At 69.3% G+C, this 54,332-nt stretch carries 59 protein-coding genes and 2 pseudogenes (1 of these 61 running past the window's edge); 32 read left to right on the top strand and 29 right to left on the bottom strand.

Translation table 11 applies throughout. From position 1 onward, the window contains the following. The 3 genes and pseudogenes from ACO1X9_RS06810 to ACO1X9_RS06800 all read left to right on the top strand — a co-directional run. On the top strand, positions 1-688 hold the final stretch of the coding sequence (locus ACO1X9_RS06810) for a helicase-related protein (RefSeq protein ID WP_486350063.1). It extends 2,579 nt beyond the left edge of the window; only the last 688 of its 3,267 coding nucleotides appear in the window; its start codon lies beyond the left edge, outside the window; its stop codon occupies positions 686-688. Continuing rightward, a complete protein-coding gene (locus ACO1X9_RS06805; RefSeq protein ID WP_486350062.1) occupies positions 688-3,483 on the top strand; it encodes a class I SAM-dependent DNA methyltransferase in 2,796 nt (931 codons plus the stop codon). Before ACO1X9_RS06810 ends, ACO1X9_RS06805 begins: the two co-directional genes overlap by 1 nt. Before the next feature lie 377 nt (positions 3,484-3,860). Continuing rightward, a pseudogene (locus ACO1X9_RS06800) lies at positions 3,861-4,352 on the top strand (sce7726 family protein); the annotation flags it as partial. Positions 4,353-4,398: 46 nt separating this feature from the next. Here the strand turns inward: ACO1X9_RS06800 and ACO1X9_RS06795 are convergent. The 3 genes from ACO1X9_RS06795 to ACO1X9_RS06785 form a co-directional block, all read right to left on the bottom strand. Beyond that, positions 4,399-5,430 carry a beta family protein gene (locus ACO1X9_RS06795; RefSeq protein WP_486350061.1) on the bottom strand — a complete coding sequence of 344 codons (1,032 nt, stop codon included), beginning with the start codon at positions 5,428-5,430 and terminating at the stop codon, positions 4,399-4,401. A 216-nt stretch (positions 5,431-5,646) separates the two neighbouring features. Beyond that, positions 5,647-6,522: a hypothetical protein gene (locus tag ACO1X9_RS06790; RefSeq protein ID WP_486350060.1), complete on the bottom strand. Its 876-nt coding sequence runs from the start codon at positions 6,520-6,522 to the stop codon at positions 5,647-5,649. Positions 6,523-6,545: 23 nt separating this feature from the next. Then, positions 6,546-6,719 (bottom strand): hypothetical protein, encoded by a 174-nt coding sequence (locus tag ACO1X9_RS06785; protein WP_486350059.1) that lies wholly within the window; start codon positions 6,717-6,719, stop codon positions 6,546-6,548. Positions 6,720-6,827: 108 nt separating this feature from the next. Here ACO1X9_RS06785 and ACO1X9_RS06780 point away from each other — a divergent pair, with 108 nt between their 5' ends. Continuing rightward, positions 6,828-7,256, top strand: a complete 429-nt coding sequence (locus tag ACO1X9_RS06780) for a MerR family transcriptional regulator (protein ID WP_486350058.1) — start codon at positions 6,828-6,830, stop codon at positions 7,254-7,256. 29 nt (positions 7,257-7,285) lie between these two features. Here ACO1X9_RS06780 and ACO1X9_RS06775 read toward each other — a convergent pair whose 3' ends face one another. The 4 genes from ACO1X9_RS06775 to ACO1X9_RS06760 all read right to left on the bottom strand — a co-directional run bounded on the left by ACO1X9_RS06775 (position 7,286) and on the right by ACO1X9_RS06760 (position 9,261). Beyond that, positions 7,286-8,011: a hypothetical protein gene (locus ACO1X9_RS06775; RefSeq protein ID WP_486350057.1), complete on the bottom strand. Its 726-nt coding sequence runs from the start codon at positions 8,009-8,011 to the stop codon at positions 7,286-7,288. After that, positions 8,008-8,601 carry a hypothetical protein gene (locus ACO1X9_RS06770; RefSeq protein WP_486350056.1) on the bottom strand — a complete coding sequence of 198 codons (594 nt, stop codon included), beginning with the start codon at positions 8,599-8,601 and terminating at the stop codon, positions 8,008-8,010. The genes ACO1X9_RS06775 and ACO1X9_RS06770 overlap by 4 nt, the downstream gene beginning before the upstream one ends. Before the next feature lie 64 nt (positions 8,602-8,665). Beyond that, positions 8,666-8,968, bottom strand: coding sequence for a HigA family addiction module antitoxin (locus ACO1X9_RS06765; RefSeq protein ID WP_486350055.1), 303 nt, complete (start codon positions 8,966-8,968; stop codon positions 8,666-8,668). Positions 8,969-8,979: 11 nt separating this feature from the next. Beyond that, a complete protein-coding gene (locus ACO1X9_RS06760) occupies positions 8,980-9,261 on the bottom strand; it encodes a type II toxin-antitoxin system RelE/ParE family toxin (RefSeq protein WP_486350054.1) in 282 nt (93 codons plus the stop codon). 146 nt (positions 9,262-9,407) lie between these two features. Here ACO1X9_RS06760 and ACO1X9_RS06755 point away from each other — a divergent pair, with 146 nt between their 5' ends. After that, on the top strand, positions 9,408-11,012 hold the full coding sequence (locus ACO1X9_RS06755) for an ABC-F family ATP-binding cassette domain-containing protein (protein WP_486350053.1): 1,605 nt from the start codon (positions 9,408-9,410) through the stop codon (positions 11,010-11,012). On the opposite strand, the gene ACO1X9_RS06750 is transcribed toward ACO1X9_RS06755, so the two are convergent. The 3 genes from ACO1X9_RS06750 to ACO1X9_RS06740 are packed head-to-tail and all read right to left on the bottom strand — an operon-like array spanning position 10,984 to position 15,419. Further along, the gene (locus ACO1X9_RS06750) at positions 10,984-13,518 is read right to left on the bottom strand and encodes a GmrSD restriction endonuclease domain-containing protein (RefSeq protein ID WP_486350052.1); all 2,535 of its coding nucleotides are present in this window, start codon (positions 13,516-13,518) and stop codon (positions 10,984-10,986) included. The two genes, ACO1X9_RS06755 and ACO1X9_RS06750, sit on opposite strands and share 29 nt — an antisense overlap. Before the next feature lie 12 nt (positions 13,519-13,530). Continuing rightward, a complete protein-coding gene (locus ACO1X9_RS06745; RefSeq protein ID WP_486350051.1) occupies positions 13,531-14,418 on the bottom strand; it encodes an HNH endonuclease in 888 nt (295 codons plus the stop codon). A 23-nt stretch (positions 14,419-14,441) separates the two neighbouring features. Continuing rightward, positions 14,442-15,419 carry a nuclease-related domain-containing protein gene (locus tag ACO1X9_RS06740; RefSeq protein ID WP_486350050.1) on the bottom strand — a complete coding sequence of 326 codons (978 nt, stop codon included), beginning with the start codon at positions 15,417-15,419 and terminating at the stop codon, positions 14,442-14,444. 35 nt (positions 15,420-15,454) lie between these two features. On the opposite strand from ACO1X9_RS06740, the gene ACO1X9_RS06735 reads away from it, so the two are divergent. From ACO1X9_RS06735 to ACO1X9_RS06715, 5 genes are all read left to right on the top strand, one after another. Further along, positions 15,455-15,658, top strand: coding sequence for a hypothetical protein (locus tag ACO1X9_RS06735; RefSeq protein ID WP_486350049.1), 204 nt, complete (start codon positions 15,455-15,457; stop codon positions 15,656-15,658). A gap of 24 nt (positions 15,659-15,682) precedes the next feature. Beyond that, entirely contained in the window at positions 15,683-15,937 is a 255-nt protein-coding gene (locus ACO1X9_RS06730) for a hypothetical protein (RefSeq protein ID WP_486350048.1), read from the top strand. Continuing rightward, a complete protein-coding gene (locus tag ACO1X9_RS06725; RefSeq protein WP_486350047.1) occupies positions 15,934-16,269 on the top strand; it encodes a type II toxin-antitoxin system PemK/MazF family toxin in 336 nt (111 codons plus the stop codon). The genes ACO1X9_RS06730 and ACO1X9_RS06725 overlap by 4 nt, the downstream gene beginning before the upstream one ends. A 90-nt stretch (positions 16,270-16,359) precedes the next feature. Beyond that, complete coding sequence (locus ACO1X9_RS06720; protein WP_486350046.1) at positions 16,360-17,466, top strand: DUF4192 family protein; 1,107 nt, start codon at positions 16,360-16,362, stop codon at positions 17,464-17,466. Between the two features lie 59 nt (positions 17,467-17,525). Further along, the gene (locus ACO1X9_RS06715) at positions 17,526-17,978 is read left to right on the top strand and encodes a VanZ family protein (protein WP_486350045.1); all 453 of its coding nucleotides are present in this window, start codon (positions 17,526-17,528) and stop codon (positions 17,976-17,978) included. Positions 17,979-18,028: 50 nt separating this feature from the next. Here the strand turns inward: ACO1X9_RS06715 and ACO1X9_RS06710 are convergent, their stop codons facing one another. After that, the gene (locus tag ACO1X9_RS06710) at positions 18,029-18,469 is read right to left on the bottom strand and encodes a cupin domain-containing protein (RefSeq protein WP_486350044.1); all 441 of its coding nucleotides are present in this window, start codon (positions 18,467-18,469) and stop codon (positions 18,029-18,031) included. A gap of 105 nt (positions 18,470-18,574) precedes the next feature. Here ACO1X9_RS06710 and ACO1X9_RS06705 point away from each other — a divergent pair, with 105 nt between their 5' ends. Then, a complete protein-coding gene (locus ACO1X9_RS06705; protein ID WP_486350043.1) occupies positions 18,575-19,987 on the top strand; it encodes an HNH endonuclease signature motif containing protein in 1,413 nt (470 codons plus the stop codon). 173 nt (positions 19,988-20,160) lie between these two features. Here the strand turns inward: ACO1X9_RS06705 and ACO1X9_RS06700 are convergent, their stop codons facing one another. Further along, positions 20,161-20,538, bottom strand: coding sequence for a hypothetical protein (locus ACO1X9_RS06700; RefSeq protein WP_486350042.1), 378 nt, complete (start codon positions 20,536-20,538; stop codon positions 20,161-20,163). A 164-nt stretch (positions 20,539-20,702) separates the two neighbouring features. Beyond that, positions 20,703-20,921 (bottom strand): hypothetical protein, encoded by a 219-nt coding sequence (locus ACO1X9_RS06695; RefSeq protein WP_486350041.1) that lies wholly within the window; start codon positions 20,919-20,921, stop codon positions 20,703-20,705. Positions 20,922-20,996: 75 nt separating this feature from the next. On the opposite strand from ACO1X9_RS06695, the gene ACO1X9_RS06690 reads away from it, so the two are divergent. Further along, entirely contained in the window at positions 20,997-21,344 is a 348-nt protein-coding gene (locus ACO1X9_RS06690; protein ID WP_486350040.1) for a hypothetical protein, read from the top strand. Between the two features lie 329 nt (positions 21,345-21,673). After that, positions 21,674-22,135 (top strand): hypothetical protein, encoded by a 462-nt coding sequence (locus tag ACO1X9_RS06685; RefSeq protein WP_486350039.1) that lies wholly within the window; start codon positions 21,674-21,676, stop codon positions 22,133-22,135. Between the two features lie 92 nt (positions 22,136-22,227). On the opposite strand, the gene ACO1X9_RS06680 is transcribed toward ACO1X9_RS06685, so the two are convergent. Then, complete coding sequence (locus ACO1X9_RS06680; RefSeq protein ID WP_486350038.1) at positions 22,228-23,886, bottom strand: N-6 DNA methylase; 1,659 nt, start codon at positions 23,884-23,886, stop codon at positions 22,228-22,230. Positions 23,887-23,949: 63 nt separating this feature from the next. Between ACO1X9_RS06680 and ACO1X9_RS06675 the strand changes: the two genes are divergently transcribed. Next, complete coding sequence (locus ACO1X9_RS06675; RefSeq protein WP_486350037.1) at positions 23,950-24,375, top strand: hypothetical protein; 426 nt, start codon at positions 23,950-23,952, stop codon at positions 24,373-24,375. On the opposite strand, the gene ACO1X9_RS06670 is transcribed toward ACO1X9_RS06675, so the two are convergent. The 4 genes from ACO1X9_RS06670 to ACO1X9_RS06655 form a co-directional block, all read right to left on the bottom strand. After that, entirely contained in the window at positions 24,372-25,055 is a 684-nt protein-coding gene (locus tag ACO1X9_RS06670) for a histidine phosphatase family protein (RefSeq protein ID WP_486350036.1), read from the bottom strand. The two genes, ACO1X9_RS06675 and ACO1X9_RS06670, sit on opposite strands and share 4 nt — an antisense overlap. Positions 25,056-25,138: 83 nt before the next feature. Beyond that, positions 25,139-25,327, bottom strand: coding sequence for a hypothetical protein (locus ACO1X9_RS06665; protein WP_486350035.1), 189 nt, complete (start codon positions 25,325-25,327; stop codon positions 25,139-25,141). A 44-nt stretch (positions 25,328-25,371) separates the two neighbouring features. Further along, a complete protein-coding gene (locus ACO1X9_RS06660; RefSeq protein WP_486350034.1) occupies positions 25,372-26,430 on the bottom strand; it encodes a DUF2510 domain-containing protein in 1,059 nt (352 codons plus the stop codon). A 163-nt stretch (positions 26,431-26,593) separates the two neighbouring features. After that, positions 26,594-27,892: a DUF2510 domain-containing protein gene (locus tag ACO1X9_RS06655; protein ID WP_486350033.1), complete on the bottom strand. Its 1,299-nt coding sequence runs from the start codon at positions 27,890-27,892 to the stop codon at positions 26,594-26,596. A 149-nt stretch (positions 27,893-28,041) separates the two neighbouring features. Here ACO1X9_RS06655 and ACO1X9_RS06650 point away from each other — a divergent pair, with 149 nt between their 5' ends. Next, positions 28,042-30,546 (top strand): DEAD/DEAH box helicase, encoded by a 2,505-nt coding sequence (locus ACO1X9_RS06650; RefSeq protein WP_486350032.1) that lies wholly within the window; start codon positions 28,042-28,044, stop codon positions 30,544-30,546. Between the two features lie 224 nt (positions 30,547-30,770). Here ACO1X9_RS06650 and ACO1X9_RS06645 read toward each other — a convergent pair whose 3' ends face one another. Beyond that, positions 30,771-31,079 carry a hypothetical protein gene (locus tag ACO1X9_RS06645; protein WP_486350031.1) on the bottom strand — a complete coding sequence of 103 codons (309 nt, stop codon included), beginning with the start codon at positions 31,077-31,079 and terminating at the stop codon, positions 30,771-30,773. 181 nt (positions 31,080-31,260) lie between these two features. Here ACO1X9_RS06645 and ACO1X9_RS06640 point away from each other — a divergent pair, with 181 nt between their 5' ends. Genes ACO1X9_RS06640 through ACO1X9_RS06620 form a run of 5 tightly spaced genes read left to right on the top strand, consistent with a single transcriptional unit; the run spans position 31,261 to position 35,773 of the window. Then, positions 31,261-31,980 (top strand): ZIP family metal transporter, encoded by a 720-nt coding sequence (locus ACO1X9_RS06640; protein WP_486350030.1) that lies wholly within the window; start codon positions 31,261-31,263, stop codon positions 31,978-31,980. A gap of 56 nt (positions 31,981-32,036) precedes the next feature. After that, entirely contained in the window at positions 32,037-33,206 is a 1,170-nt protein-coding gene (locus tag ACO1X9_RS06635) for an anion permease (protein WP_486350029.1), read from the top strand. Beyond that, a complete protein-coding gene (locus ACO1X9_RS06630) occupies positions 33,203-33,406 on the top strand; it encodes a hypothetical protein (protein WP_486350028.1) in 204 nt (67 codons plus the stop codon). Before ACO1X9_RS06635 ends, ACO1X9_RS06630 begins: the two co-directional genes overlap by 4 nt. Positions 33,407-33,438: 32 nt before the next feature. Next, the gene (locus ACO1X9_RS06625) at positions 33,439-34,926 is read left to right on the top strand and encodes an aspartate ammonia-lyase (protein ID WP_486350027.1); all 1,488 of its coding nucleotides are present in this window, start codon (positions 33,439-33,441) and stop codon (positions 34,924-34,926) included. A gap of 10 nt (positions 34,927-34,936) precedes the next feature. Further along, positions 34,937-35,773 carry a CPBP family intramembrane glutamic endopeptidase gene (locus ACO1X9_RS06620; RefSeq protein WP_486350026.1) on the top strand — a complete coding sequence of 279 codons (837 nt, stop codon included), beginning with the start codon at positions 34,937-34,939 and terminating at the stop codon, positions 35,771-35,773. A 36-nt stretch (positions 35,774-35,809) separates the two neighbouring features. Here ACO1X9_RS06620 and ACO1X9_RS06615 read toward each other — a convergent pair whose 3' ends face one another. Beyond that, positions 35,810-38,305, bottom strand: coding sequence for an ATP-dependent DNA ligase (locus ACO1X9_RS06615; protein WP_486350025.1), 2,496 nt, complete (start codon positions 38,303-38,305; stop codon positions 35,810-35,812). Positions 38,306-38,369: 64 nt separating this feature from the next. On the opposite strand from ACO1X9_RS06615, the gene ku reads away from it, so the two are divergent. Beyond that, positions 38,370-39,254, top strand: coding sequence for a non-homologous end joining protein Ku (ku, locus tag ACO1X9_RS06610; protein ID WP_486350024.1), 885 nt, complete (start codon positions 38,370-38,372; stop codon positions 39,252-39,254). Continuing rightward, entirely contained in the window at positions 39,251-39,547 is a 297-nt protein-coding gene (locus ACO1X9_RS06605) for a hypothetical protein (RefSeq protein WP_486350023.1), read from the top strand. Before ku ends, ACO1X9_RS06605 begins: the two co-directional genes overlap by 4 nt. Before the next feature lie 95 nt (positions 39,548-39,642). On the opposite strand, the gene ACO1X9_RS06600 is transcribed toward ACO1X9_RS06605, so the two are convergent. From ACO1X9_RS06600 to ACO1X9_RS06585, 4 genes are all read right to left on the bottom strand, one after another. Continuing rightward, positions 39,643-40,377 carry an FAD-binding oxidoreductase gene (locus tag ACO1X9_RS06600; RefSeq protein ID WP_486350022.1) on the bottom strand — a complete coding sequence of 245 codons (735 nt, stop codon included), beginning with the start codon at positions 40,375-40,377 and terminating at the stop codon, positions 39,643-39,645. A gap of 13 nt (positions 40,378-40,390) precedes the next feature. Then, positions 40,391-40,984, bottom strand: a complete 594-nt coding sequence (locus tag ACO1X9_RS06595) for a molybdopterin-dependent oxidoreductase (protein ID WP_486350021.1) — start codon at positions 40,982-40,984, stop codon at positions 40,391-40,393. 112 nt (positions 40,985-41,096) lie between these two features. Then, entirely contained in the window at positions 41,097-41,363 is a 267-nt protein-coding gene (locus ACO1X9_RS06590; RefSeq protein WP_486350020.1) for a DUF7218 family protein, read from the bottom strand. Continuing rightward, positions 41,364-42,248, bottom strand: a complete 885-nt coding sequence (locus ACO1X9_RS06585; protein WP_486350019.1) for an SDR family oxidoreductase — start codon at positions 42,246-42,248, stop codon at positions 41,364-41,366. It abuts the gene before it with no gap. Between the two features lie 105 nt (positions 42,249-42,353). Between ACO1X9_RS06585 and ACO1X9_RS06580 the strand changes: the two genes are divergently transcribed. After that, on the top strand, positions 42,354-42,680 hold the full coding sequence (locus ACO1X9_RS06580; protein WP_486350018.1) for a DUF7882 family protein: 327 nt from the start codon (positions 42,354-42,356) through the stop codon (positions 42,678-42,680). Positions 42,681-42,720: 40 nt separating this feature from the next. On the opposite strand, the gene ACO1X9_RS06575 is transcribed toward ACO1X9_RS06580, so the two are convergent. Then, on the bottom strand, positions 42,721-43,662 hold the full coding sequence (locus ACO1X9_RS06575) for a YihY/virulence factor BrkB family protein (protein WP_486350017.1): 942 nt from the start codon (positions 43,660-43,662) through the stop codon (positions 42,721-42,723). After that, positions 43,659-44,159: a DUF6328 family protein gene (locus tag ACO1X9_RS06570; protein WP_486350016.1), complete on the bottom strand. Its 501-nt coding sequence runs from the start codon at positions 44,157-44,159 to the stop codon at positions 43,659-43,661. Before ACO1X9_RS06570 ends, ACO1X9_RS06575 begins: the two co-directional genes overlap by 4 nt. An 87-nt stretch (positions 44,160-44,246) precedes the next feature. Here ACO1X9_RS06570 and ACO1X9_RS06565 point away from each other — a divergent pair, with 87 nt between their 5' ends. From ACO1X9_RS06565 to ACO1X9_RS06555, 3 genes are read left to right on the top strand one after another with little or no spacing between them, the layout of a single operon-like run. Continuing rightward, the gene (locus ACO1X9_RS06565) at positions 44,247-44,381 is read left to right on the top strand and encodes a hypothetical protein (RefSeq protein WP_486350015.1); all 135 of its coding nucleotides are present in this window, start codon (positions 44,247-44,249) and stop codon (positions 44,379-44,381) included. Then, positions 44,381-44,854, top strand: coding sequence for an SRPBCC family protein (locus ACO1X9_RS06560; RefSeq protein WP_486350014.1), 474 nt, complete (start codon positions 44,381-44,383; stop codon positions 44,852-44,854). Before ACO1X9_RS06565 ends, ACO1X9_RS06560 begins: the two co-directional genes overlap by 1 nt. A gap of 47 nt (positions 44,855-44,901) precedes the next feature. Further along, complete coding sequence (locus ACO1X9_RS06555; protein ID WP_486350013.1) at positions 44,902-45,804, top strand: alpha/beta fold hydrolase; 903 nt, start codon at positions 44,902-44,904, stop codon at positions 45,802-45,804. Between the two features lie 6 nt (positions 45,805-45,810). Here the strand turns inward: ACO1X9_RS06555 and ACO1X9_RS06550 are convergent, their stop codons facing one another. Together ACO1X9_RS06550 and ACO1X9_RS06545 are read right to left on the bottom strand one after the other, a co-directional pair. Next, a complete protein-coding gene (locus tag ACO1X9_RS06550) occupies positions 45,811-46,569 on the bottom strand; it encodes a glycosyltransferase family 2 protein (RefSeq protein WP_486350012.1) in 759 nt (252 codons plus the stop codon). An 11-nt stretch (positions 46,570-46,580) separates the two neighbouring features. After that, positions 46,581-47,987 carry an AlkA N-terminal domain-containing protein gene (locus ACO1X9_RS06545; RefSeq protein ID WP_486350011.1) on the bottom strand — a complete coding sequence of 469 codons (1,407 nt, stop codon included), beginning with the start codon at positions 47,985-47,987 and terminating at the stop codon, positions 46,581-46,583. A 77-nt stretch (positions 47,988-48,064) separates the two neighbouring features. Between ACO1X9_RS06545 and ACO1X9_RS06540 the strand changes: the two genes are divergently transcribed. From ACO1X9_RS06540 to ACO1X9_RS06515, 6 genes are all read left to right on the top strand, one after another. Next, a complete protein-coding gene (locus tag ACO1X9_RS06540; protein ID WP_486350010.1) occupies positions 48,065-49,453 on the top strand; it encodes an FAD-binding oxidoreductase in 1,389 nt (462 codons plus the stop codon). A 159-nt stretch (positions 49,454-49,612) separates the two neighbouring features. Further along, positions 49,613-50,176, top strand: coding sequence for a hypothetical protein (locus ACO1X9_RS06535; RefSeq protein ID WP_486350009.1), 564 nt, complete (start codon positions 49,613-49,615; stop codon positions 50,174-50,176). A gap of 40 nt (positions 50,177-50,216) precedes the next feature. Beyond that, positions 50,217-50,747: a hypothetical protein gene (locus tag ACO1X9_RS06530; protein WP_486350008.1), complete on the top strand. Its 531-nt coding sequence runs from the start codon at positions 50,217-50,219 to the stop codon at positions 50,745-50,747. Next, the gene (locus tag ACO1X9_RS06525; RefSeq protein WP_486350007.1) at positions 50,744-52,000 is read left to right on the top strand and encodes an MFS transporter; all 1,257 of its coding nucleotides are present in this window, start codon (positions 50,744-50,746) and stop codon (positions 51,998-52,000) included. The genes ACO1X9_RS06530 and ACO1X9_RS06525 overlap by 4 nt, the downstream gene beginning before the upstream one ends. Then, entirely contained in the window at positions 51,997-52,764 is a 768-nt protein-coding gene (locus ACO1X9_RS06520) for a hypothetical protein (RefSeq protein WP_486350006.1), read from the top strand. Before ACO1X9_RS06525 ends, ACO1X9_RS06520 begins: the two co-directional genes overlap by 4 nt. A gap of 20 nt (positions 52,765-52,784) precedes the next feature. Continuing rightward, positions 52,785-54,176, top strand: a complete 1,392-nt coding sequence (locus tag ACO1X9_RS06515; protein ID WP_486350005.1) for a PrsW family intramembrane metalloprotease — start codon at positions 52,785-52,787, stop codon at positions 54,174-54,176. 32 nt (positions 54,177-54,208) lie between these two features. Here ACO1X9_RS06515 and ACO1X9_RS06510 read toward each other — a convergent pair. After that, positions 54,209-54,332, bottom strand: a pseudogene (locus ACO1X9_RS06510) (IS481 family transposase); the annotation flags it as partial.

Below are 54,332 nucleotides of genomic sequence, written 5' to 3'. Positions count from 1 at the left end.
GGATGATGAGGTTAAAGTCATCGAGGAGCTCTACAACGGCCGCTTGGACGAGCCTGTCGATGAAGACGACATCGATGTCGCGAGTCTCGCGTACCTGTGGTGGCAGAACGCGCAGAAGCAGACCCCGGAGATTGCTGCGAAGGTTGAGCAGCTGCCCGACCTGCTCGACGCTTCCCGAGCGAAGCGGGTTAGCGATATGGAAGAGGGCATCGCCGCCTACGTTCGCACCGAGTCGGGAATCGACGGCTTCGGCTGGATCTCGCTCGACGGCGAGACGAAGCTTCTCACCGGCATCGAGGCTTTGCGGCTCTTTCAGACCACGCCCGAGGAGCCAGCCCTGGAGCGTACCCCGAGTCACGATGAGCTCGTCGCTGCACTCGTCCGCAGCGACCTCGCAACGCCCGTGGCAATTGCCGGACGGTTGCGCGGGGTCCGGAGAACGGTCTGGAATCGACTCGGTGCAGGGCTTTTCCCGCAGAGTGCCGAGACTAACGCGGCCCTCGACCTCTTATTCCAGCATCCATTGACCAATGAGGCAGATCGCCGTTTGCGGAACGCGATTCGGAACGGCGCGACAGACGAGGAACTCGCCGGGCGTTTGGCGGCACTGCACCGGGACGAAAGGCTCGTAATCGAGCAGCGCGGTAGCGACTCAATCCGTATTGTCAGCACCATGGGAGTGAAGTAGTGGCCGCATCACCACTGCTGGCGCTGATCGACCAGCGGAAGTTCCGCGATCTCTTTCGAGACCAGCTCTATTGGTCGAACCCCGATCAGCCGCCGCTTCAGCTACAAGTCGACGGTGTCCAGTACAAGCTCGAGCAGGTCGCCGGATTCAAAGGACTGCGCGTCTGGTACTGCGCGCAGTTACCGTCGAAGCAGATTCAACGACTCATTGACCAGCAGGTCGGTGCGCACAGCCACGAGCGCCTAGTGATCTTCGCCGACGAGCATGAACAGGCATGGCGCTGGCCGCGTCGCGCCCAGCTCGGCGGCGCCAACGCGAAACTCGTCATGCACGAGTACAAGGTCGGCAGCGACGACCGGCGCCTTGTCCGCCAGCTCGACGCCATCAAGATCGGCTTCGGCGAGGACCTCAAGCTCCCCGAGCTCCTCGCCCGAATGCGCGCCGCATTTGATCAGGAGGCTGAGACCGCGTCGGCGCAGGCTGCACGCCTGATGGGCGCCCTATATACCGAGCTCGACGCCGCCAAATGGGACGAGCGCAACGCCACCCTCTTACTCGCACGCCTCCTATTCCTGTGGTTCGCCGATGACACTGGCATGTGGCGAACCTCCGCCCACGGTCCCGCACCGGTGCTGTTCCAACCGTTTGTGGCTGAGCACACGTCGCCGACCACACTCACGGCCGACATGGCGGCCCTTTTCGAGGTGCTAGACACCCCGGAAGGCAAGCGTCGCACCGGCACTCCTCAGCACCTGGAAGCCTTCCGTTACGTCAATGGCGGCCTATTCAGCGACCCTCTCCAGATGGGAAATCTGACGAAGGCGTTCCGCGACCAGATGATCGCGGCAGCCGAGTTCGACTGGTCCGTGATCTCGCCGGCCGTTTTTGGTTCCATGTTCCAAACTGTCAACGACAAGGTGGCTCGCCGAGCAGCTGGCGAGCACTATACGACCGAGACGAGCATCCTCAAGACCATCGAGCCGCTCTTCCTTGACGAGCTCCGCGGGCGTCTGGAGGCCGCGCGAGGCGACCAGGGACAGCTCACCCGGCTTCACAACGATCTCGGCAAACTTCGGATCATGGACCCCGCCTGCGGCTGCGGCAACTTCCTCATCGTCGCCTACCGGCAGCTCCGGGCTCTGGAACTCGATCTGCTATTGGCACGCCGTGACCTCGATCTCGTCGGCAAGGGCATCGCGGCGGTCCAGCAGTCCTTCGACGTGACCGTCGACTTGCAGGTCTCGCTCGACCAGTTCTACGGGATTGAGATCAACGAATGGCCCGCGCGCATCGCGGAGACCGCCATGCTGCTCGTCGACCATCAGGCCAATCTTCTAATGCAGGACGAATTCGGCATCGTCCCCGATCGTCTTCCGATCAAGGTTGCGCCGAAGATCGTGCACGCCAACGCCCTGCGACACGACTGGGCATCCGTGGTCGAGCCGAGTGAGAGTCTCATCATTGTCGGCAACCCGCCGTTCCTTGGCGACACCTCGCGATCCGAGGAGCAGAAGCAGGACCTCCACAATGTGTGGGGTCGTGGCGACACCGGGCGTCTCGACTACGTGACCGGTTGGTACGCCAAGACGCTCGCGCTCTTCCGCAGAAAAGGATATGCGGGTTCCTTCGCTTTCGTGTCGACCAACTCGATCACACAAGGCGAGCCTGTGCCGTCGCTATTCCATCCGATCTTCGACGAGGGGTGGCGCATTCGTTTTGCACACCGCACGTTCGACTGGACAAGCGAGGCACCTGACGCGGCCGCCGTTCACTGCGTGGTGCTCGGGTTCGACAAGCGCGAGCGCCCGGCGCCGCGACTCTTCGACTATTCGGACGGTGCCGCACACCCGACGGAGCTCACGGTGTCCGCGAAGATCAACGCTTACCTCATCGACGGGCCGAATGTCATTGTCGAGGCCAGCCGCATGCCTATCGCCCCGGACCTTCCTCCGACGGCGTTCGGCAACAAGCCAACGGATGGAGGGCACCTCGTCGTCGAGCCCGAGGACTACGAGCCGTTCGCGCAGGACCCGATTGCTTCAAAGTACCTGCGGCCGTACGTCGGCGCCCGCGAGCTCATCCATGCTGAGCCGCGCTGGGTGCTCTGGCTCGTTAAGGCCACTCCGGATGATATTGCCGCATCCCCCCTCTTGCTGGAACGAGTTGAGGCCGTGCGCGACTTCCGGACAAAGTCGAAGGCATCATCCACGCGTGAGTGGGCAAACCGGCCGCACCTCTTCAAGCAGTTCGCACATCGCGACGTCCCTCACCTGGTCATTCCGAGGGTGTCGAGCGAGAACCGGAGGTTCATCCCGACGGCGCTTGTGGGCCCGGAGGTCATTCCCAGCGACGCCAACTTTACGGCCGAGGACCCTGACGGCGTCGCGTTCGGAGTAATCTCCTCGTCGGCCTTCCTCGCCTGGCAGAAGGCCGTCGGCGGGCGACTCAAGTCGGATATGCGCTTCTCGAACACGCTCACCTGGAACACGTTCCCACTGCCCAAGCTCAGCGAGAAGCGCCGCATCGCGTTGATCGCTGCTGCGGAGCATCTCACAGCCGTCCGGGCGCAGTTCCCCAACAAGTCCCTCGCTGACCTGTACGAGCCTGGCAGAACCCCAGAGCCGGTGCTCGCCGCGCATGCCGCGATCGACGCTGTGATCGACGCCGGGCTGGGCATCAAGGACGCCGCGACTATCGATGATCGCCAGGGGGTCTTGCTTCGCCGTTACGCGGCGATCACCGCGCAAGACACCGGCGAGCCAACACTCTTCGGTCTCTCGGAGGCGCGGTCCTGAGCATGGCTCCTCGAACAGGAGTCGTCGTTCGGAGTCCTGCCGCCGGCCGGCCCAGTCCGGTCGAGAAGCGCAACAGCTCGTGGAGCGAACGCTTCTGCTACGCCGGTTCGCTTCCGCGACGTCTTCTACGACGGCCCGTCGACCGCTCCTCATGTCATCTACGGCCGTAGGCGCCCGGGGTGGGTTGATCGGTGAGAAACCGCGGCGGCAATCGGTGCCACCGACGAAGAGCCACACGGTGACGGCGACGACGGGGAGCGTTTAGGGGCAGGCGCCGAGTCTGAGTCGGACGTGCGGCCCTGCCGCAGGGGCGGAGCCGGTGCGCACGTCGTCAGCATCAGCTCGTTGACCACCAGGGTCGGCCTTAGTATCAGGGCGTGACACTGGTGACGGATCCCGATCTCCGCCAGGCGGTCAGGTCTGTCTTGGCTGATTCGTACGACGGCGACTCGCTTGTCCTCGATGAGTTCACCGTCGGCGAGGCTGGTCGCATCGACTTGCTGCACGTTGCTGGGGGCCTTGCAGGTTACGAACTGAAGGGCGACCTCGACTCGCTGTATCGACTGCCGCGGCAGATGGACGTATTCAGCGGGGTCTTCAGCCATTGCACACTCGTGGTCACTCCAAAACATCTCAGACGGGCACGCGACATGCTGCTACCAGGGTGGGGACTGGCCGTTGTGAGTCGGGACGCAGATGATCGGCTCGCCTACCAGCAAGTGCGGCGTGCTCGCGAGCTTCGATCGGTGAAGGCGCAGGCACTGGCCACCCTGCTGTTGCGGGATGAGATCCTCCGCGCCCTCGATGCGCGCGGGGCCGCAGCCGGGATCAGATCTAAGCCGCGGGAGTGGCTCGAAGAACGCCTGATCGCGCGAACCGACATGGTGGAGCTGAATCAGATCGTCGTTGAGGCGATTACGGCGCGCCAAGGGTGGCGAGTCGCTCAAGCACCACGTGCACATGACGCGAGATTCCAGCGCGCAAGTGTGTCGTCGGGTTTCCTGGCCCGGAGGCTCCGCCCGCAACGTCCGCGATCTGCCGGTCCCCGGGGCTAAAAGCAGCACCTGAAAAGTACGGCGCCGCGACCAGGGCGGTGGCCAGGGCGCGGAACTGGGCGGCGGGCCCCTTGCGCTGTGAGGCGCGGTGGATAACCCAATCGCCATCTGACGCGTACCGGATGTTCGGGATTGGCGTGAACGGAACGGAGTCATAGCCTGGCGTGCCGAGGGTGTAGTCACCGAACACGAGCGCACGATCCGTCACGCGGCGGCGCGTAATCGCGAACGCTGCGGCGTCCGCTCGCGGGATTGTACGGACGGTGCTGACCGGAACGACTTCCGAAAGCGGGGATGGGAATCCTGAGAACGCGACCACGACGGTCCGCCAGTCGCGCAAGCCGGGAAGCGCACCTACGCACTGTTCCGCAACCGCGGCCTGCACGTTGTGCGGCCCTTCAAGGAGGCCGGCGTCGACGACGATGTCGACATGGGTGGGCTCCAGGTCGAGGGCATCTAGAGTTGCGCGGATGCTCGCGCTGGTGTCGATGGTATCGTCCAGAATTTCCTCGACATCGAGGCGCAGAACCACGCCGCGACCGTCGGCATCGATGACCCGCTTGACGCAAGCGAGGGAGTCGGGGCCTTCGCTGACCGTGATCACGGGAACTGCGAGAACCTTGCCTCGCAGTTCCCCAAAGAGGGTCTCGATGCCGGACGCGAACGCAAGCTCCTCCTCGTCATCGAAGTTCAGCGAGTGGAGCCAGATAACGTCGGCGGCACGGGGCCATGCGCGTTCGATTGAGCGACTGGCTGCCTTCGGCGCGATGATCTCGACGAGCGGAACGAGTCGGTCGGAGACACAACTCTCCAGTGCGCCGAGTTCGGCCATCTTGGATTTTAGGATCGGCGCGTACGCGTCTACGGGTACTGGAGTGCTGGGGAAAACCATCTGATGCTCCTTCGGTGGCGGCCGTCCCTGATCGGCCCGGGGGACGTCAAGTGTCCTCCTATAGGCGGACAGGTCGAAGACCTACGGCGGCGCGGCGACCCTTCACGGGAAACTCACAGACTTGTTCGGTCACGGAGGCATCGTGCTGTTCTTCGGCACGATCGTCTTCGGTGCCATTCAGCGGCGCGCGGGGCGCCCGTCGGCCTGACCCGCCGCTCAGCCGCGCCCCACCGCGATAGGCGCCACGGCATCCCGAGCCCACCGCTCGAGCACGTCCTGCCCCCGCGAGTCGCCCAGCAGACTCCGGAACCCCGCATCCTCCACGGCCGTCGCAAGAGCCGTGTACACGACCGCCGGACTCGCCACATGCTGGTTCATCTGTAGCGTGACCATCTCAGCCCTCAGCACGAGCTGCACGATCGGATGCAGCGGCGACTTCCCACCCCGTGTGCGCGCGTTCGTCGCAACGACGTGCGACACATCACCCCACGGGATGTGCCGCGTCGCATGGGGCTCGAGCATTGTCACCCCGGATGCCCCGAGCGTGAATCCGGTCGGCGCGCGTCCGAAGGTCGACAGTCGTCGGCGCGACCGAGCCTCCCGCAGGGCGTAGATGCCCCAGACGACGGCGGAGAGCACGGGGATTCCGAGGAACAGCAGCAGGCCGGCATCCTCGGTGCCGTCGATGACGAGCCACACGGTGACGACGACGATCGCGAGCATGTAGAGGGAGAGGGCGCCGAGGCCGAGGGCGAAGGTGCGACCCATGCGGCGGCGGCGGAACAGGTGCACCCAGTCGTCGGGCAGCGGCTCGCTCGTGGGGGTGACGGCGACGGCGTTCACCAGCACGGGCGGGTGCGGATGAGGTGGGACCGCGAGTCCGATGAGCACGAGACCCCACGCGAGCATCCCGCCGCCCGACGCGACCGCGAACAGCGGGGCGTGCGCGGTGGGTTCCCTGACGAGCACCAGGATGCCGATGCCCACCCCGAACGCGATCAGCACCAGCCCGTAGATGAGGGTGCCGCGCCCGAAGGCTTGGGCCTTGCGCCAAGCCTCCGGGCGACGGAGGAGGTAGGCATCCTCGCTCATGGGTGGATGCTATCCGCCTCGCCTCAGCGCACCAGCCACCTCGTGAGGCGGGCGCGGAGGGCGGCTCTGCGTGCTCGCCGACGCTCCGCCGCCTCGGCGCGTGTGGCCTCCACCCGCTCCGCGCGACGGAGCTCGTCGCGCATCGCCGCGAGCAGCTGCTCGGGGTAGGCATCCTGGTAGATCTCGATGTGAGGCATCCTGTTTCCTTCCTTCTGCGGCGACGGTAGAAGTGAGAGTGCGCGCGAAGTCAAACCCCGCATCCCACCCCTGGTGTTCGAGCGCGCTCGAAGTCGTACGGTGTCGGGATGGACGGGCAACACACGGGCGGCTACACGATCGACGAAGCGGCGGCCCGCACGGGGCTGAGCAAGCACACGCTGCGGTATTACGAGCGTGAAGGGCTGCTGCCGGCGGTCGCGAAAGCCACGAGCGGACACCGGCGCTACAGCGACGACGACCTCGGGTGGGTGCGGATGCTGCAGCTCCTGCGTTCGACCGGGATGCCGATCCGCGAGGTGAAAGAGTTCGTGCGGCTCACCTGGGCGGGAGACCACACGATCCCGCAGCGGGTGGAGGTGCTCACCGCGTACCGGTCGGCGCTGGTCGAGCGGATGGCGCAGGATGTCGAGCATCTCGCGCACCTCAACAGCAAGATCGAGTACTACGGCGGGGTCATCGCGGCGCGGGACATCACGCCGGAGGATGTGATCGCGGCGTCGCGGGCTGAGCGCTGAGCTGCGCGGGATCCTCGACTGAGGCGGGGTCAGAGCCCGCCGTCGCGCAACTCGTAGAGAGTGCGCCGCGCGAGCGTGGCCGTGTCGGACGGCGCTTGGGCCACCACCAACGGGTGCTCGTCGAGAGCGCGGACGAGGTGACGCAGTCGCGAACGATCGGAGCCGCGCAGCTGCTCGATGATCGCCCCGCCATCCACGATGCAGGCGAGCAGGGTGACGGCGTCGAGCAGGTGTCGGCCGCGGTCACGAGAGTCCGCGAGATGGGCGGCCGCCTTGAGCACGAGGGCGCCGTGCAGATTCGGAATCGGAACCTGCACCTGCGACGCATCCGACTGGAAGACCGCGAGTTGGAGTCGATCGAGCGCCTGCTTGCCGCCGGTGACCGGCATGACTTCCCGGCGAGCGTGCCGCGGCGACGGACGCTCATGGTCGGCCACCATGAGGTCGACGACGTCGGGTCCGCGGGTGAAGCGATAGGCCAGCCGGGTCGAGCGGTCGAGGGCGTAGCCGAGCTGGATGAGCGCGGCGGCGGCTTCGGCGTAGGTGAAGATGCCCGCCTCGATACGCACCGTCGCGTCGACGTCCAGGGTCACCCGCGTCGTCTCGATCTGCGCGGCGAGCGCGTGAGTCTGCACCATGAGTCCGCCGACGAGTGCCCAACGCTCGAGGGGGAGTGTGCCGGCGATTTCGAACACGCGCGGCCAGGGCTCCCGCCATCCGCCGTCGGGCTCCTCGACCTGCAGATGCTCGCTCACAACTCCGACTGCAGCCGCTCGATTCGTTGCCGCGCGAGCACGCTCGTGCGCTCGTCACCGTAGGCATAGAGGGCGAGGTCTTCGACGACCGCCCTGGCATCCAGTTCGAGCTCGACGATGAGAGTGTCGCCGTCGGCATCCGCGAGAAGGCGGGCTCGGCGGGCGAAAGCGGCGGCATCCTTCGTCACCTTCACGTCGAGTCGCTGCCCGGTGGAGGTGAGCCCGTCGGACTCACTGTCGCGGGATGCCGGGCGGGTGCTCCGCCAGAGGGTCACCCGATCGCTGAGCACCTGGTAGGCGAGGTCGGAGATCGAGATCGTGCGAAGGCGTGCACGCAGGCGGCTGAGCTGGCTGCCCGACATCCGATCGGTGGCACCGGTGAGCAGGAGCTCGCACGCCGCGATGACGGTGTGGCCCTCCCACGACCGCCCGCGTCCGGCGGAACGGCTCGCCGCCATGAGGGAGCGGCTTGCGACGACCCGGCGTCCGGCGACGTCGCGGCTGAGGAGACGCCCGTCGCGGGCGAGGCGCTGCACTTGGCGCTGACTCACGCCGAGCTGCGTCGCCGCGTCGCGCGTGATCGTGTCCATGACGTATATGGTCGCGCAGGCGACCATATACGTCAACTGATCGGCTCGCGCCGCCGGCATCCGGTCAAGCGGAGATCAGTGACGGGATGCGGTCGAGCTCCGCCTCATGGCCGAGGAGGGCGACATCCAAGTCGTAGCGGTTCTGAAGGTTGAGCCAGAACCGGTCGGACGTGCCGAACGCGCGCGAGAGGCGCAGGGCGGTGTCGGGCGTGATGCTGCGCTTGCCGTGCACGATCTCGTTGATGCGCCGAGCGGGAACGCCGATCGTCGCCGCCAGTCGGTACTGCGTGATCTTGAGCGGCGCGAGAAACTCTTCAAGCAGGATTTCTCCAGGGTGAATCGGCGCATGCGCCTGGTCGATGCTCATCGCTTCTTCTCCTAGTGGTAGTCGGTGATCTGAACGTCTGTCGGTCCGGCATCTGTCCAGATGAAGCAGATCCTCCACTGGTCGTTGATGCGGATGCTGTGCTGGCCCTTCCGGTCGCCCGAGAGCTGTTCGAGGCGATTTCCGGGCGGGATCCTCAGGTCGTTGACGGCGTCGGCGGCGTCGAGCATGAGCAGCTTCCGATTCGCGATCCGCTGAAGGTCAGGGCCGAACCGCTTCACGCGCTCTCGTCGCCAGACGCGTTCGGTGTCCCGATCGGCGAACTCGTGGATCACTCGCCAATAGTAACGCGCAGCGTTACTAATAGCAATCGCCGGTCGTGCTACTCTCGCTCCCGCCATGATTTCCTGAGCACCCCGAAGTCCCGCGTCCGAGGCCCAGCCCGGCGGGAGTCGTCTCGAACCCGAGATCCGGTGCTCTCTTGTCTACTCTCCAACCCATCGTCGCGCGCGGCATCGACCGCTCCTACGGCGACCGCCGCATTCTGAACGCCGTCGACATCACCGTGCCGCCCGGCGCCCGCACGGGACTCATCGGCGAGAACGGCGTCGGCAAGTCGACGCTGCTGCGCATCCTCGCCGGTGTCGAAGAGCCCGACGACGGTTCGATCCGGCGACCCGTGCGCATGGGCTTCCTCTGGCAGGAGGCCCCCGTCGACGCGAGCGCCACCATCGGCGAACTGCTCGACGAGTACACCGCCGAACTGCGCGAGATCGAGCGCGAACTCGAGGATGCCGCCGCGAACGTCCGCAAAGACCAGCGCCGCTACGAGCGCGCCCTCGAGGCGGCCGAGCGGGCGGAACTGTGGATGTTGGATACTCGCCGCGTCGAGATTCTCGCGGCACTCGGCATCCACAATCTCGGCCTGGGCACGCGTGTCGGCACGATCTCGGGCGGACAGCGCAGCCGGGTCGCGCTCGCCGGGCTGCTGCTCAGCCGGCCGGATGCGCTGATACTCGACGAGCCGACCAACCACCTCGACGACGCCGCGGTCGCGTACCTGGTCAAGCAGCTCAAGCGATGGCGCGGGCCGGTGCTGTTCGCGAGCCACGACCGGGCGTTCCTCGACGAGGTGGCGACCGAGCTCGTCGACCTCGATCCCGACCGGTCGCGCACCGCGACGCGGTACGGCGGCACGTTCACCGACTACCTCGCCGCGAAGGCGCGAGAGCGGGAGCGGTGGGAGCAGCAGTTCCGGTCGGAGCAGGATGAGATGGCGCGGCTGTCTTTGGTGGCCTCGACGAAGGCCCGATCGATCGCGCCCGGGCGCGGGCCCACCGACAACGACAAGTTCATCCACAACTTCAAGGGCGCGCGCGTCGAGTCGGCGGTCTCGCGGCGGGTTCGGGATGCCGAACGGCGTCTGTCGGTGCTTGAAGAGTCCGCGGTGCGGAAGCCGCCGTCGGTGCTGAGCTTCGGCGGCATCCCGTCTGGGGCTACTGCGCTGGATGCCTCGGAGGTGCTCGTCGATCTTCGGGATGTGGTGGTGCCGGGGCGGTTGACTCTGTCGCGTCTGACCGTCACGGCGCGGGATCGGGTGCTCGTCACCGGGCCCAACGGGGCGGGGAAGTCGACGCTGCTCGCCGTGCTCGCGGGGGAGCTGGGTTCTGCGGAGCGGCGGCGTGGGTTGCGCGTCGGGATGTTGCGGCAGGATGTGCGGTTCGCGGATCCTTCTCGCTCGGCTCGCTCTGTGTATCAGGATGCCGTCGGGGCGCGACGGGCGGAGCTCGTGCCGTTGTCGGAGCTCGGGCTGCTGCCGGCGGCGCAGCTCGACCGGGCGGTGGGGGCGCTGTCGGTGGGGCAGCAGCGGCGGTTGGCGCTTGCTGCGGTGATTGCGAATCCGCCTCATCTGTTTCTGTTGGATGAGCCGAGCAACCACCTGTCGTTGGCGCTGGCGGGGGAGTTGGAGGAGGCGTTGGGGTCGTACCCGGGTGCTGTGGTGGTGGCGTCGCACGATCGGTGGTTGCGCCGGCGTTGGGTCGGCCGCGCGGTAACGCTCAGTCAGTCGCGCGCACCTGGTCCATGAAGAACCGGAGTACGTCGGCCACGGCATCCTGGCCCGCCTCGGACTCGAGCACCGAAACACGGAAGCTCGGGCGCAGATGTAGCCGGTCCTCACCGATATCGATGCCATCGATTCGATTGAGGCGGGTGCGCAGTTCCTGCCGCAGCTCGAGTCGATCGAAGGGGGGCCGATCCTTGAGGTACTGGAATACCACCTCGATGGTTCCGGCCTTCGGGTACACCGTGAAGGGCCAAATACCGTTGCCGCCGAGGTGACGTTTACCGCGGCGCGCCATGAAGAAGCACGATGTCTCCGCTTGCTGCCCGAAACCGAGTTCGCCGCCGATGGACTTCCAGAACCGGATCAGCCCCAGCATCCCGTGCACCGACGTGGCCGACTGTGCGTCTGCCAGCTGCGCGACGAATCGGTTGTAGTCGTCACTGCTTTCGTCAGCGCTCGGATCGAAGTCATCGTCCATGTCGAGCTCGATGCCGAGCATCTCGGCGAGCTCGAGTGACGACACACGTCGGTCGGGATCGGCGTGTCCATCGTTATCGAAGCGAAGCCCCTCTGCCTCAAGAACCTGACGCGGCGTGAGCGACGCGTGTTCGGACCCCGGACCCCATCGGAATCCCTCGGCGATCATCCCGCCCGCGCGCATCACGCGCCAGGCACCCACTATCGGAGCGCGGGAGACGAAGGCTGCGACTGGCTGCGGGTACGTGGACGCGAGAGCAGCCAGGTCGCCGTAGGTCGTCCAGCGCCCGGCGGGCACCGCTTCGACCGCCTCGCGGACGAGTGCCCAGGTCGCGCCGGTCTCGACGACATCGGTCGTCTGCGACGGAGCGACCCACGTCGAGATGATCCGCTCAGCAAGCTCGCGGCCGCGTTCCTCGATCTCTGGACGACCCCAACGCTCCTTAGCGGCGATGGCGCCGTTCATGCGGATTCCGCTCTCCTGCAGTCTGGCTCGCTTCTCCGAGAAGTCGCGGTTGCTCAGTTCGGAGTTGTACGCGGAGAGCGTCAGATTGCCCAGAGTATGGACGATCTCTTCGTGAATGCTCTCGGCCGACTGATCCGAGTTGGCGTCTTGCGCAAGTGCGTCGCGCCAGTCGTCGGTCAAGGTCTGCGGGAGAACGTGCTCGATCGTCGCCTTGGTGAGGTCGATCGGCTCTTTGCTCTCGTACGTGTCCTCAAGCCACTGGAGCAGGAGTTTCTTCTGATGGGGTTTACCGACGTAATAGAGCGGTTTCGTGATCGCGGCTTCGCGAATCTGGTCGTCCGAGGCGAAGAACTTCCGACCAGTCGACAAGTAGAGAGATAGTGCCTCGGCAATTGGGAGCTCCGGCTTCATATCCGACGAGGCACGCAGCAGGATGCGCGACAGCGCGGTCGACGACGCTCCGATGACCAGCCGGCGCACCAGGAAGGATTCGAGGATCGCGAGACAGGCTTCCAGTTCGGTGACGGAGATCGCTTTGGACTCTGTCCGCGCGAGCAGGTTGAGGACCAGCGAGTCGGCCGCCCCCGCACCCCATGCATTGAGGTGGGCGAGTCTGCGGGGAACGAGCGACCCGAATTGCGTGAGGCGTTCGGGGTGGCGCATCCCCTCGAGCAGTCGAGAGAGCCCGGCGAATCTCTTCACCTCCTCGAAGACCTGATCGGCGGACATCTCGTGCATCCGGTCTTGCTGCGCCGAGTAGATGTCGCCTTGCTTGACTTCGGAGTCGGTCACGACGAGGTCCATCCAGAACAAGGTCTCGAGGTCGGACTGCGACAGCCGATCTTGCATCGGGAGCCACCAAGTGCTGTAGGCCTCTTCGCCTCGCGCGCTCAGCCGCATAAAGATGTAATTCCGCAGCAAATCGCCCTGGGTGAGCTTCATTCCGGTGTTGTTCAGCGACTCGAAGATCCGGTAGACGTTGTCGTCGCCGCGAGCCGTGATGCTGACGAATGCGAGTGCGCCGAGCACAGCTTCGAGGATGCGGTCGATGTCGTGCGGGTCCTCGGGGTCGTCAGCGAGATCGAGCTGCAGTCGGAAGTATCGATAGGCCGTTGTCACTCGTGACAACGGATCGCCGTCGCCGGTGCCGTCGATCAGAGCGCGGTAGTCGCTCCGGTCGGCCTGGGTCGGAAGGAGCTTCAGTCGGTCGTCGCCTTGCTGGAATTTGTCGACCAAGTACTTTTCGTGAATGAGCTCCCGCTTGCCTGGCTGGTCAGGCTCGTGTTCAGCGAAGTGGTCGCGAATCGCGCAGAGGAGAATCGAGAGGGTCGTGAGACGCTGCTGCCCGTCGACGACCAGGTACTCGTTCAGCCCCGGCCCGGCTCGGCCGAGATCGAGCACGAGCGACCCGGTGAAGTGGGTCGCTTTCTGGTTGCGCGCGAGCTGTTCCGTGACGCTCGTGAGATCGAGCCAGAGACGAGACAGCTGCTTTTCGGTCCAAGAGTACGGGCGCTGATAGAGAGGCACGCGGTACCGGTGGTCACCGCCGAGAACTGCGCGCAGTCGAAGTTCAGCAACATCCATGTTGTAGTGCTCCTAGCCCTGAAAGGAAGCGAATCGAACCGCGAGAGCATCGCGGTTCGGGTGGTCGGCGGTACGGGTCGGCAGGCGAAGGATTGCACCGTCCATCTCCTGAATGCCGTGCTTCAGCATCGGCCCGTCGACTTCCCGCAGGATGTCGGCGTCGATGTGGACCCGATAGTCGGGGTCGATCCCGAGTACGTCGTTGTCGTAGGCGGCGTGATGGATCTTGCAGAGCGAGAGGCCGTTCGAGACGTGCGCGACTCCCTGCTCGTCGCGGTCCGCGATGATGTGCGCCGCATCCAGCATCTCCGGGTGCTTCAGCCTGCAGATCGCGCAGGTGCGCTCGTACGCGACCATCACCTGCGCCCGAAACACCGGCTGATGCACGCGTTGCTGGATGAGACGGCTGAGGTAGCGCTTGTCGATGAGGGCCTGTGGTGACTCGTACGGGCGGATGGCCGCCTCGTTGGTCGCGATGAGCACATGGCCGGCGGCGCGATCCTCGTCGATCACGTAGGCGGGCGCGATCGGCACGTAGACGTTAGGGAGCGGTTTGCGGAACAGGATGATCGGAACGTGCTGCTCCATCGCGGCACGCAGTTTGCGGTTGTCCCCGCTCAGCGGATCTCCGGCGCGGAACGCGTAGCGAAGCAGGCCGTCGGCGCCGATGTGGTCGTCGTACGGGCCTTCAGGCGAACTGACCACAGACAGCGTGGCGTCGAACTCCGCAGGGTTCCGGATGCCGCGGTTGCGATCGATGAGCGGGAACGACTTTCCCTCGAGGGTGAAGTCCGTCAGCTCGGCACGGGTGGCGAATCCGCCGCGGCTCTCGATCAGGAGCTCGAGTTCGGCAAACGCCTCGAGACGCAGGCGTGCCTGCTCCGTCGGGTCGAGAGCCATGGCTCTTTCTAGCAGCCCCTGGGTCAGCGCTGCAGCAGGATCTGCACCGCCCACGTGAGTGCAAGATAGCCGAGCACCGGAACAGCGATGGCTCCCAGGCATCCGACCACCAGACGTTCGCCGAGACCGCGCCGCGGCGTCCTGCTCGTCGTGCGGTTGCGTGTGCGTGCCACGGAGGCCCGCCGAACGACGGGACGTGTTGTGGTCACCTCCCGCGTGACCTCGAGGCCTGGGCCGACGGCCGCGTGCAGAGCGTCGAACTCTTTCGCAAAGTGATCACCCGGCTGGGTGTCCCTTGGGGTGCGGTGCCAAGTCCCCGGCAGAAGCGCGACATCGCGCACCCGCGTGAGCTGCTCGTCGCTCATCTCACGACGACGAGTCGCGAGGGCGGGGAGCTCGTGGTCGGGCATGACCTCGAGCGTCACGCCATCCCATCCCGGCGGAGCCTTCGTCGTGAGAGAGTGCGGCGCGACGAAGACGACGGCCGAGTAGACAGGGACGGCGAAGCCTGCGGCTTCTGACAACAGCTTCGTCGCTCGAGTGAGCTCGACCATCGCCTTCCGCAGATACTGCGCCTGGCTCGTGCCGTTGACGTAGAGACCGCGGCCCGCGACCCAAACCTTTGCGCCGGAACTGTACTTCGTGTTGATCGTGTAGACACCGCTGGGGCCGATAGCGACGTGATCGACGTCGGTGGTGCCCGTTCCGATCGGGACGGAGTGCAGCACCGTCCATTGGCTCCCGAGTGCTGAGAGCCGTTCGGCGACCCGTCGCTCACCGAGCACGCCCCAGTACCAGCCGCGGGCATCCTCGTCGATCACCACCTGATCGGGATGTTCGCCCACCCGGATGCGCCCAGCGTCCCACTCCGACATCAACTTCTCGATCAGCGACTGACCTGGCACCCGCTGGACCAGGTCGCGCGTCAGCGCCCCCGCATTCCCCATCCGGGCAGCGTGTCGCGAAGCCCGCCGCACCGGTAGCCCGCGTTCGGGCGCCACCGATGAGTGACGGTGGCGGAAGGCATCCTGATGCCATGACCGACGCCCACGCCACGCGCGCCGCGGCAGTCTGCCCGCGCTGCGGCAGCGGGGCGGTGCCGATCCTGCGCGGGCTCCCCACCCTCGAGGCGTTCGAGGCGGCAGATCGCGGCGAGTTGGTGCTCGGCGGATGCATGGTCGCCGACGACGACCCGTCGCTCGCGTGCACGGGGTTCGACTGCGGGCTGCGCTTCTCGTAGGTATACCGGCGGTATACTCGCCACATGGCCGCGACGACGATCAAGGTGCCCTCCGAACTGCGAGACCGCCTCAATGCCGAAGCCCGGGATGCCGGCAGCACCGTCGCGGCCGTCATCCAAGGTCTGTTCGAGTCGCGTGAGAGGGCCGAGCTCTTCCGGCGCATGCGCGCGGAACGGGAGCGACTCTCGCACGCCGAGCGGGCCGAGCTGGAGGCCGAGTACCGGCTGTGGGATGCCGCGGCATCCGATGACGCCCGTCGCTACGATCGCGACGCATGACACTCGTTCCCGGCGACGTGGCGTGGGTCACGTTCGGGCCAGGGGAAGGTCGTGAACAGGTCGGTCGGCGCCCCGCGGTCGTGATCGCATCGGCTGAGTATCTGGATGTCGTCGACTCTTTGGTGATCGTGGTGCCGGTCACGACGCGTGAGCGCGGCTGGATCAACCACGTCGAGCTGAGCGGCGACCTCGCGTTGCCGGTGCGCAGTTGGGCGATGACCGAGCAGGTCGTCACGCTCGCGCGCGGGCGCGTCCACCGCTCTCTCGGAGTCGTCGACGACGCGTGCCTGGCGCGCATCCGCTCGCTGGTGGGGGCGTTCCTCGGCATCTGAGTTCTGTCCCCAGGGTCGTCTCCGGGCGAACTGCCCACAGATGCCGGGATGCGCGCCCCACCGTGCTGCGGACGTCGCGACGCTGGCGGGATGGAGATCGTCAAGGCGGCATCGGCCGCGGAGTTCCTCTCGATCGTGCCGACGCTCGCGGGAGGCGGCGCCGAGCGCAGCATCGTGTTCGTGCCGTTCCGCGGCAATCGCACGTTTCCCGCCGCCTGCCGCATCGACCTCCCGAATCGGGAGCGGCGTGCCGACCTCCGCGCCCTCGTCCACGGCGCGCTCGGCGTGTTGAGCCGCATCCGGGATGCCAACCGCGTCGACGTCGTCGTCTACACCGATCGCAGTTTCGAGGCCGAGCGGGGCATCCCGCACCTCGAACTCGGACGCGCCGCCGTCGACGGGCTGCGGCGTGCCGGTTTTCACGTGGGGTTCGCGGGCTGCGTCGCGTCGGACGGTTGGGGTGACTACCTCGATCGCTCCCACGCCGACGCCGGGCGTCCGCTCGACGAGATCTCGGTGCGGGCGGTCGATGACGACGGGTCGCGGGATCGAGAGGTTCCCGATGCCGATGCCGCGAGGCGGTTCGAGGTGGCCCGATTGCTCGCGCTCGAGCCCACTCCTCGGCGTGAAGATGTCGACGACCTCGAGCACGAGGTGCCGATCGTCGAGTTCTTGGAAGTCCTGCTCGAGTCATGCGATGCCCCAGAGCTCGTCGCCGTCGGTCTCAAGCTCTTCGCCTCGCCCGCGACTCGGGATGCCGCCATCCTCTCGTTCGCGTTCGGCCGCGATGTCGGCCACCTCGCGATGCTCGACGCCGAGAGATGGGCGCGCGTGCAGCGCGAAACCGGGCTGACGATGGATGAGATCGTGGCGGCCGAGCTTGAGGCGGGTGAGGACTCCGACTTGGTCCAAGGGGACCTGCTCCTCGGACGCACCGACCTGGTGCCCGATCGGGAGCGGCTCGGGGCGGCCATCAGGATGTTGCGCACCCTCGTCGCACATGCGCCCGACGAACTGCGCCCGGGCCCGCTCACGATGCTCGGCTGGTTCCTCTGGGCGGTCGGGTCGGTCTCGGCGGCGGGCTCGATGCTCGAGCGTGCGCTCACCCTCGACCCCGGGGATCGGATGGCGAGCCTCCTGCTCACGTGGTTCGACTCGGGCGCCCTGCCGCAGTGGTTGTTCAGGAGGCTCGAATGACGGCACACTCTCGATCCCCTCCCAGGAGGCACCGAGCATCCGCCCGTCAGGATCGGAGCATGACCCGCGCAGCCCGAGCCGCGGCCGCGCTCGCGACCGTCGCGTATCTCGCGCTCGTCGGCATCCTCACCCTCGGGCCGACCCCGTGGCGCACGGGTCCGACGGATGCCGACTACGACGTGCTGTCGCCGTCGACGTGGCTCGACCCGGGCACCTGGAGCAACCTCGACTCGCGGGAGTTCGCGGCCAACATCCTGCTGTTCGTGCCGATCGGGTTTCTGCTGCGGTTCGTGTTCCCGCGCGGTGGCTGGGTGGGCGCGGTGCTCGCGGGTGCGGCGATCTCGGTCGTCATCGAAGTGCTGCAGACGTTCACGCCGCGGGTGTCCGATCCGCGCGACCTGCTCGCCAATACTGCCGGCGCACTTGTCGGAGCGCTCGTCGCGGCGATCATCGTCGCCATTCGACGCACCGTCACGCGGATGCGGGAGCCGGCACTCGAGCGCACGCGGTAGTCAGCCGGGCGGTCTGGTTGCACGAGCGGTCTGGTTGCTCGGGGTGCTGGTTACCAGGGGGCCGGGCGGTCGGGGTCGCGCTGGGCGTCGGACGGCATGTGGGCGAGCTCCCCGTTGCCGCCGGCGCGGATGCACAGCCACGTGAGCGGTTCGGGGGTGTCGGAAACTGCGCGCCACGTGCGGGCGACGCCCTGGCCGACGCGCACGACCGAGCCGGGTCCGACAGGCACGACGTCGTCGTCGAGACCCATCTCGCCGCGACCGGTGAGGAACACGTAGAGCTCCTCGATCTCGGAGTGCGAGTGCCAGTAGCCCGCCTCCTCACCCGCCTCGTACGAGTTCGCGGTGAGCCCGATGTACTGCGTCACGAGCTCGTGGTCGACGACGCGCCGGCCGTCGCGGGAGGTATCCGGACGGAAGCCGCCATAGTGCGCGCGCCAGGTGTCGATCGCGCCGATCTCGAGCAGCTGCCATCCCTGTGTTTCGGTCATGCCCTCATCGTGGCACTCGTCCTCCACAGGCCGCTCGCCGCCGACTTCTTCTACTTTCGAAACTCTGTTCGAGTCGGGAGAATGGAACCCGGAAGGATGAATCCCATGACGCTCCCCGCCCTCGCCGGCCTGACCGCAGCACTCGATGTGCTGCGCGAGGCCCCGCGCGCGGGCTACGCGTCGGCATCCGATGTCGAACTCGTCGAGGTCACGAGGCTCGTCGCCGAGGTCTCCCGGTTGAGCAACACGCACCTCGCGCTCGCGACCGGCGTCATCTCCGAGCGGTCCCGACCCGAGCTCGGCTCGTCCGGGCTCGCGCGTCGCGAAGGCGCCCGCACCGTCGAAGAACTGCTCACCACCACGATGAAGGTCACGGGTCGGGATGCCGCCACCGCCGTGCGCGTCGGTCGCCTCACGCGCGAGCCGGGCGCGTTCGCGGGGCTCGCGCAGGGGCTCGAAGCCGGGTCGATCTCGACCGAGGCCGTAGATGCCATCCGCGGTGGACTCGGCGACCCGGGCGACCTCGACGAGGCGGTGCTGACGGTGGCCGTGGATGCTCTCCGCGACGCCGCGCGCGAGCTCGACCCCGATCGGCTGCGCAAGCGTGCGCGCGAGGTGCGCGACGAACTCGACGCCGAGGGGGTCGGCGATCGCGAGGCGGCGTTGCGCGGGCGGCGGGCGCTGCGGCGGGTCGACCTCCGCGACGGCATGAAGCGGCTCATCTGGGACTACGACCCCGAGACCGCGGGCATCGTTGACGAGATCTACGACCGGGCGACCTCGCCGCGGCGGGGCGGTCCGCGCTTCGTCGATCCCGAGCAGGTCGAGCGCGCGTCGAAGATCGCCGACGACCCGCGCACGGTCGAACAACTCGCATCGGATGCCTTCGCCGAACTGCTGCGTCAGGCGGCGTCGGCCGACCCCGAGGTGCTCGTGGGTTCCGGAGCCCCGGGGGTACGCATCCTCGTCTCCGACGAGTCACTCGCGACGGGTCAGGGCTACGGCGTCATCGAAGGCACGGGTGAGAGCGTCTCGCTCGCCACCGTCGAGCGGGTGGCGTGCAGCTACGGTGCCGATGTGGTCACGCTCGACGCGTTCGGAACGGTGCTCGATCACGGCCGGGAACGTCGACTCTTCTCCCGGCGCCAGCGGGATGCTCTCGCGGTGCGCGACGGCGGCTGCCTCTGGCCCGGATGCGACCGGCCCCCGTCGTGGTGCGAAGCCCATCACATCGACCACTGGTCACGCGGAGGGCGCACCGACCTCAACCGGGGTGTGCTGCTCTGCCGACACCATCACCTGCGATTGCACAACGAAGGCTGGTCGATCGTGCTCCGGGCCGGTAACTACTGGTTGGAAGCCCCGCCGAACTCCCGCCACGTCGGAGCGATGCTCGTCACGAAGTCACGCGCGGTGCGAGAACACTTGGCGAGGCGTGAGCGACCAGTTCAGAGCGAGCGACCAGTCAAACGACCCGTTCAGTCGGCCAAGTCGCGATCCGCGTTATCCACGACCTGATCGTCATCAGTAGTCTCGTCGTCACTCGTCGTCGGAACGCTCCGCCGACGGCGGAGTGAGCTCCTCCGACGTGTTCGACGCCATCTGGCCATCGGCGGTGGGCATCTCCTGATCGTTCATCAGGCCATCCGGGTCATCCGGCTCGCTGCTCTCACCCGACGTGAGTCGCGCCATCAGAGCACCTGCTCGCCCGCCGAATGCCACGACGGCACCGGCACCGAACCGTCACCCGCTTCATCAGGGGCGTACGGCGGCGGCTCGCTCGGCGTGACCTCCGGCGAACCCGGCGACGGCTCAGGGAACGAAGGGTTGTCAGGAGCCGACGGACCGTTCGGCGCGTCGGGCGAGCCCGGAACGCCCGGATCGACCGGGCCACCCGGAGGCGCGATCGAACCCTCGGCGATCGAACCCTCGGCGATCGAACCCTCGGCGAGCGAGCCCTCGTCGAGCGAACGACTCGAGTCGAGCTCTGCCGAATCGAGCGCTGCCGAATCGAGCCCGGCCGAATCGAGCCCGGCCTCCGGCTGGTAGTTCATACTGTGTCGTCCCACGGGAACCTCCTGTGCCTCTGGGGAAACCATCCCGACTCCAGCCCACGCGAAAATCGCGCGTCACGCCACGGGGGTGACACGGCCTGTACACCCCGCTACCATTCCTCGCCGAGACAATCCGCGACGACGCCGCCGAGACCGTCCGCGAGACACGCGACAGGGGCCTACTCCGCTCCCGCACCTGCCCCGCCGACCCCGCCGGCCGTGTTCGGCATGCCCGTGTCGGGGTCTACACCCTCCTCCGCCGCGAGCTCGGCATCATCGGGACCCTCGCCGACGCTGTCGAAGACGGGAGGCATCCCCACCTCGGCCGACGTCGCGGCCGTGTCGCCCTCGGCGACGGCATCCTGGTCGGGCGTGGGCACACTGTCACGAATACTCATCCTGTGATTCGACGCCCCGATGCTCCCGAAAGGAACGGGGTTGACCGCGTCCGCGCCACGACGTAGACCGGATCCATGGCCACTCAACTCAACCGCGACGCACTCCGGCACGCCGAGAAGCTCATCGCCGCCGGTGATGTCGTCCGCGACGAACGCGACGACTGGAGCGAACACGCGCCGTCCGCCGACGACGAGAACCGGATGATCGAACGCGACGGGTGGAATGACTACGCCGCGTGGCACCTCGGCATCGATCGGCAGGAGTCCGACGAGACGAAGGGGCGCTTCTCGTTCCCGTTCGGCGACTTCCGGAAGATCCACCGGTGTGCGGTCATCTCGCTCGAGTCGCGAGCCGCGCAGTACGACCACGACGAGATCGCACGGGCCGCCAAGCGGCTGCTCGAGCAGATCGACGCGGAGTAGGCCGGCGCGGGTCTCGACACGCCGCTGCGCGGCTACTCGACCGCCGAAACCTCGACACGCCTGCGCGGGTACTCGACCGCCGAAACCTCGACACGCCTGCGCGGGTACTCGACCGCCGAAACCTCGACACGCCTGCGCGGCTACTCGACCGCCGAAACCTCGACACGCCTGCGCGGGTACTCGACCGCCGAAACCTCGACACGCCTGCGCGGGTACTCGACCACCGAAACCTCGACACGCCTGCGCGGGCACTCGACCACCGAAACCTCGGCATACCTGCACGGAAGTCGACCATCGAAACTCCCGCCCACCGCTCCTACGATCGGGGCATGGAGGAGCTCATCGCGTGGGCCCGCGACCTCGGGCTGAGGCTCCTCCCGCCGCGCGACGACGACCTCCTCCACGTCGCCGACACGTACGTCGGCTACTCGATCGCCGCACGGCAGGGGTTGTTCGCCGTCGAACAGTCGACGCGTGAGCACGAACGCGAACTGCTCGGAGCGTTCGACCGCGTCGAGGATGCGCGCCGACTGCTCGCCCTCGAATTCGGCGCGATCCGCCGCTCGCGCGAATCGCTGCCACCACTGCGGGATGTTCCGCTCGCCCGCGGCTTCACGCTCGAGCACACGCCGATCGCGCTGTGGCTCAGCTGGGATGAGGGCTCGGCGGAGTTCCCGCCCCACGAAGACGGGCGGCTCCGGGCGCGCGCCGTCAGCAGAGTGGTGGATGCGTCGATCGCCGAGATCGACGCGGCGTTCCGGGATGCCGACGGGATGCCGTTGTTCGGATAGGCGGGGCGGGCTGGGTTTCGAGACGCGTCCGGCTGCGCCGGGCGCTCCTCAACCCGCGAGTTTGCGCGCCAGACGCGCGCTACGCGGGGCAGTCAACCGGTGGTGGCGGCGGTGGCGCCGCGGAAGCGCCGACGGACGGCGAGGGTGCTCTCGGCATCCACCAACCCGCCGAGCGACGTGTTCGCGTGGGTGGCGAGCAGGGCATCCACGTATCCCGGCGCGACCGCGGTGGTGAGGTCGCGCAGCACGCGCCACGGATGCTTGACGTTGGCCGTCGCGAGGCCCGCGTTCAGTTTGAGCACCAGGTTCTCGTCCTCCGACCGCGCGAGCTCGGCCACGAGCGCGGCAGGGGCGGTCGTGAGCGGCATCGGCACGGAGGTGAGCAGCGCCTTCGAGACGACGATCCCGCCCTCATAGACCCGCCACCACCAGTAGGCGAGCGACGAGTTGAGCACGATCCACGCGCGATCGCGATCGTCGGCGGTCGCGAAGTACAGCCGATGCACGTTGTCGCGGTCGAGCGGACGCTGCACGGCGGCGAGGTAGTAGCGCAGCGCGATCGGCACCTGCAGCATGTACGGGGTCGGCTCGCGCACGAGCAGATCGCCGACCGTGCTCTCCGCCGCGAGCAGCGACCGATAGAGCGGCACGAGCGCCGTGCCGACCTTCGGGAACGCCCGCGCCTCGTCCGGTTGGAGCTCGGCGAGGAAGTCGTCGGCCGCGGCGAGCAGCTGCTCGCGTTCGACGGCCCGCCAGCGCAGCAGCGGCGTGATGCGGTGTCGACGCGGGGCATCCGTGGCGCCCGCGAGGCCCACGATCACCGCGGCGCGTGTCGAGTTCACCTGGTTCGAGTTCTGCGATCCGAACTTCACGCCGCGGAACACGAAGTCGGGCACATTGTCGAAGCAGTACAGGTCGAGCACTTCGAGCCCGCGCACGATCAGCCGTCGCAGCGCCGCGAACTTCGGTCCGGAGGTGAACGTCACCGGGGTGATCGCGACGAGTCCGCGGCCGAGCTGCAGCATCCGCTCGAGGAAGTAGGCGTACAGGTCGCGCGCGTCGGCCGAGACGAACCGGTCGTCGCGCGGCACGCCCACGTAGGGCGGATTGAGCAGCGCGAAGTCGAAGGCGGGCAACTCATCGGTCAGGGCATCGGCGACCCGCGATCGCGCCGACAGGGCGGCGTAGCCCGCGGCATCCAACCCGAACTCGGTCGCGAGGAGGGCGCGGGCGATGAGCAGAGCGAGCGGGTCGCGGTCGACGAGCACGAGCCGGGAGGCGACGAAGGATGCCGGGTCGGCCTGCGCGTCGGCGAGCCAGTAGGAGAGGTTGCCGACACCGCAGCACGGGTCGATCCAGGTGCCGTCCGGGAAGGTCGCCGCGCGGGCGGCGAGGAAACGCGCGACGTCATCCGGCGTGAAGAACTGCCCCGAGGCTTTGCGGCTGTCGCGGTCGGCGTGCGCGAGCGAGAACTCGTAGAGCACCGAGCGTTCGCTCATGGTGAGCCCGTCGAGCAGGTCGTGGCGCCACTCGGGGTCACGTTCCGGCAGATCGTCGAGGATGGCGGACGTCGCCGTCGCGTCGCCCCTGCCGCCGCCTCGGCTGTCGTGCGAGCGGTCGCCGTCGCCGAGCCCGGCACCGACCCGTTCGGCGTGCACCGCGACGAGCGACTGCCACACCGTCACGATGCCGAGGCGGTCGATCGCTTCGGCGACGAGCTCGGCCCGTGCGCGGAGCAGTCGCCGGGTCACGTCGCCACGATAGGCCGCGCGCCGTCCGCCGACGGGGATGCGCGCCGGGCGTAGGCTCGCGCCATGGCACGCAGATTCGCCGTCCTGGCCGTGGCGGCATCCCTCGTCCTGCTCGCCGGCTGCACGCCGACTCCGGCACCCGACCCCGACCCCGACCCCGCACCGGGTCCGGGGATCGACGAGATCGTCGCCGTCGACTTCCGTCAGTCGCAGGCAATCCAGGACTTCGACGACTCCGAGTACACGCAGGACGACCCGGCCGCGATCGCGGAGTTCCAGTCGCTGCTCGTCGAGTACGGCATCGATCCGGCGACGTGGGAGGGCGAAGACTCCGGATGCGCGGGCAACCGGGTCACCGAGGTCACCGTCCGCTACGCGGGCACCGACCTGGTGACGCAGTTCGGGGTCGACTCGTGCAGCGACGACCCGTTCGAGCAGCACGCCGACGAACTCTTCACGGGGTGGCGCGAGGAGCTCTCGGCGGGCTAGTCGTCGTCGAGCGCCTCGTCGAGCGTCTCGCCCGTCGGGTCGTCGGCGGTCGGGTCGGCGAGCTGCACGCCGCCGACGGGGATGCCGCCCCACGACAGCGCCGTCCAGCCGAGTTCGGGGGAGCCGTCGACGCCGACGATGCCGGTGTTGTCGAGGTGGTGGTCGCCCGTGAACCCCTCGCCGAGGTGGGCGACGCGCGCGCCGGTCCAGATGCGGATGGCGGCTCCGTGGCTGACGATCACGACCGTGGCGTCGGCGGGATGCGCCGCCGCGACCTCCGCGACGGAGGCGTCGAAGCGCTCGAAGAACGCGGTACCGTCGGGTCCGCCGGGCATGGCGCGACCGAGGTCGCCGTCACCCCAGGCGAACACGGTGCTCAGGTAACCCCGCACCGAGTCGTGGTCGCTCAGTCCCTCGAAGGAGCCCGCCTCGATCTCATGCGTCCCCGCGAGCTCGATCGGCTCGAGCCCGAGCGCCGCGGCGAGGGGCGCCGCGGTTTCGTGGGTGCGTCGCAGGCGCGAGACGTAGATCGCCGCGATCGACTCGTGCCCGAGAGCGCCGACGACCGCTTCGGCTTGGCGTGTGCCGAGGTCGGTCAACCCGGGGCCGGGCGCGGCGGTGTCGAGAACACCGAGGACGTTGGCCGGCGTCTGGCCGTGGCGCATGAACAGGATCCGCATGACTCGCACAGCCTAAGCGGTCGAGGTGACGGGGGAGCGTCGGGGAGCGTCGGGGTTTCGATACACCCGGCTCCGCCGGGCACTCAACCCGCGGTGCGGCCGACGTCGCGTTCGAGCTCGGCGCCCGTGCTCACGCGGTTGCCGTCGACCAGGGCGTCGGGGTCGGCCGGGGAGGGGTCGGCGGCGATCCCGGACGGCACGCGTTCGAAGTCGTAGCCCACCCCCGTGTCGGGGGAGATCTCGGATCCGGGCGTGACGATGCGATCGGCCATGTCTCGACGCTAGGCCGATGCCCGGCCCGGCGACACCGCGTTGACTAGCGGACGTCGAGCGCGTACGCGAACGTGCCGGTGCTGTCTTCGATGCTCACCCAGACGCGCTTGGCCGAGCCGTCGGGCAGGGTGCCGTCACACGAGTAGAGCGTGCCGGGGTTGATGCTCTCGATGAGCACCGGGCAGCTCACCGACGCGAGCTGACCGCTGTCGACGAGGTCGGCGCGAACGGTCTGCTGGATCTCGAGCGCCTTCGTGATCGGCGCCGTGGCACCGGTCAGGTAGGCGGCGGTGGGTGCGCCGACGACGGCGAGCGTGAGCAGGATGAGCGTCACGAGCGGTCCGGAGCCGGTCACGCGGGTACGGCGGCCGATGAGGTACACGAGCGGTCCGAGCAGGGCGAGCGCCGGGCTCGCCGGTCGGTGTCCGCGCTGCCGCAGCTTGCGAGCATCCATCACCGCCCAGATGAGCGTGAGCAGCAGCGGCACGACGAGCACACCGGCCAGGAGCGGGATGCCGGCGACGACCGGGCCGGGGGTCACATAGAAGTAGACGTAGGCGATCACCACCGCGACGACGAGGGTGAGCAGCGGCCAGAGTGCGATGAACCACGCCGACGCCGTCGAGGTGCGCTCGTCGTCGGAGTCGTAGTCGTCGGTCGCGGTCTGCAGCGCGCGGTGCGCGGCGCGCGTCGGCCCGGTGTCGACGTAGGTGTCGGCGTGGGTGGACTGCTCTTCCGCGGCTCCGGCGGTCGCGGCCTGCACGATGACGTCGTGCTCGGCGGTGCTGATGCCGTACTGCCGCTCCAGTTCGCGGGCTTCGGCGATGCGGGCGAGGGTCTCGGCCGTGTGCACCGACCCCGTGGACGTCGTGACGGTCTCGGCGCGCTGGCTGTAGGCATCCAGGTAGCCGTGGCCCTGCTGGTTCTGCGCGGCGGCCTGCTGGCCGGTCTGCTCGGCGACGGGCTGCGGGCGCGGCGGCGCGGTGGGTTTGAGGGTGGTGTGCTCGGTCCACGCGAGACCGTTCCACCAGCGCACGTGGGCGCTCGAGGCGGGGTCTTCGTACCAGCCCGCGGGGACTACGCGGATCGCCTGGTCGGTCAAAAGCCGGTCTCCTTCGGGGCAGGTCGTCGGTGTGACGAATGCGAAGGCGGGTGCAGAGCGGATGGTGCAGGGGTGCGCCCAGTCTAGGGAGTCGACCCCGGAGACTCATCACCCCGTTCGGGTGTGTTTCCCAGCTGGGGTTCAGGAATGGAGAGCGATCCGCTCAGGAACCCATGCCGAAGATGCCCCAGTTGTCGACGCGCCAGTCGATCCAGCCGTTCGAGCGCTGCAGGCTCACGCGCACGTCGAAGCTCGTGCCGTCGTCGTCGGTGGCCACGCAGGTGAACGACTGCTGCACGAGCAGCGGCGGCGTGTCGGGGCACTCGATCGTCAGGTCGGCGCCGAGCGACCGCGCGTCGTCGGCCACGGAACGTTCGGCCTCGGCCGAGAACGACGCGGGGGCGAGCTCCATCGCGAGTCCGGGCACGGCGATGACGGCGCCGGCCATGAACACTGCGAGCACGAGGTAGGTGAGCACAGGGCCGAAGCCGGTGCCGGCTTCGCGCACCGTCGCCACGAGCCGGGCGATGAGGTAGACGGGCGCGCCGAGCACCGACCACAGCCAGTGCGCGGGCCGGTGCATGCCGTGGCGGCGCAGCATCCGGTGGTCGAAGAACGAGATCACGATGCCGGCGACCCACGGCACGCCGACGACGAGCCCGACGGTGACGGGAGCGAAGGCGGCGTCGGTGCCGCTGAGCAGCACCATCATGCCGACGAGCAGCATGTAGACCGGCAGGAGCGTGAGGATCCACGCGGGCACCGTGCTCGTCGACGGCGCGTGCGCGAGGGCGCTGCGGCGCGCAGCGTAGGCGGGCTGGCCGTCGCGCGCGGGCGCCGTCTCGGGCTCGGCGGGGTAGTCGGGGATGAGGTTCGCGTCGGACTTGCTCGCGTGGGCGAAGGCGGAGCGCGGAACCGCCGTCTCGCCGAGCAGGTCTTCGTGCACCTCGTCGAGGTCGTAGCGCAGCGACTGCGGGGCGTCGTCGATGCGCGTCGCTTCGGCGTAGCGCACGGCGGCGGCCGCGGGGTCGGCGTCGCGTGAGGCGAGGGCGCCGCGCGGGCGGGCGAACGCCGGGCCGGCGCCGACGAGTTCGCGGGCACCGTCGTCGTCGGTGGCGAGTCGCTCCTGCTCGCGCAGGGCGCGTCGGCTGGGCAGATCGGCGGTCAGGCCGCCGGTGAGCCCGGTTCCGCCCGGCTCGGGCTCGATGAGCTCGGGCACCGACTCCGCCGGATAGGCGGTGTCGTCGAGGTCGGCGAGGTCGTCGGCGAACGGCAGGTCGTCGGCGAAGGCGAGGCGGGTCGGCGCGACGGCTTCTGCGCGCATCGGCTGGGGCTGCACGGTGGGCTGGCGGGCATCCGACGTGTGCTCGGTCCACGAGTGGTTGTCCCACCAGCGCAGCTGGGGCAGGCCGAGCGGATCGGGATACCACCCTGCGGGTACGCGGACGTCGTCGTCTGCCACGACTGCACGCTCCTTACGCCCCGCCACCCGGTGCTGGCCGGGATTCCCAGTCGATTCTAAGCCGTCGGCGCGGATCCGGGTACCCGGCGGGTCTACCCCGTGATGGGGGCACCGCGCACCCCGTGCTGGGGACAGGGCAGACTCGGGGGATGCCCACACCTCTCGTCGCCGCTCTCCCGGCGCCGTGGGACCCGGATGTCTTCGTCTCGGCGTTCGAGGAGTGGGCGTCAGGTCGCGGGCTGCGGCTCTATCCCGCGCAGGAGGAGGCGGTGCTCGAGCTCGTGCTCGACCGGCACCTCGTGCTCTCCACCCCGACGGGCACCGGCAAGTCGCTCGTCGCGGTCGCCGCCCATGCCGCCGCCCTCGCGCAGGGCCGTCGCTCGTTCTACACCGCCCCGCTCAAGGCGCTCGTGAGCGAGAAGTTCTTCTCCCTGGTCGACATCTTCGGGCCGGAGAACGTCGGCATGGTGACGGGCGACTCGAGCGTCAACCCCGACGCACCGATCATCTGCTGCACCGCCGAGATCCTGGCGAACCTCGCGCTGCGCCACGGTGCCGACGCCGGGTCGAACGCGACCGGCGGGGCCGTCGTCATCGCCGACGAGTTCCACTTCTACGCTGACCCGCAGCGCGGCTGGGCGTGGCAGGTGCCGCTGCTCATCTTGAACCGCGCGCGCTTCGTGCTCATGTCGGCGACCCTCGGCGACCTCACCGACATCTCCGCCGACCTCGAGCGGCGCACCGGGGTCGAGGTGGCGCACGTGACGGGCATCGAGCGTCCCGTGCCGCTGCACTACCGGTACGTCACCACGCCCGTGCACGAGACCGTCGAATCGCTGCTCGAGGAGCGTCTCGCCCCCGCCTACATCGTGCACTTCGCGCAAGCTGCCGCCGTCGAGCGCGCGCAGGCGCTGTTGTCCGCCCGGGTGGCGTCCCGGGAGCACCGTGACCGCATCGCGGAGGAGATCGGCGGTTTCCGGTTCTCGGCGGGCTTCGGCGCCACCCTGAGCAAGTTGGTGCGCGCGGGCATCGGCGTGCATCACGCCGGGATGCTGCCGAAGTACCGGCGTCTCGTCGAACAGCTCGCACAGCGCGGGCTGCTGCGGGTGATCTGCGGCACCGACACGCTGGGCGTCGGCATCAACGTGCCGATCCGCACGGTGCTGCTGACGGCGCTCACGAAGTTCGACGGCACGAAGATGCGGCAGCTGAGCGCGCGGGAGTTCCACCAGATCGCCGGCCGCGCCGGTCGTGCGGGGTTCGACACCGCGGGCGAGGTGGTCGCCGAGGCGCCCGAGCACGAGATCGAGAACGCGATCGCGGCGGCGAAGGCCGAGGCGCGCGGCAAGAAGCAGGGTCCGAAGAAGCGCGCCCCCGAGGGCTTCGTCTCGTGGGGGCCTGCGTCGTTCGAGCGGCTCATCGCCGCCGAGCCCGAGGTGCTGCAGTCGTCGATGCAGATCACCGCCGCGATGATCATCAACGTCGTGGGCCGCGAGGGCGGGGATCCGTTCCAGGATGTGCGCGCCCTCGTCTTCGACAACCACGAGCCGATCGCCCGGCAGCGCGAACTCGCCCGGCGGGCGCTCGGCATCTATCGCACGCTCAAAGCCGCCGACGTGATCGAGGTGGTCGACACCCCGCAGGGGCGGGTGCCGCGCCTCACCGTCGACCTGCAGCCGAACTTCGCGCTCAACCAGCCGCTGTCGCCGTTCGCGCTCGCCGCGTTCGAGCTGCTCGACCCCGAACAGCCGACCTACGCCCTGGACATGATCAGCGTGCTCGAGTCGACGCTCGACGATCCGCGGCCGATCCTGTCGCAGCAGCAGTTCAAGGCGCGCGGCGAGGCCGTCGCGGCGATGAAGGCCGACGGGATCGAGTACGACGAGCGCATGGAGCTGCTCGATGCGGTCACCTGGCCCAAGCCGCTCGACGACCTGCTCGCGCAGTCCTTCGAAGTCTTCGCGACATCCCAGCCCTGGGTGCGGGACTTCGAGCTGTCACCGAAGTCGGTCGTGCGCGACTTGTGGGAGCGCGCGATGTCGTTCTCCGACTACGTCGCGTTCTACCAGCTCGGCCGTAGCGAGGGTCTCGTGCTGCGCTACCTCTCCGACGCGTACCGCGCGGCGCGGCAGACGATCCCCGACGAGGCGAAGACCGAGGAGCTGCACGACCTCATCGAGTGGCTCGGTGAGCTCGTGCGGCAGGTCGACTCGAGCCTGCTCGACGAGTGGGCGGCGCTGCAGAATCCGGCGATCATCGAGGGCGAGAAGCCCGTCCTGCCGCCTCCGCCGACGTCGGTCGTCACCAACCGTCGTGCGTTCCTCGTTCTCGTGCGCAACGCCCTGTGGCGGCGCGTGCAACTCGCGGCACTGCAGCGCGACGACGAGCTGCTCGCGCTCGACCCGGGGGTGCCGTGGATGGCGGCCCTCGACGACTACTACGCCGAGCACGATGCGATCGGCACGGGTCCCGACGCGCGGTCGGCCGCGCGTCTCGTGATCCACGAGGAGCCGGAGCGCTGGGTCGTGCGGCAGATCCTCGACGACCCGGCGGGGCATCACGACTGGGGCATCACCGCGGAGGTCGATCTGGAGGCATCCGCCGAGGAGGGCGTCGCCGTCGTGCGCGTGCTCTCGGTGGGTCGTCTCGACTGACCGGAGGTGGGCGGCGCCGGGCGCAGACGTTCGCGTCGGCCGGCCTCGGAGTGTCGACCGCGCAGCGGCGTCGCCGACGCCCGCCGCGAGGGGGAGGCGTCCGCGTGGTCGCAGCCGATGCCGAGGCAGTGCGCACCGGCGGTGTCGGCGACCATCAGCGCTCGTCCCTCACGACTCGTCCCTCACAACTCGTCCCTCACAACTGGTCCCTCACGTCTCGTCCCTCACAACTCGTCGTCGTCGGCGTAGGTCGGGCGCACACGATGGGCCCGCGCGAGTTCGCGATCGACCTCGGGATGGGACTGGCGGGCGTCGCGCACGGCGTCGACGATCCAGGTGACGGCGGGGATGATGCTCACGAGTGCCGCGAGACCGCCGAGCGCCGCGAAGGTGATCGCCACGACGGGGATGCCGTTGTTGCACGGTCCCTGCCCGCACCCGTCGGCGATGCTGACATCGACGACCGCGAAGCTGATCGCTGCGACGAGGATCGCGCCTAGCGCGACGACGCCCAGCACTCGCGGCGAGTGCATCCTGATCCGACCCTTCGTCTGCCGCGACCCCCCGATCGCGTTGACCCGACACTAGGAGCGCCCGGGGGCGCCGTACATTCCCCGATTCGGGGGCTCCCCGTCCGGGTCGCACCCTCCCGGGTACCGCTCGGAATGGGGCGGTGCCGGCCCCGGCGGCACCGCGGGGGAGCAGACTGTGCGCATGGACGCCGTGCTCGCCCTCGGCAGCGGACTCGCCGCAGGATCGGTGCTGCTCGTCGGCGCCGCCCTCGCGTGGTTCGTCCGCGTGCCCACCGGGGTCGTGGCGGGCATCCTCGCCTTCGGTGCGGGCGTGCTCATCTCGGCGCTCGCGTTCGAGCTCGTCGCCGAGGCGCACCGGGTCGGCGGTTTGTGGCCGACCGTCGTCGGGTTCGCGGCGGGCGCCGTGCTCTATGTCGGAGCCGACTGGCTCGTGGACACCCGCGGACGCCGTCGGGGTGACGACGAGAAGCCGTCGGGTCGTGCGCTGCTGATCGGGGCCCTCGTCGACGGCATCCCGGAGTCGGTTGTGCTCGGCACCTCCGTCGTCGCGACCGGCGGGCTGAGTCTGCCGATCGTGCTCGCGATCGCGATCTCCAACCTTCCCGAGGGGCTGTCGAGCTCGGCGCAGATGAAGGATGCCGGACGTCGCGCGGGGTACGTCTTCGGCGTGTGGGGCTCCGTCGTGGCCGTCTCGGGCGTCGCGGCTCTGCTGGGTTTCCTGCTGCTGCGGGATGCCCCACCCGAACTCACGGCGGTCATCACGACGATCGCCGCGGGCGGCATCCTCGCGATGGTGTGCAATTCGATGATTCCCGTCGCGTTCCAAGGCGGCCGCGCGCTCACCGGGCTGCTCGCGACGCTCGGCTTCCTCGCGGCGTTCACGATCTCCCACCTCGGGTGAACGGACGGAGAACAGCGGGTAACGAGATGATCCGCGGTGTGTGAGACTTGCCCGCGGTGGACCTCACACTTCTGGTCGTTCTCGTCATCGGCCTCGCGCTCCTGTTCGACTTCACGAACGGTTTTCACGACACGGCAAACGCCATGGCGACCCCCATCGCGACGGGCGCTCTGACGCCGCGCATCGCGGTCGGCCTCGCCGCCGTGCTCAACCTCGTCGGCGCGTTCCTCAGCACCGAGGTGGCCCGCACGATCTCCGGAGGTCTGATCCGCGAGAGCAGCGGCAACGGGGATGCCGGCGTACAGATCACGCCCGAGCTCATCCTCGCGGGCCTCATCGGCGCGATCGTCTGGAATCTCCTCACCTGGCTGCTCGGCCTGCCGTCGTCGTCGAGCCACGCGCTCTTCGGCGGGCTGATCGGCGCGGCGATCGTCGGCGCCGGCTTCCAGGCGATCGACGGGGCGGTGCTCGTGTCGAAGATCCTGATCCCCGCGGTGCTCGCGCCCGTCACGGCGATGACGATCGCGTTCCTCGCGACGAAGATCGCCTACGCCGTCGTCAAGAAGGCCCAGCGCGACGGCTTCAAGCGGGGCCAGATCTTCACCTCGAGCCTCGTCTCGCTCGCGCACGGCACCAACGACGCGCAGAAGACGATGGGCGTCATCACCCTCACGCTCATCGCGGCGGGGTTCCTCGACGTCAACGCGCATCCGCCGTTCTGGGTGATCACGGCGTGCGCCATCGCGATCGCCGCGGGCACCTACGCGGGCGGCTGGCGCATCATCAAGACCCTCGGCAAAGACCTCACGACCGACATCGAGCCCGCGCAGGGCTTCTCCGCCGAGGCATCGACGACGGCGACGATCCTCTCCTCGAGCTACCTCGGCTTCGCCCTCTCGACCACCCAGGTCGCGTCGGGGTCTGTCATCGGCACCGGCATGGGCCGCAAGGGCGCGAAGGTCAAGTGGGGCACCGCCGGCAAGATCGCGATCGGGTGGCTCATCACGATCCCGGCATCCGGGATCCTCGCAGCGCTCGCCGCCCTGCTCGCCGGTGCCGGCGTCTGGGGCATCTGGCTGGATGTCGGGCTCGCCGTGGTCGCGATCACCGTGATCTACCTGTGGTCGCGTCGCAATCGCGTCACACACCGCACGTTCCACCAGCCGCAACCGGGACAGTTCGTGCGCCCGAAGAAGAAGAAGTCGTCCTCGGGAGGTGCGAGGTGACGATCAACTGGCTCGCCTTCGTGGTCGTCGTCGTGGCGTCGCTCGTCGCGGCGTGCGGCGTCGTCATCCTGTTCTCGCTCGCCCTGCGTCTCGGATCGGGCGACGCCCCGTGGCGACGCCTCGTGTCGGTCGCGCTCTACGTCGTGTGCGGGTTGATCGTCCTCTTCGGCATCTATCTGATCGTGCCGTTCTTCCACTGACGCGACGGCCCGCGCCCCCGTAGGCTCAGAGCATGCAGGGAACCAACGGACCCGAGCAGGCCACGAGCATCCTCAAGGGCGAGGGTCCGACTCGAACCGAGAAGGATTCGCTGGGATCGATGGAGATCCCGGCCGACGCCTACTGGGGCATCCACACCGGCCGCGCTCTCATCAACTTCCCGATCTCGCGCCGCGCCATCTGGAACTATCCCGGCCTCGTGCGCGCCCTCGCCCGTGTGAAGCAGGCGGCGGCCCGGGCGAACAAGCAGATCGGGGTGCTCGAGCCGGCGAAGGCCGACCTCATCGACGCGGCGTGCGAGCGCATCGTGGCGGGGGAGTTCCACGACCAGTTCGTCGTCGGGGTGATCCAGGGCGGTGCGGGCACGAGCACCAACATGAACACCAACGAGGTGATCGCGAACATCGCCCTCGAGATGCTGGGCCACCCGCGCGGCGCCTACGAGCACCTGCATCCGATCGACGACGTCAACCGCTCGCAGTCGACGAACGACGTCTATCCGACGGCGATCAAGTTGGCGATGGTGTTCGGTATCGATCGGCTGCTCGAGGAGCACAAGCTCCTCACGGAGGCGTTCGCCGCGAAGGGGCGCGAGTTCGCGAACATCCTCAAGGTCGGCCGCACCCAGCTGCAGGACGCTGTGCCGATGACCCTCGGCCAGGAGTTCAGCGGCTTCGCGCACACCCTCACCGAGGACTACGACCGTCTCTCCGAGGTCATCCCGTGGCTCAACGAGATCAACATGGGCGCGACCGCCATCGGCACCGGCATCACCGCCGATCCGCGCTACGCCGAAGCGGTGCGCCACCACCTGGAAGACGTGACCGGCATCCCGCAGCAGACGTCGCCGGACCTCATCGAGGCCACGTCCGACGCCGGCATCTTCATGACCACCTCCGGCACGCTCAAACGCGCCGCCGTGAAGCTCTCCAAGATCTGCAACGACCTGCGGCTGCTCTCGTCGGGTCCGCAGGCCGGCATCGGGGAGATCTTCCTGCCGGCCCGCCAGGCGGGATCGTCGATCATGCCGGGCAAGGTCAACCCGGTCATCCCCGAGGTGGTGAACCAGGTCGCGTTCAGCATCATCGGCGCGGATGCCACGGTCACCGCCGCCGCGGAGGCCGGCCAACTGCAGCTCAACGCGTTCGAACCGGTGATCGCCCACAGCATCCTGCAGTCGCTCACGTGGCTGACGAACGCCTGCAAGACCCTGCGCATCAACTGCGTCGACGGCATCGAAGCCAACATCGAACGGTTGGAGGAGCAGGTCGGCATGAGTGTCGGCGTCGTCACGGCCCTCACCCCCTACATCGGCTACGCGGCCGCGGCGACCCTCGCCCACACGGCGCTCACGACGCACGCGTCGATCGCCGAGCTCGTGCTCGAGCAGGGACTCATGACGGCCGAGGAGGTGCGCCGGGTGCTGTCGCCCGAGCGGCTCTCGGGGATGGTGCCGCCCACGGGCGACAGCACGCTGCCGACGAACGTGCCCACCTCATGAAGCCCACCGCGTGAGTCCCGGGCTCGCCGACGCCCCACCCCATGCGGGCTCGGGCTGGAAGCTCGTGCCCGCGGCAGGGGTCGCGCTGTCGGCGTTCGTGCTCTTCGCGCTGCACGAGACGCCGATCCAGCACGTCGTGGGCGTTCCGCTGCTCGCGTTCTCGCTCGTCGCGGCGATGCTGCTCGACCGTGAGCTCGGCAAGGATCTCGCGCTCGTCGGCATCGGCATCGGCGTCGTCGCCACCACGAGCGTCGAGGCCGACGTCTCGTGGGGCAGCTTCCTCCGCATCGGCATCGTGCTCGGGCTCGCGGTGCTGCTGCCGTTCGTCGTCGACCGTTTCATCTACCGCCGCCGGGTGATCCGCTTCCCGTGGCGGTCGCGGGAGAAGAAGACCCCGCTCGAGATCGGCTACCTCGTCGCGGTGCCGCTGCTGGGCTACCTGATCCTGCCGTTCTACTTCATCCGCTCGGGCGCGTACCTCAACTGGCCGCCGCTCGAGGATGGCGGTGAAGTGGCGAGATTCTTCGTCGGGGTCAACGCCGTCGGCACCTGGGATGAGCTGTTCTTCATCTGCACGGTGCTCGTGCTGCTGCGTCGGCACTTCCCGTTCTGGACGGCGAACGTGCTCACGATGGTGATCTTCGTGTCGTTCCTGTGGGAGCTGGGGTACCGCGCGTGGGGGCCGCTGCTCACGATCCCGTTCGCCCTGCTGCAGGGCTACCTGTTCGCGAAGACGAGGTCGCTCGGCTACGTGCTCGCGGTACACCTGCTGTTCGATGCGCTCGTCTTCCTGGCGATCGTGCACGCCCGCAATCCGGAGTGGGCGCCGATCTTCTTCCTGTACTGAGTTGCGCCCGGGATTGAGTTGCTCCCGGGCCACGAGTCAGCCCTCCCAGCGCACCTCGTCGGGGCTCTTGTCGGCGCGCCAGCCGCGCCAGGTCGGCGCTCGCAGCCGGCCGTCGGAGGTGCGCTCCGCGTAGCCGACCTCGCCGACGAGGCTGGGCGTCACCCAGTGGGCCTCGCGGGCGTCCGCACCCGGCACTCCGATGAGCGGGCTCGTCTGCCGGGCGAGTCGATCGAGGCGGGCGCGCAGCTCGGTGAGCTCGCGATCGGTGAACCCGCTGCCGACCCGGCCGACGTACCGCAGCCGGTCCCCGTCGGGCACGCCGAGCAGCAGAGACCCCACGGTGTCGGCGCGTGCGCCGTTGCCCGGACGCCAGCCGGCGACCACGACCTCCTGCGTGAGCGTGTGCTTGAGCTTGAGCCAGTCGCGCGAGCGCCGACCGAGTCGATAGGGGCTGTCGATCCGCTTCGCCATGACGCCCTCGAGTCCGAGCTCGCGGCTCGTCGTGATCGCCGCGGCGAGGTCGCCGCCGGCATCCGGGGGCACGCGCACGACGTCGGTGTCGCGCACCGCCTCCCGGAGTGCGGCGCGGCGCTCGGAGTAGGGGAGGCCGGCGAGGGAGCGGCCTCCGAGCTCGAGCACGTCGAAGGCGAAGAACTCGACACCCTGCCGCTTCCGGACCCGCTCGACCTCGCGCGGGTTCGTGATGCCCGACCGGGTCTGCAGGCGCTGGAAGCTCGGCCGACCACGCTCGTCGAGCGCGACGATCTCGCCGTCGAGGACGGCATCCCCGTCGACTGCGTCGACGATCCGCTGGAGCTCGGGGTAGGTGGCCGCGAAGTCGAGGCCGTTCCGTGAGCGCAGGTCGAGCACGCCGTCGCGCACCGTCGCGAGCGCGCGGTAGCCGTCCCATTTGAGCTCGTACACCCAGCCGTCGCCCCCGGCGAACGCGTCGTCGGCGAGCGTCGCGAGCATCGGATGCACGGTGCCCGACGCGTTCGTGCGGCCACCGACGACGGTCTTGCCGCGCTTGAGCCCCTTGCGCGGTTCGGCGCCGACGCGCTTCCACGATCCCGACGCCGAACGGGCCTTCGAGGCGGCGATGCTCTCCGGGTCGTCCCAGTCGACCGGTTGCTGATCCTTCATGTAGTGCAGCAGCCAGTTCTTGCCCGGCTTCTTATCGGAGCCGCCCCCGGAGTCGGTCTGGATCAGGGCCAGCCGCGACGAGCCGTGCTTCTCGCCGTGGATCGTGAAGATGACCTCGTCGTCGCGCCACTTCTCGAGGTCGTACGACCCGCGATCCCAGATGGTGACCTTCCCCGCGCCGTACTCGCCTTTCGGGATCTCGCCCTCGAACTGCCCGTACTCGAGAGGGTGATCTTCGGTGTGCACCGCGAGGTGGTTCTTTCCGGCCTGCGTGGGCACGCCCTTCGGCACCGCCCACGAGACGAGAACCCCGTCGCGTTCGAGGCGGAAGTCGTAGTGCAGCGCCGTCGCGTGATGCTCCTGGATGACGAACGAATTGCCGGTGGGGCGGATCCCCGTGCCCGCCGCTTCGCCGCCCATCGGCTCGGGGGTCTTCGACCCGTCACGCATCGAGCGGTACTCGGCGAGGGCTTCCTCCGTCTCGCGGGAGTGCCAGATCTCGCGCTCGAGTTCGGCCGCGGGGTCGCCCGTCGTCGCCACGCGGTCGAGCACCTCGTGCAGCTCGAGCTGCCGCAGACCGGGGGAGAGCAGCTCCTCCCAGGTGCGGGGCGCGGCGACGGTGGGCCGCATCCGACCGCGCAGCGAGTAGGGCACGATCGTCGTCTTGTTGCCGTTGTTCTGGCTCCAGTCGAGCAGCACCTTGCCCGCGCGCAGCGTCTTCTTCATGTCGCTGACGACGAGGTCGGGATGATCGGCCTCGAGCAGCCGTGCGAGCTCGTGCGCGACCTCGGAGATCTGGTCGCTCGTCTGCTCGCCGTCGAGCGGCGCGTACAGGTGGATGCCTTTCGAGCCCGACGTCACCGGGAAGGCCTCGAGCCCCATCCCGTCGAGGATGCCGCGCACGAGCTTCGCGACCTCGACGCACTCCTCGAGCCCCGCGCCCTCACCGGGGTCGAGGTCGAGCACGAGACGGTCGGGGTTCTGCCGGGCGCCGGCCTTGCCGGACCGCCACTGCGGCACGTGCAGTTCGAGGCTCGCCTGCTGCGCGAGCCAGACGAGCGTCGCCAGGTCGTTCACGAGCGGGTAGGTGTTGACGTGGTCGGAGTGCTGGATGTCGCGGCGCGGGATCCACGACGGTGCCGAGGTCGGCAGGTTCTTCTCGAAGAAGACGGAGCCCGGCTTCGCGTCGGTGCCGACACCCTCCACCCAGCGCTTGCGGGTGACCGGCCGGTTGCGGGCATGCGGGATGAGCACGTCGGCGACGCGCGAGTAGTAGTCGAGCACCTCCGCCTTCGTCGTGCCCGTCTCCGGGTAGAGCACCTTCTCGAGGTTGGTGAGCTTCACGCGGTGTCCGGCGACGGTGACGACCTGCTCGGTCTTCGCTGCCATGTGCTCAAGCTACTGAGTTCGCAAGAGTGTCGAGAATCCCTTGCGAGCCGAGGAAGATGGGTCCATGCGCTCCATCTGGAAGGGCTCGCTCAGCTTCGGGCTCGTCAACGTGCCCGTGAAGCTCTACTCCGCGACCGAAGACCACGACGCCGCCCTGCACCAGGTGCACGAGAAGGACGGCGGGCGCATCCGCTACAAGCGCGTGTGCGAGATCGACGGCAAGGAGGTGCCGTACGAGGAGATCGCGAAGGCGTACGTCGACGGCGACCAGACCGTCATCCTCACCGACGACGACTTCGCCGCCCTTCCGGTCGAGCGCAGCAAAGACATCGACGTCGTCGAGTTCGTGCCGACCGACCAGATCGACCCGATCATGCTCGGCAAGGCGTACTTCCTCTCGCCCGACTCGAAGTCGAACAAGGCGTACGTGCTGCTGCGACGCACTCTCGAAGACTCCGACCGCACCGCGATCGTGAAGTTCGCCCTGCGCCAGAAGACCCGCCTCGCCGTGTTGCGGGTGCGCGACGACATCCTCGTGCTCCAGTCGCTGCTCTGGGAGGACGAGGTGCGCGAGGCCCGATTCCCCGAGCTCGACGAGACGCCGCGCATCTCCGCCGACGAGCTCAAGATGGGCCGCGCCCTCGTCGACTCGTTCGCGAGCGACTTCACGCCCGAGAAGTTCACCGACGACTACCAGGAGCAGCTGAAGACCCTCATCGAGGCGAAGCTCGATGCCGGTGACGCCTATGACACCGAGGCGACCTTCGGGCGCGAGACCGAGGAGGGCGGCGAGGTGCTCGACCTGATGGAGGCGCTGCGTCGCTCGGTGGAGTCGAAGCGCGGCTCCGGGGATTCCGAGAAGGGTTCGGGCGGCACCTCGTCGACCCAGAAGGCCCCCGCGAAGAAGCCCGCCGCCAAGAAGCCGGCCGCCAAGAAGAAGGCGTCGTGAGAGCCGTCGCCGCGCTCGCCGCGGGCGGGCTGCTGCTCGCGCTCACCGGCTGCTCTCCGTCGGGCGACCCGCTCGCGCTGTGCGCCCAGCAGATGGATGCCGACCTCGCGTCGTCCGCGGACGCGTCGGCGACCGAGTGGCAGGGCGGCCAGGTCGAAGGGGAGGAGCGCGTCTACGAGTACACCGCGACTCTCACGCTCGGCGACGTCGAGGTCGCGATCTCCTGCCAGGTCGCCGCGACGCCCGACGGCTTCTTCCTGCAGGACTACGACGCCGACACTCCCGCGGGTTGAGTGCCGCGGCGCCGCGCGGTGTATCGAAACCCCGGTACGACGATCAGCGGTTTCGATACACCCGGCTGCGCCGGGCACTCAACCCGCGAGGGTTCCTACGCGCCGCCGAACCGCTCGGTGCGGATGGTGCCGGGCTGGTGGCCGAGCTCGACGAGCCAGTCGGCGACGGCCTCGACGAACGGCGTCGGGCCGCACACGTAGGTGCGCTCGAGCGATCCGATGTCGGGCATGTGCGCGAGCAACCGCTCGCGGGTGAGGCGTCCGGTCGGCGACCCGTCGGGGGACTCCCGTGTGTAGACCGTCTCGACGGGCAGCCCGGCGGCGGCGAAGGCGGCGAGCTCGGGCGCGAAGAACTGGTCGGCCGCACGTCGGACGCTCGACAGCATCCGGAAGTCGCCCGCGCGCCCCGCGTCGGTCGCGGCCTGCGCGATCGCGATGAGCGGCACGATGCCGGAGCCGCCGCCGATGAGCTGCACGGGGCCGGTCGTCGCCCCGAAACCCTGCGGGCGCCACACGAAGTAGGCGCCCAGCGGGCCGTGCACCTCGAGCTGGTCGCCCGGCCGCAGTTCCCGCGTGAGGAACGGCGACACCTCGCCCGCGGGGATCTCGTCGATGCCGAGCACGACGCGCTCGCCGGGGCCGTAGGAGGCGATCGAGTACGAGCGGCTCGCCTGGTAGCCGTCGGGCGCGGTGAGGCGGATGTCGAGGTGCGATCCGGCGTCGTTGCCCGGCCAGCCCGGCACGTCGAGCAGGATGCGGCGGGCGGTCGCGGTCTCCGGCAGCACCTCGGCGACGGTGGCGGCGAGCCACTGCGGCCGGATGCGTGTCACCAGGCTGTGCCCCCTACCAATACCTCTCCTCGGTCCAGGGGTCGCCGTGCATGTGGTACCCGTTCTGCTCCCAGAATCCGGGCTCGTCGTCGTTCATCATGACGAGGCCGCGCAGCCATTTGGCGCTCTTCCAGAAGTACAGTGCGGGCACGAGCAGCCGCGCCGGTCCGCCGTGCTCGGGATCGAGCGGCTCGCCGTCGGCCTCGGTCGCGATCCACGCCTGCCCGTCGAGCAGCTCGTCGAGGGCGACGTTGGTCGTGTAGCCGCCGTAGCTGTGCGCCATGACGTAGTCGGCACTCGTCTCGACGTTCTCGAACACCTTGTCGAGGCTCACCCCCCGCCAGGGCATGTCGAGTTTCGTCCAGTGGGTGACGCAGTGGATGTCGACGGTGATGTCGTCGACGCCGAGGGCGAGAAGCTCGTCCCAGGTCCACTGGTGGAGCTGCCCCGTCTCGGTGCGGATGCTGAACGACCAGTCGGCCGTGTCGAGCTCGGGCGTGGGACCGGCGGACAGCACGGGCCAATCCGCGACGAGGGACTGCCCGGGAGGCAGGCGGGGGTCGCGCTCGCGCCCCGCGCCGGTGAAGCCGCGCGTGATGAACGACATGCGCTCACGCTACTCGCCCGTCATTCCGGTTGGCTCCAGCCATGTGCAAAAGGACCCACTTCCGGCTGGGTCCAACCGCGCTTGGCTGGAGCCAAGTGAAGGGGGTGGAGGGTCAGTGGTCGCGGAGCATCGAGATGAGCTCCGACTTCCGCTTGCCCGAGTAGCCCGATATCCCGAGTTCCTTCGCGCGCGTGCGGAGGTCGGGCACGGTCCAGTCGTCGTAGTCGCCCGACTTCCCGCCTGTGCGGCCGACGGCGGAGCGGCCGCGCGCGGCGGCGGCGTTGGCGATGCGCGCCGACTTCTCCTTCGAGTTGCCGTCCTTCCGCAGCTCCTCGTAGAGCTCGGGGTCCTTGATCGAGTTCATCCTGTCGTTCGGCATCTAGAGCCCCTTTCCGCCCGTCACGGGCACGATCGCCCCGGACACGTACGAGTTCTCCGGGGACGCGAGGAAGACGTAGGCGTGAGCGAGTTCGGCAGGCTGCCCGGCGCGCCCGAGCGGGGTGTCCTGCCCGAAGGTCTCGACCTTGTCGGGCCACGACGTCGCCGGGATGAGCGGCGTCCAGATCGGACCTGGCGCGACGGCGTTCACGCGCACGCCCTTCGGCCCGAGCTGCTGGGCGAGGGCCTTCGTGAACGCCACCTGCGCCGCCTTCGTCATCGCGTAGTCGATGAGCTCGGGCGCCGGGTTGAACGCCTGGATCGACGACGTCGTGATGATCGACGACCCCGCCTTCAGGTGCGGGATCGCCGCCCGGGCGGTCCACATCGGCGCGAACAGGTTGGTCTCGAACACCCGCGCGATCTCCTCCGACGGGATGTTCTCGAGCCCGTCGTCGCGGTTCTTCTGATACGCGGCGTTGAGCACGAGGATGTCGAGTCCGCCCAGGTCGCCGACGACGCGCTCGATGAGCTCGTCGCACTGTTGCTCGTCACGCACGTCGCCGGGCAGCAGAAGCGCCGTGCGACCCGCCTCCTCGATCCAACGCGCGGTGTCGGCGGCGTCGTCCTCCTCCTCGGGGAGGTAGGAGATCGCGACGTCGGCCCCCTCGCGGGCGAACGCGATCGCCACGGCCCGCCCGATGCCGGAATCGCCGCCCGTGATGAGGGCGCGCATCCCGTCGAGCTTCCCGGTGCCCACGTAGGTCTTCTCGCCGTGGTCGGGCGTCGGTTCGGTCGCGCTCGTCAGTCCGGGCTGCTCCTGCTCCTGCCGGGGGAAGTCGTCGTTCGGGTACCGGGTCGTGGGGTCGCGGTCGCTCGTCGTCATGCCTCCGGTCTACGCCGAACCCGTAGCACAGTCACGGGGTTGCCGAACGTGGTGCCCCGAGCTAGCGAGTCCGGGCGATAATGGACCGGACGCTGGGAGGCCGACGTGGGCAAGATCCTCTACGGGAACATGAAGACCGAGATCGAGCTCGACGACCGCGCCATGGCCCACCTGCAGGCGGTCGTCGCGACGAAGCTCCGTCGCGGCGAGGGCTTCTTCCTCCAGTGGCGCGACGACCCCGCCGTCGGCGACGGGCGCAGCGCGGCCTGGATCGGGCCGAACGTCCCGCTGTTCTTCAAGTACTACGGCAGCAAGCCGATCGAGTTGCGCCGCGAGTGGCTCGAGGCGATGACGATGGGCGCCAACTCCAACGGCGGGCTCATGCTCGGCGACGAGCCGTCGCTCGCGACGCCGATCGCGACACAGCCGTAGGGTCTCGACACGCGCCCGAGGGCGCTACTCGACCACCGAGTCAGTCGGAGGTCGTCTTCTCGGCGCTCGTCTCGTCCTGCAGCGCCCGGGAGTCGGCGACGTCGGCCATCCGCTGGTGGGTGATCGTGCGGATGCGGCGCGCGTCGCGCTTCGGCAGCCGCACCCGTTCGGCGGCATCCGCCCCGTCGGCGATCTGCTTGAGCCGCGTGAACTCCGCGTCGAGCTCGGCACCGATCACGAGAGCCGCCTGTGTCGCGTAGATCCAGAGCAGGGCCACGATCGCCCCGCCGAGGGACCCGTACACCGCGCCGTGGTCGACGAGCCCGGCGTAGAGTGCGACGCCTCCGCTCGCGACCGTCCACACTCCGATCGCGACGAGCGAGCCGACGGTCACCCAGCGCCGATGTGGCCGCCGCACGTTGGGTGTGAACGCGTAGAGCAGGGCGATCGCGAGGAACAGACAGGCGACGATGAGCAGCCACCGCAGGATGTCCCAGGCGAGCGGTTCGCGCGGTCCCAGCAGGAGGGTGATCCCGACCGCGCCGACGGCTCCGACGAGCGCCGCGACCCCGAGCATCCGCCCGCGGAACGCCCAGATGGGGCGACCCTCCTCGACCTCGTAGACGGTGTTGACCGCCCGACCGAACGCCGTCGCGTATCCGGACAGGGTCCAGAGCCCGACCGCGATCGAGAACGCGAGTGCGAGGTAGGGGTTGTTGAGGCTGAGCAGTTCGCGCAGCGGCCCTTCGAGGTCGTGCGCGGCCTGATCCGGCAGCACGATGTCGAGCACGGCGACGAGGTCTTCGACGGCACGGTCGCGGTCGTCGAAGATCGCGAAGACCGAGACGACCCCGAGGGTCAGGGGGAACGACGCGAGGATGGCGAAGAACGTGAGCGCTGCTGCGGAGTCGATCCCACGGTGTCGCACGAAGCCGTGCCATGCCCGTCGCACCGCGAGGCGCCACGGTGTCGGGGCGCTCACTCGCGACGCTTCCGCAGGAACGCGGGCAGGACGGCCCACATGGCCGCGGTGACGGCGAGCGTGGTGCCGCCGACGACGAGGGAGATGGTGTGCCCGAGCACCACGTCGAAGATCAGGAAGACGGCGCCGCTGAGCGCGAGCCCGAGTGCGGCGAGGGCGAGACGCATGAGCAGGTTCGCCGTGAACACGAGGGCCGGCTTCGCGCCCCGGCGGAACAGCGCGCGGTGCAGAGCGACCGGTGTGATCGCGAGGATCGTCGAGGCGGCGGCCGCGCAGACGAGCGCGAGGTAGATGCCGATCTGCCCGCCGTCGAGGTCGCCGAAACGCGCCTGGAAGGGGAGGGTCAGGAGGAACGCCAGGAGGATCTGCGTTCCCGTCTGCGTCACGCGCAGCTCTTGGAGGATCTCGTCCCAGTTGCGCGACACGCGCTCTTCTTCGGTCTCGCCCAAGGGCGACTCGGGGGTCTCGCCGGTGGGGGAGGTGGGCTGCTGCGCCATGTCCCTGATCGTAGGCGCGCTTCTACACCGCTCACGGGGATTGTCAAGCCGCTCCCGTGGGCGCTAGGGGTCGCGTGAAGTGGACGCATGGGACACGACGTGCCGCGGGACGGGCCGACCGACATGACCGCCGACAACATCGCGACCGAGGATGTGCCGACACAGGACCCGGCGAACACCGAGGTTCCGGCGCACGGCGACCAGAACGAGGAGAACGAGTAATGAGCAGCATCCAGCAGAGCATCGACGTGGACGTGCCGGTGAGCGCGGTCTACAACCAGTGGACCCAGTTCGAGGACTTCCCGGAGTTCATGAGCGGGGTCGAGTCGATCACGCAGAAGGACGACGAGCACCTGCACTGGACGGTCAGCATCGGCGGCGTCGAGCGCGAGTTCGACGCCGAGATCACCGAGCAGCACCCGGACGAGCGGATCGCGTGGCGCTCCACGGAGGGACCGCAGCACGCCGGCGTGGTCACCTTCCACCGTCTGGCCGACGCCCAGACGCGCGTCACGCTGCAGATGGACTGGGAACCGGAGGGCTTCGTCGAGAAGGCCGGGGCAGTGCTGCAGATCGACGACATGCAGATCGCTCGCGACCTGCGGAAGTTCAAGGAGATCATCGAGGCGCAGGGCGCCGAGTCGGGTGCCTGGCGCGGCGACGTCGACCGTGCACCCGACGCCACCGGGCGGTAGACCCCGTAGGTCTGCACCGTCGAACACCCCGTCACTATCCTGGCGGGGTGTTCGATCATCATCAGGAGGTCTCGGGGGAGCCCGCCGACGAGGCTGAGCGTCTCGATCGAGCTCTCGACGACCGCGACTGGACGGTGCCCGCCCCGGGTTCCGTCACCTCCCGGTTCGCCGCCCCGAGCGGTGAGCTCGCCGTCGTGTCGCTCGGTGACCCACGGCATCCACGCATCGTGCTCGTCCCCGGGGTGACGGGGTCGAAAGAGGATTTCGTCCTCATGCTGCCCGTGCTCGCCGACGCCGGGTTCTTCGTGCAGACGCTCGACCTCGCGGGGCAGTACGAGTCGGGGCAGGCGGGTCCGCCGCCGGGACGCCGGTACGACTTCGAGCTCTTCACGAACGACCTGATCGCGTTCCTCGAGGGGGGCTCGCCGGCGCATCTGCTCGGCTACTCGTTCGCCGGCACGATCGCGCAGCTCGTGCTCGCGCGGCGTCCCGAGCTCGTGCGCAGCCTGACCCTCCTCGCCACGCCCCCGACTCCGGGCAACGCGTTCGCGGGGGTGCGCGGCGGGCTCGGGCCGCTGAGCTTCGTGACGACCGCCCGGATCGGCGCGGCCCTCATGCGCTGGGGGATCGTCACCAACAAGAACCACGTGCCGCCGCTGCGGCTCGAGTTCGTGCGCGCCCGTTTCGCGCTCACGAGTGCGCGGGCTCACGTCGACATCATCCGGCTCATGAAGCGCACACCCGACCTGCGCGCCGTCGTCGCCGCCTCGCCCGTCCCGAAGCTCGTCGCGGTCGGCTCGCACGACCTGTGGCCGACGCGGCTCCATGCGGCGTTCGCGGAGCGGATCGGGGCGCGGCTCGTCGTCTACCCGACGGGGCCCAGCCCGTGCGAGACGGCGCCGCACCAGTTGTCCCGCGACATGATCGCGCTCGCCGAGTCGGCGAGCTGAGCACCCCTAGGCGAGAGCCTCGCGTTCGGCGTCCCTCTCGGCGGCGAACCGCCGTCGCGCTGCGCGCCGTGCCCACGGCGAGCCCTCGGGCCAGTGCGCTCCCAGGGTCGGGAGGATCCACGACAGCCGACGGGTGAACCCCGACCAGGTGTCGAACGGCCGCGCCGAGATGCCGACCACCCATTCCCGCTCGTAGCGCACCGTCATCCACGGTGCGATATGCAAGCTCAGGTCGAGGTCGTCGTGGATGTCGGTGCGCTCACGGTGCACCTCCGGTCCGAGCTCCTCCCACACCTCGCGACGCATCGCGAAGTTGGAGCCGAAGATCGGCGGATGCCCGAGGTAGAGCGTCATCGACCAGTAGAGGCCGCCGATCCACCAGGCCTGCCCGAGCCGGTTCTTGAGCGGCCCGGCGTCGTAGAACTCCGCCCCGCCCGAGACGAGCGAGACCTCGGGATTCCGCTCGAAGATCTTCTCGGCGCCCGCGAGCCACTCGGGCGGGCAGACGGTGTCCGCGTCGATGCGCAGGATGAGATCCCCCCGGGCGGCGTCGAAGCCGGCTGCGGATGCGCGCGGGATGCCGGCGATCGGCTCCCACACCACGCGCGCCCCGCCCGCCTCGGCGACGGCGCGGGTGTCGTCGGTCGAACCGTTGTCGACGACGACGATCTCGTCGGCCGGGCGGTGCTGCGCCGCGAGCGACGCGAGGCACCGCTCGAGCATCGCCGCATCGTTGCGAGCCGGGATCACGACGGAGACGAACATCGTCGGTCAGGCTACTCTGCGGCGCGGGCCGGGCGCGCCCTCCACAGGTGCAGCGCGGCGTACGAGCGCCACGGCGCCCAGGCGGCCCGTGGCGAGGGGACGATGCCGTGGGCCCGCGCCGACTGCACGAGCACGAGGTCGGTCGCCGGGAACGCGTCGGGATGCCCGAGCGCACGCATCGCGAGGTAGTCGGCCGTCCACGACCCCACGCCGGGGAGGGCGAGGAGTCGGGCCCGCAGCTCGACGACCGGGGTGGCGGCATCCATCGGCAGCTCGCCGGCGGCGACGACCTCCGCGACCCGGCGGATCGCGGTGACGCGCGAGACGGGCCCGCGCAGCACCTCGTCGCCCCGCTCAGCGGGCTCGACGGCGGTCGGGAAGTGCCCGAAGTGCTCGACGATACGTCCGAGCACGGTGCGTGCCGCGGCGACCGAGATCTGCTGCCCGACGAGCGTGCGGAACAGCGCCTCCTCGGGGTCGGCGCTGCCCGCGATCCGGATGCCCGGCACGGCGGCGACGAGCGGGGCGAGGTCGGGGTCGCGGGCCAGGTGCCCGTCGATCGCGACGGAGTCGGCGTCGAGGTCGAACATCCGCCGGACGCGCGCCGTCAAAACGGGCAGGTCGGCGAGCGACGTGAGCTTCGCCGTGAGCAGCACGCCCGCGCCGTCGGGGGAGACCTCGATCGTCGCGGAGCCCCCGGGCAGGGTGAGCGGACGGGCGAAGCGGGTGTCGTCGCCCTCCTCGAACCCCCGGATGCCGTGGTCGGCGAAGAAGCGGAACAGTCCCGTCGCGTCGAACGGCGTCCGCGCCGGGAGGCGGAGAGCGAGGGCGCCGCCGACGTCGCGGACGGGGGTGCCGCGCCGGGCGAGGGCGCGCAGCTCGGTCGGCGTCGAGCGGTAGACCGCGGCGATCGTGTCGTTGAACTGCCGCAAGCTGCCGAATCCCGCCGCGAACGCGATGTCGGTGACCGGGAGGTCGGTGGCGGCGAGCAGAGTACGAGCGGTCTGCGCGCGGTGGGCTCGGGCGAGGGCGAGCGGACCCGCACCGAGCTCGTCGCGCAGCACCCGGCTGACGTGGCGGGTCGTGTAGCCGAGGCGGGCGGCGAGTCCGGGGACGCCCTCGCGCTCGACGACGCCGTCGTGCACGAGGCGCATCGCGCGCGACGCGAGGTCGTCGCGCATGTTCCAGTCGGGCGACCCGGGCACGGCATCCGGCTGGCACCGTTTGCACGCACGCAGCCCCGCCTCGTGGGCCGCCGCGGCGGTGCGGTAGAACGAGACGCTCGAGCGTTTCGGGGTGACCGCGGGGCAGCTCGGGCGACAGTAGATCCCCGTCGTGTGCACGCCCGCGATGAACTGCCCGTCGAACCGAGCGTCGCGCGAGGCGAGCGCGGCGTAGCGTCGCTCGAACTCGTCCATGAGCGTAAGCGTCGCACGCGCGACCGACCGCGGTCAGCGGGAATCGGACATCAGCGCTCGCGGCGTATTCTCGGAGCATGACCACCGAGGCCACCCGACCGGCGGTCCCGATCGCGGCGCTGCGAGCCGAGCTCGGCGACATCGTCCGCACCGATCCCGAGGCTCTCCACGACGCTCGAGCCGACAAGTCGGGTCACGTCTCGGCCACCGCGCCGCTCGCGGTCGTCGAAGCGCTGACGATCGCGGATGTGCAGGCCACGCTCCGGTTCGCGAGCGAGCACCGCATCCCGGTGGTCCCTCGCGGCGCGGGCACGGGCCTCGCGGGCGGCGCGATCGCGGGGGAGGGCGAACTCGTGCTCTCCACGCGTCGCATGACCCGTGTGCTCGAAGTGTCCGTCGACGACGAGCTCGCGGTCGTCGAGCCGGGTGTGCTCAACGCCGACCTCAACGACGAGCTCGCTCCCCGCGGACTGTGGTGGGCGCCCGACCCCGCGAGTCGCCGCATCGCCACCATCGGCGGCAACATCGCGACGAACGCCGGCGGTCTGCTCTGCGTGAAATACGGGGTCACGCGCGAGGCGGTGCTCGGCCTCAAGGTCGTGCTCGCCGACGGCCGGCTGCTCGAACTCGGGCACCGCACCGTGAAGGGCGTCACCGGCTACGACCTCACGGCGCTCATGGTCGGCTCCGAAGGCACCCTCGGGGTCATCGTCGAGGCGACGCTGAGACTTCTGCCGATCCCGCGCGGCACGATCGTCACGGTCAAAGCCCGGTTCGACTCCGTCGAGCAGGCCGCGCGCGCGTCGAGCGTCGTGACCGCGAGCGGCATCAAGCCGGCGATCATGGAGCTGCTCGACCCGCTCGCCGTGCGCAACATCGCCGCCCACCTCGGGATCGATCTCGGTCCGGGCGCGATCGTGCTGGCGCGCACCGACGGCGTCGCGGCGGAGGCCGAGGCAGAAGCCCTCGCCGCCGTCATGCGGTCGCTCGGCGGCGTCGTCGAGGCGACGGCCGACACCGCCGAGGGGGAGCGGCTGTTCGACATCCGCCGCGCCTTCCATCCCGCGCAGGAGGCGCTCGGCACCGTGCTCATCGAGGATGTCGCCGTGCCGCGCAGCGCGCTGCCTGCGATGTTCGCCGCGATCGAGCGCATCTCGGCGAAGTACGGGATCGAGATCCCGACCGTCGCGCACGCCGGCGACGGCAACCTGCACCCCAACTTCGTGTTCTCCGCCGACGTGGTCGACGGGCATGTCGATGTGCCCGACCACGTGTGGGCTGCCGCGGACGAGCTGTTCCTCGACTGCCTCCGGCTGGGCGGCACCCTCACGGGCGAGCACGGGGTCGGCATCCTCAAGAAGCGCTGGCTGCGCGACGAGCTCGGTGACGACTCCTTCGCTCTGCAGAAGCAGCTCAAGCACGTCTTCGACCCGCTCGGAATCCTCAATCCGGGCAAGGTCTTCTGACCGCTTAAGTGCACATTGCTTCCGGAGAACGGGGCAATGTGCAACTAACTCGACAAAACCCTGAGTCTGGGAGTGCGTCGGGAATAGCCTCCGCGCCCTGCACGTTGACCCGGGTGTATGCGTACTGACCTGATCGACTCCCGTCCCCGTCCGAACCTCGTGCCGCGGCCTACGGTCGGACGGCTCCGCCTGCGCCCGACGCGGCGCGGACGCGGCTTCATCGTCGGCGTCGTGGACGCCGTCGGGCCCGACACGAACGGCTTCGCGCCGCGCGACCGCGTCGCCTGGCGCGACAGCGGACAGCAGCTCGACGAGCTCATCCTCATCGACCAGGACGACGTCCTCGGCGTGCCCAGCTGGGTCAGCGACGAGAAGGTCGTCTCCTACCTCGGTGCCGGACTCATCGCCCGCGCCCTCGTGCGCACGCGGCCCTTCAGCCGCGGCGAGCAGGTGCGCATCGAGTCGCACGACCCGCTCGTGGCCGAGATGACCGCCGCGTGGGCGCGCTCGCTCGGCGCCCGCGTCGTCGATCCGGCGAGAGACGGCGACACGGCGCAGACGGCGCAGGTCGCCATTCAGGACGACCGGATGGCGCGGCGGCGGGGCTTGGGCAGTCACGGCCGTCTCGCGCAGGCCGCGGTCGAGGTGTTCCAGGCGATCCGTGCGGGTGTCTTCGACGAGGTCCCGCTGCTTCCTGCCACCGAGGGGCGATTGGCCGCCTGACCCCGCGCGCGACGGCCGGGTCGCGTCCTAGGCTGACGCCATGGGTTTCCTCCCCGTGCCGTCGCGCGACGAGCTCTCCTCCGACGCCGTGAGCGCGGCGAACAGGTTCCAGGACGAGCATCCCGGGCCGCTATCGGCCCTCGACTACGCGCTGCTCGGCAACGTCACGGTGTTCGAGTCGTACGCCCGCTGGTTCGACGTCAAAGAGGAGCTCGAGCCGCTCGTGGGCGAGCGCGCCGTCACCCTGTTCTCGCTCGCCCTGTCGCGCGCCGTCCCCGCCCCGTTCCCGACGGCGTTCTTCGAGGGCGAGCTGCGCGACGGCGGCGACGACCCCGACGCGCCGCAGGTCACCGAGGCCGAGGCGCTCCTGCTCGAGTGGGGCCGCGCCGTCGGCGCCGACCCGAGCCGGGTGCCTGCCGACCTCCTCGCGCGCGTCGAGGCGACCTTCAAGCCGTCGACGCGGGTCGTGCTCGCCGGCTACGCCGGACTCATGTTCGCCGTGTGCGTCTTCTCGCTGATCGCGCAACTCGACCCCGTCGCAGCTGACCCCGCCGCCCCGAGTCAGGGATGACCCGCCGGATCCACCCCGCGTGGATCGTCGCCGGAGTCGCGTTCCTCGCGCTGCTCGGTGCCGCCGGGTTCCGCAGCGCGCCGAGCGCCCTCATCGTGCCGCTCGAGGACGAGTTCGGCTGGACGCGCTCCGAGCTCTCGATCGCGGTGAGCGTCAACATCCTGCTCTACGGTCTGACCGCGCCCTTCGCGGCCGCTCTCATGGAGCGCTTCGGTGTGCGACGCGTGACGAGCGTCGCGCTGCTCGCGATCGCGGCGGGCTCCGCGCTCAGCATCTTCGTCACCGACAGCTGGATGCTGCTGCTCACCTGGGGCGTGCTCATCGGCCTGGGCACGGGGTCGATGGCGCTCGTCTTCGCCGCGATCATCGCCGACCGCTGGTTCGTGCGGAACCGGGGGCTCGTCATCGGTCTCCTGACCGCGGGGAGCGCGACGGGGCAGCTCATCTTCCTGCCGATCGTCGCCGCCCTCGCGGCCGACACCTCGTGGCGCCTCGCGTCGCTGCTCATCGCGGGCATCGCACTCGCGGTCGTGCCCGTCGTCGCGATCTTCCTGCGCAACTCGCCGGCGGAGCTGAACATCACCCCCTACGGTGCCCCGGCCGACGCCGTGCCGACGTTCCCCGAGCGGAGCGACGTCAACCCGGCTCTGCGCGCGCTGCAGGTGCTGCGCCGCGCCGCGAAGGTGCGCACGTTCTGGGCGCTCGCCGCGGGGTTCGCGATCTGCGGGGCGACGACGAACGGACTCATCGGCACGCACTTCATCCCCGCCGCCCACGACCACGGGATGCTCGAGGTCGCCGCCGCCGGGCTGCTCGCCGTCGTGGGCATCTTCGACGTCGTCGGCACGATCGCCTCCGGCTGGCTCACCGACCGGGTGAATCCGCGCATCCTGCTCGCGATCTACTACGCCGGACGCGGCGTCTCGCTGCTGCTGCTGCCGTTCCTGCTGTCGGCGACGGTGCAGCCGCCGATCATCCTCTTCGTCGTGATCTACGGCCTCGACTGGGTCGCGACGGTGCCGCCGACCGCGGCACTGTGCCGCGAGCTCTTCGGCAAGGACGGCGCCGTCGTCTACGGGTGGGTCTTCGCGGCCCACCAGGTCGGCGCCTCGATCGCCGCGATCGCCGCCGGCGTGCTGCGCGACACCGCCGGCGAGTACACCTGGGCGTGGTTCGGAGCCGCCGGACTCTGCATCGTCGCCGCCGTCGTGAGCGTCGGGATCACCCGCCGCAGACAGGAGCTCCCCGCATGATCGACGCGCTGCCGAACGACAGCCTCCTGGTCGGACTCCTCGTCGCCGGGATCGCCGTCGTCGTGCTCCAGGTGAGCGACGCGGTGGGCGCGCTCGTCGACGCCGCGACGGTGCGCGACAGCGACGAGCCGGATGCCCTCACCCGGCGTCGCGGACGCGAGCTGTTCTGGACGATCGCCCTCACCGCCGTGCTCGCCGTGCTCGTCGCCTACGGTGTCGATCGGGCGGCGCGTCTCGCCTGGGGTCCCGGCACGCTCGTGCTGCTGCTCACGACCCTTGCGGCCTTCGGCGTCGGCTGCGTCGGCGTGCTCGCCGTGCTGCGGCGGGAACGCCCCACCTACGCCCGCCTGCGCCGCGACCTGCGCGACCGCTCCACCTTCACCGTCGACGCCGACGAGCTCGCGGGCTTCGAGCTGCGCCTCGAACGTGCCGACCGCCTCCGCACGCGTCGCCCCCGAGCCGCCCTCGTGCTCCGCGTCGTCGGCCTGCTCGTCGTGTCGGCGGCGGCCGTGCTCGCCGTGGTCGACGTCCCCGCGCTGCTCGTGCCGGCGATCGCCGCCGCCGCGGTGCACGTCGTCGCGTTCGTCGTCGCCCTGCGCGCGGCCGCCGTGCGTCGCGAACGCCTCGAGGAGGTGCTCGAGGCGCAGCGGGTCGAGGTGGTGGCGATGCTCGAGCGCGCGCGCATCCCGCAGCGGGGCAGCGTTCCCGGGCTCCGGGATCGGGTCACCCGGGCGCTCGCGATCCTGCGCGAGAAGCAGCGCTGATCCTCGATAGATTGTCAGGCATGGCGCAGGCGACCCCCGAGAACACCGAGACCCCCGAGAACCCCGGGACCGTCCCGACGACCCCGGGCGACATCGCCGCGGCGGGGGCCAGCGCCTCGCAGGCGACCCCGACGGTCTCGGCCCACGTGGCATCGACCACGACCGTGCAACTTCCTCAGGAGGCGCCCGCCGAGGTGAGGGCGGCGACCCAGGCGACGCCGCAGGACATCTTCGACCTCGACCCGCGTTGGCGTCCCGGACTGCGGTGGACCCTCATCGTCGCCTCGGTCATCGTGATCATCTCGGTGCTCGCGATCGCGGGCTACTTCCTCTACTTCCTCGGGGGCGGGCTCACCTTCATCGGCGGCATCCTCGCCCTCGTCCCGCTCGTCATCGTGCTGCTCGGTGTGCGCTGGATCGACCGCTGGGAGCCCGAGCCGCGGCTGCTGCAGCTGCTCGGCGTGCTCTGGGGCGCCGGCGCGTCGATCGGTGTCGCCGTCACCTTCGACTACGGACTGTCGATGCTCTACGCGGCGGCCGGGATCGGCGAGAACTACTCGATCCTGCTGCAGGTCGCCGTGCAGGCCCCGATCGTCGAGGAGTTCGCGAAGGGCTTCGGCCTGCTGCTCATCTACCTGTTCGCGCGTCGCTACTTCGACGGCCCGGTCGACGGCATCGTCTACGCCGCGCTCATCGGCGGCGGGTTCGCGTTCACCGAGAACATCCAGTACTTCGCCCTGCAGATCAACGAGTCGGGCGGCCTCGACCGCTCGGTCGCCGAGATCTTCTTCATCCGCGGTCTGCTCTCCCCGTTCGCCCACGTCATGTTCACGGCGTTCACCGGCTTCTTCATCGGGCTCGCGGCACGCAAGGGAACCGCGCTCGGCGGCATCGGCTTCTTCCTCATCGGGGTGATCCCGGCGATCTTCCTGCACATGTTCTGGAACGGCATCCTGTTCTTCATCTACGACTTCTACGCGTACTACCTGGTCGTGCAGGTGCCGCTGTTCGCCATCGCGGTGCTGATCGTGGTGCTGCTGCGCCGACGTGAGGCGAAGATGACGCAGCTGCGGCTCGGCGAGTACGCGGCCGCGGGCTGGTTCAACCAGTCGGAGGTCAACACGCTCGGCACCGCCGCCGGCCGCCGTCAGGCGCTCGCCTGGGCGCGTCAGCGGGGCATGAAGGCCGTCATGAAGGAGTACATCAAGGATGCGACGCACCTCGCGTTCACGCGCAACCGCATCGTGTCGGGGCGCGACCGCATCGGGTCGCAGCAGGACGAGGCGCTGCTGCTCGCGCAGGTGACCGAGTCGCGCAGCCGCCTGGCGGCCGCCACCCCCGTGGTGCGCGCCGCCGCCCCGACGGCGACACCTCCGGCTCCGCCCGCGACGCCCACGGCGCCCGTGAGCTGACGGCCGGCCGGGCGGCTAGCTGTACTGAGCCGTCACGTTGGTGACACGCGGCTGGCTGGGGTTTGCCCGTGGGCGGTGTGGATGCGTCGAGTGTTGTAGTGCTCGAGGAACGGGTCAAGGGCGTCGGCTCGAGCCGTGTTCGAGGTGAAGGGCTGC

Source organism: Pseudolysinimonas sp., assembly GCF_057350545.1.
Note: the sequence above shows the minus strand (reverse complement) of the source record. Positions and strands in the feature narration are given on the sequence as shown.

Excerpts from the sequence above, each read along its gene's own strand:
- ACO1X9_RS06795 (WP_486350061.1), bottom strand. The coding sequence starts at position 5,430 with ATGGTTTTCCCCAGCACTCCAGTACCCGTAGACGCGTACGCGCCGATC.
- ACO1X9_RS06790 (WP_486350060.1), bottom strand. The coding sequence starts at position 6,522 with ATGAGCGAGGATGCCTACCTCCTCCGTCGCCCGGAGGCTTGGCGCAAG.
- ACO1X9_RS06785 (WP_486350059.1), bottom strand. The coding sequence starts at position 6,719 with ATGCCTCACATCGAGATCTACCAGGATGCCTACCCCGAGCAGCTGCTC.
- ACO1X9_RS06780 (WP_486350058.1), top strand. The coding sequence starts at position 6,828 with ATGGACGGGCAACACACGGGCGGCTACACGATCGACGAAGCGGCGGCC.
- ACO1X9_RS06770 (WP_486350056.1), bottom strand. The coding sequence starts at position 8,601 with ATGGACACGATCACGCGCGACGCGGCGACGCAGCTCGGCGTGAGTCAG.
- ACO1X9_RS06765 (WP_486350055.1), bottom strand. The coding sequence starts at position 8,968 with ATGAGCATCGACCAGGCGCATGCGCCGATTCACCCTGGAGAAATCCTG.
- ACO1X9_RS06750 (WP_486350052.1), bottom strand. The coding sequence starts at position 13,518 with ATGGATGTTGCTGAACTTCGACTGCGCGCAGTTCTCGGCGGTGACCAC.
- ACO1X9_RS06745 (WP_486350051.1), bottom strand. The coding sequence starts at position 14,418 with ATGGCTCTCGACCCGACGGAGCAGGCACGCCTGCGTCTCGAGGCGTTT.
- ACO1X9_RS06735 (WP_486350049.1), top strand. The coding sequence starts at position 15,455 with ATGACCGACGCCCACGCCACGCGCGCCGCGGCAGTCTGCCCGCGCTGC.
- ACO1X9_RS06730 (WP_486350048.1), top strand. The coding sequence starts at position 15,683 with ATGGCCGCGACGACGATCAAGGTGCCCTCCGAACTGCGAGACCGCCTC.
- ACO1X9_RS06725 (WP_486350047.1), top strand. The coding sequence starts at position 15,934 with ATGACACTCGTTCCCGGCGACGTGGCGTGGGTCACGTTCGGGCCAGGG.
- ACO1X9_RS06720 (WP_486350046.1), top strand. The coding sequence starts at position 16,360 with ATGGAGATCGTCAAGGCGGCATCGGCCGCGGAGTTCCTCTCGATCGTG.
- ACO1X9_RS06715 (WP_486350045.1), top strand. The coding sequence starts at position 17,526 with ATGACCCGCGCAGCCCGAGCCGCGGCCGCGCTCGCGACCGTCGCGTAT.
- ACO1X9_RS06710 (WP_486350044.1), bottom strand. The coding sequence starts at position 18,469 with ATGACCGAAACACAGGGATGGCAGCTGCTCGAGATCGGCGCGATCGAC.
- ACO1X9_RS06705 (WP_486350043.1), top strand. The coding sequence starts at position 18,575 with ATGACGCTCCCCGCCCTCGCCGGCCTGACCGCAGCACTCGATGTGCTG.
- ACO1X9_RS06695 (WP_486350041.1), bottom strand. The coding sequence starts at position 20,921 with ATGAGTATTCGTGACAGTGTGCCCACGCCCGACCAGGATGCCGTCGCC.
- ACO1X9_RS06690 (WP_486350040.1), top strand. The coding sequence starts at position 20,997 with ATGGCCACTCAACTCAACCGCGACGCACTCCGGCACGCCGAGAAGCTC.
- ACO1X9_RS06685 (WP_486350039.1), top strand. The coding sequence starts at position 21,674 with ATGGAGGAGCTCATCGCGTGGGCCCGCGACCTCGGGCTGAGGCTCCTC.
- ACO1X9_RS06675 (WP_486350037.1), top strand. The coding sequence starts at position 23,950 with ATGGCACGCAGATTCGCCGTCCTGGCCGTGGCGGCATCCCTCGTCCTG.
- ACO1X9_RS06670 (WP_486350036.1), bottom strand. The coding sequence starts at position 25,055 with ATGCGGATCCTGTTCATGCGCCACGGCCAGACGCCGGCCAACGTCCTC.
- ACO1X9_RS06665 (WP_486350035.1), bottom strand. The coding sequence starts at position 25,327 with ATGGCCGATCGCATCGTCACGCCCGGATCCGAGATCTCCCCCGACACG.
- ACO1X9_RS06650 (WP_486350032.1), top strand. The coding sequence starts at position 28,042 with ATGCCCACACCTCTCGTCGCCGCTCTCCCGGCGCCGTGGGACCCGGAT.
- ACO1X9_RS06645 (WP_486350031.1), bottom strand. The coding sequence starts at position 31,079 with ATGCACTCGCCGCGAGTGCTGGGCGTCGTCGCGCTAGGCGCGATCCTC.
- ACO1X9_RS06640 (WP_486350030.1), top strand. The coding sequence starts at position 31,261 with ATGGACGCCGTGCTCGCCCTCGGCAGCGGACTCGCCGCAGGATCGGTG.
- ACO1X9_RS06625 (WP_486350027.1), top strand. The coding sequence starts at position 33,439 with ATGCAGGGAACCAACGGACCCGAGCAGGCCACGAGCATCCTCAAGGGC.
- ACO1X9_RS06615 (WP_486350025.1), bottom strand. The coding sequence starts at position 38,305 with ATGGCAGCGAAGACCGAGCAGGTCGTCACCGTCGCCGGACACCGCGTG.
- ku (WP_486350024.1), top strand. The coding sequence starts at position 38,370 with ATGCGCTCCATCTGGAAGGGCTCGCTCAGCTTCGGGCTCGTCAACGTG.
- ACO1X9_RS06595 (WP_486350021.1), bottom strand. The coding sequence starts at position 40,984 with ATGTCGTTCATCACGCGCGGCTTCACCGGCGCGGGGCGCGAGCGCGAC.
- ACO1X9_RS06590 (WP_486350020.1), bottom strand. The coding sequence starts at position 41,363 with ATGCCGAACGACAGGATGAACTCGATCAAGGACCCCGAGCTCTACGAG.
- ACO1X9_RS06585 (WP_486350019.1), bottom strand. The coding sequence starts at position 42,248 with ATGACGACGAGCGACCGCGACCCCACGACCCGGTACCCGAACGACGAC.
- ACO1X9_RS06570 (WP_486350016.1), bottom strand. The coding sequence starts at position 44,159 with ATGGCGCAGCAGCCCACCTCCCCCACCGGCGAGACCCCCGAGTCGCCC.
- ACO1X9_RS06565 (WP_486350015.1), top strand. The coding sequence starts at position 44,247 with ATGGGACACGACGTGCCGCGGGACGGGCCGACCGACATGACCGCCGAC.
- ACO1X9_RS06560 (WP_486350014.1), top strand. The coding sequence starts at position 44,381 with ATGAGCAGCATCCAGCAGAGCATCGACGTGGACGTGCCGGTGAGCGCG.
- ACO1X9_RS06550 (WP_486350012.1), bottom strand. The coding sequence starts at position 46,569 with ATGTTCGTCTCCGTCGTGATCCCGGCTCGCAACGATGCGGCGATGCTC.
- ACO1X9_RS06545 (WP_486350011.1), bottom strand. The coding sequence starts at position 47,987 with ATGGACGAGTTCGAGCGACGCTACGCCGCGCTCGCCTCGCGCGACGCT.
- ACO1X9_RS06540 (WP_486350010.1), top strand. The coding sequence starts at position 48,065 with ATGACCACCGAGGCCACCCGACCGGCGGTCCCGATCGCGGCGCTGCGA.
- ACO1X9_RS06530 (WP_486350008.1), top strand. The coding sequence starts at position 50,217 with ATGGGTTTCCTCCCCGTGCCGTCGCGCGACGAGCTCTCCTCCGACGCC.
- ACO1X9_RS06525 (WP_486350007.1), top strand. The coding sequence starts at position 50,744 with ATGACCCGCCGGATCCACCCCGCGTGGATCGTCGCCGGAGTCGCGTTC.
- ACO1X9_RS06520 (WP_486350006.1), top strand. The coding sequence starts at position 51,997 with ATGATCGACGCGCTGCCGAACGACAGCCTCCTGGTCGGACTCCTCGTC.
- ACO1X9_RS06515 (WP_486350005.1), top strand. The coding sequence starts at position 52,785 with ATGGCGCAGGCGACCCCCGAGAACACCGAGACCCCCGAGAACCCCGGG.